This is a genomic window from Acinetobacter sp. YH12112, assembly GCF_013418945.1.
Taxonomy (GTDB): domain Bacteria; phylum Pseudomonadota; class Gammaproteobacteria; order Pseudomonadales; family Moraxellaceae; genus Acinetobacter; species Acinetobacter indicus.
This window is the reverse complement of the sequence record NZ_VPBA01000014.1, coordinates 1-57671: the sequence shown is the minus strand read 5'-3', so window position 1 is coordinate 57671 and position 57671 is coordinate 1. Positions and strand designations below refer to the sequence as shown.

General features: G+C 46.7%; 47 protein-coding genes, 1 tRNA gene and 1 pseudogene. 27 read left to right on the top strand and 22 right to left on the bottom strand.

Translation table 11 applies throughout. From position 1 onward, the window contains the following. Positions 1-80 precede the first annotated feature (80 nt). Both FTU50_RS07200 and znuD read right to left on the bottom strand, forming a co-directional pair. Positions 81-1544 (bottom strand): phospholipase D family protein, encoded by a 1464-nt coding sequence (locus tag FTU50_RS07200; protein WP_180055159.1) that lies wholly within the window; start codon positions 1542-1544, stop codon positions 81-83. A 105-nt stretch (positions 1545-1649) separates the two neighbouring features. Next, a complete protein-coding gene (znuD, locus tag FTU50_RS07195) occupies positions 1650-3800 on the bottom strand; it encodes a zinc piracy TonB-dependent receptor ZnuD (protein WP_180055157.1) in 2151 nt (716 codons plus the stop codon). A gap of 142 nt (positions 3801-3942) precedes the next feature. Here znuD and FTU50_RS07190 point away from each other — a divergent pair, with 142 nt between their 5' ends. The 6 genes from FTU50_RS07190 to FTU50_RS07165 all read left to right on the top strand — a co-directional run bounded on the left by FTU50_RS07190 (position 3943) and on the right by FTU50_RS07165 (position 10031). After that, complete coding sequence (locus tag FTU50_RS07190; protein ID WP_168384234.1) at positions 3943-4707, top strand: DUF4184 family protein; 765 nt, start codon at positions 3943-3945, stop codon at positions 4705-4707. 144 nt (positions 4708-4851) lie between these two features. Next, positions 4852-6636 carry an aspartate--tRNA ligase gene (aspS, locus tag FTU50_RS07185; protein WP_104473612.1) on the top strand — a complete coding sequence of 595 codons (1785 nt, stop codon included), beginning with the start codon at positions 4852-4854 and terminating at the stop codon, positions 6634-6636. 111 nt (positions 6637-6747) lie between these two features. Further along, on the top strand, positions 6748-6966 hold the full coding sequence (locus tag FTU50_RS07180) for a hypothetical protein (RefSeq protein WP_005180031.1): 219 nt from the start codon (positions 6748-6750) through the stop codon (positions 6964-6966). Positions 6967-6989: 23 nt separating this feature from the next. After that, positions 6990-7856, top strand: coding sequence for a lysophospholipid acyltransferase family protein (locus tag FTU50_RS07175; RefSeq protein ID WP_180055155.1), 867 nt, complete (start codon positions 6990-6992; stop codon positions 7854-7856). Between the two features lie 35 nt (positions 7857-7891). Beyond that, entirely contained in the window at positions 7892-9025 is a 1134-nt protein-coding gene (locus FTU50_RS07170; protein ID WP_168396407.1) for a glycosyltransferase, read from the top strand. After that, the gene (locus FTU50_RS07165; RefSeq protein ID WP_158650884.1) at positions 9018-10031 is read left to right on the top strand and encodes a glycosyltransferase family 2 protein; all 1014 of its coding nucleotides are present in this window, start codon (positions 9018-9020) and stop codon (positions 10029-10031) included. Before FTU50_RS07170 ends, FTU50_RS07165 begins: the two co-directional genes overlap by 8 nt. Positions 10032-10037: 6 nt before the next feature. Here FTU50_RS07165 and FTU50_RS07160 read toward each other — a convergent pair whose 3' ends face one another. From FTU50_RS07160 to FTU50_RS07145, 4 genes are read right to left on the bottom strand one after another with little or no spacing between them, the layout of a single operon-like run. Then, positions 10038-11090: a glycosyltransferase gene (locus tag FTU50_RS07160; protein ID WP_163145446.1), complete on the bottom strand. Its 1053-nt coding sequence runs from the start codon at positions 11088-11090 to the stop codon at positions 10038-10040. A 6-nt stretch (positions 11091-11096) separates the two neighbouring features. Then, positions 11097-11909 (bottom strand): glycosyltransferase family 25 protein, encoded by an 813-nt coding sequence (locus FTU50_RS07155; RefSeq protein ID WP_180055153.1) that lies wholly within the window; start codon positions 11907-11909, stop codon positions 11097-11099. A 3-nt stretch (positions 11910-11912) separates the two neighbouring features. Continuing rightward, positions 11913-12656, bottom strand: coding sequence for a hypothetical protein (locus FTU50_RS07150; protein ID WP_180062687.1), 744 nt, complete (start codon positions 12654-12656; stop codon positions 11913-11915). 21 nt (positions 12657-12677) lie between these two features. Then, positions 12678-13448 (bottom strand): glycosyltransferase, encoded by a 771-nt coding sequence (locus tag FTU50_RS07145; RefSeq protein WP_228289052.1) that lies wholly within the window; start codon positions 13446-13448, stop codon positions 12678-12680. A gap of 162 nt (positions 13449-13610) precedes the next feature. Between FTU50_RS07145 and FTU50_RS07140 the strand changes: the two genes are divergently transcribed. After that, positions 13611-14780: a nucleotide sugar dehydrogenase gene (locus FTU50_RS07140; protein ID WP_180055151.1), complete on the top strand. Its 1170-nt coding sequence runs from the start codon at positions 13611-13613 to the stop codon at positions 14778-14780. A gap of 58 nt (positions 14781-14838) precedes the next feature. Here the strand turns inward: FTU50_RS07140 and FTU50_RS07135 are convergent, their stop codons facing one another. The 3 genes from FTU50_RS07135 to FTU50_RS07125 form a co-directional block, all read right to left on the bottom strand. After that, positions 14839-15765: a branched-chain amino acid transaminase gene (locus FTU50_RS07135; protein ID WP_005180046.1), complete on the bottom strand. Its 927-nt coding sequence runs from the start codon at positions 15763-15765 to the stop codon at positions 14839-14841. Between the two features lie 24 nt (positions 15766-15789). After that, positions 15790-18540: a bifunctional [glutamate--ammonia ligase]-adenylyl-L-tyrosine phosphorylase/[glutamate--ammonia-ligase] adenylyltransferase gene (gene glnE / locus FTU50_RS07130; RefSeq protein WP_127800694.1), complete on the bottom strand. Its 2751-nt coding sequence runs from the start codon at positions 18538-18540 to the stop codon at positions 15790-15792. 75 nt (positions 18541-18615) lie between these two features. Continuing rightward, entirely contained in the window at positions 18616-19890 is a 1275-nt protein-coding gene (locus FTU50_RS07125) for a GAF domain-containing sensor histidine kinase (protein WP_168383318.1), read from the bottom strand. A gap of 781 nt (positions 19891-20671) precedes the next feature. Here FTU50_RS07125 and FTU50_RS07120 point away from each other — a divergent pair. Continuing rightward, a complete protein-coding gene (locus FTU50_RS07120) occupies positions 20672-22909 on the top strand; it encodes an NADP-dependent isocitrate dehydrogenase (protein ID WP_180054963.1) in 2238 nt (745 codons plus the stop codon). Positions 22910-23441: 532 nt separating this feature from the next. Here the strand turns inward: FTU50_RS07120 and FTU50_RS07115 are convergent. After that, positions 23442-23528: transfer RNA gene (locus FTU50_RS07115), tRNA-Leu, on the bottom strand. Positions 23529-23707: 179 nt separating this feature from the next. Between FTU50_RS07115 and queA the strand changes: the two genes are divergently transcribed. The 8 genes from queA to secF all read left to right on the top strand — a co-directional run bounded on the left by queA (position 23708) and on the right by secF (position 32017). Then, entirely contained in the window at positions 23708-24745 is a 1038-nt protein-coding gene (gene queA, locus FTU50_RS07110; RefSeq protein ID WP_168382661.1) for a tRNA preQ1(34) S-adenosylmethionine ribosyltransferase-isomerase QueA, read from the top strand. A gap of 11 nt (positions 24746-24756) precedes the next feature. Further along, positions 24757-25782, top strand: coding sequence for a hypothetical protein (locus tag FTU50_RS07105; protein WP_168394115.1), 1026 nt, complete (start codon positions 24757-24759; stop codon positions 25780-25782). Positions 25783-25804: 22 nt separating this feature from the next. After that, positions 25805-26371, top strand: a complete 567-nt coding sequence (locus tag FTU50_RS07100; protein WP_104500079.1) for a LemA family protein — start codon at positions 25805-25807, stop codon at positions 26369-26371. A 186-nt stretch (positions 26372-26557) separates the two neighbouring features. Further along, positions 26558-27382 carry a DUF4303 domain-containing protein gene (locus tag FTU50_RS07095; RefSeq protein ID WP_180054961.1) on the top strand — a complete coding sequence of 275 codons (825 nt, stop codon included), beginning with the start codon at positions 26558-26560 and terminating at the stop codon, positions 27380-27382. Between the two features lie 137 nt (positions 27383-27519). Beyond that, on the top strand, positions 27520-28650 hold the full coding sequence (gene tgt / locus FTU50_RS07090) for a tRNA guanosine(34) transglycosylase Tgt (RefSeq protein ID WP_045796613.1): 1131 nt from the start codon (positions 27520-27522) through the stop codon (positions 28648-28650). A gap of 102 nt (positions 28651-28752) precedes the next feature. Beyond that, entirely contained in the window at positions 28753-29082 is a 330-nt protein-coding gene (gene yajC / locus FTU50_RS07085; RefSeq protein ID WP_005180065.1) for a preprotein translocase subunit YajC, read from the top strand. Between the two features lie 53 nt (positions 29083-29135). Continuing rightward, positions 29136-31037: a protein translocase subunit SecD gene (gene secD, locus FTU50_RS07080; protein WP_016658621.1), complete on the top strand. Its 1902-nt coding sequence runs from the start codon at positions 29136-29138 to the stop codon at positions 31035-31037. An 8-nt stretch (positions 31038-31045) separates the two neighbouring features. Further along, the gene (secF, locus tag FTU50_RS07075; protein ID WP_171065090.1) at positions 31046-32017 is read left to right on the top strand and encodes a protein translocase subunit SecF; all 972 of its coding nucleotides are present in this window, start codon (positions 31046-31048) and stop codon (positions 32015-32017) included. A gap of 48 nt (positions 32018-32065) precedes the next feature. On the opposite strand, the gene FTU50_RS07070 is transcribed toward secF, so the two are convergent. From FTU50_RS07070 to cysM, 5 genes are all read right to left on the bottom strand, one after another. Next, positions 32066-32710 (bottom strand): 4'-phosphopantetheinyl transferase superfamily protein, encoded by a 645-nt coding sequence (locus FTU50_RS07070; RefSeq protein WP_127799670.1) that lies wholly within the window; start codon positions 32708-32710, stop codon positions 32066-32068. A gap of 75 nt (positions 32711-32785) precedes the next feature. Then, positions 32786-35092: a bifunctional (p)ppGpp synthetase/guanosine-3',5'-bis(diphosphate) 3'-pyrophosphohydrolase gene (locus FTU50_RS07065; RefSeq protein WP_045796610.1), complete on the bottom strand. Its 2307-nt coding sequence runs from the start codon at positions 35090-35092 to the stop codon at positions 32786-32788. A 31-nt stretch (positions 35093-35123) separates the two neighbouring features. Next, complete coding sequence (gene rlmD / locus FTU50_RS07060; protein WP_180054958.1) at positions 35124-36515, bottom strand: 23S rRNA (uracil(1939)-C(5))-methyltransferase RlmD; 1392 nt, start codon at positions 36513-36515, stop codon at positions 35124-35126. A 6-nt stretch (positions 36516-36521) separates the two neighbouring features. Next, the gene (locus FTU50_RS07055) at positions 36522-37343 is read right to left on the bottom strand and encodes a 3'-5' exonuclease (protein ID WP_005180079.1); all 822 of its coding nucleotides are present in this window, start codon (positions 37341-37343) and stop codon (positions 36522-36524) included. A 26-nt stretch (positions 37344-37369) separates the two neighbouring features. Then, on the bottom strand, positions 37370-38299 hold the full coding sequence (cysM, locus tag FTU50_RS07050; protein WP_005180080.1) for a cysteine synthase CysM: 930 nt from the start codon (positions 38297-38299) through the stop codon (positions 37370-37372). 154 nt (positions 38300-38453) lie between these two features. Here cysM and FTU50_RS07045 point away from each other — a divergent pair, with 154 nt between their 5' ends. From FTU50_RS07045 to rsfS, 5 genes are all read left to right on the top strand, one after another. After that, positions 38454-41264 (top strand): ATP-binding protein, encoded by a 2811-nt coding sequence (locus FTU50_RS07045; RefSeq protein WP_180054957.1) that lies wholly within the window; start codon positions 38454-38456, stop codon positions 41262-41264. Positions 41265-41372: 108 nt separating this feature from the next. Then, a complete protein-coding gene (locus FTU50_RS07040; protein ID WP_016658615.1) occupies positions 41373-42161 on the top strand; it encodes a crotonase/enoyl-CoA hydratase family protein in 789 nt (262 codons plus the stop codon). 30 nt (positions 42162-42191) lie between these two features. Continuing rightward, positions 42192-43064, top strand: coding sequence for an NAD(P)-dependent oxidoreductase (locus tag FTU50_RS07035; protein ID WP_005180090.1), 873 nt, complete (start codon positions 42192-42194; stop codon positions 43062-43064). Between the two features lie 36 nt (positions 43065-43100). Further along, positions 43101-43889 (top strand): hydroxypyruvate isomerase family protein, encoded by a 789-nt coding sequence (locus FTU50_RS07030; protein WP_104495470.1) that lies wholly within the window; start codon positions 43101-43103, stop codon positions 43887-43889. Positions 43890-43971: 82 nt separating this feature from the next. Further along, entirely contained in the window at positions 43972-44373 is a 402-nt protein-coding gene (gene rsfS / locus FTU50_RS07025; RefSeq protein WP_005180097.1) for a ribosome silencing factor, read from the top strand. A 247-nt stretch (positions 44374-44620) separates the two neighbouring features. On the opposite strand, the gene FTU50_RS07020 is transcribed toward rsfS, so the two are convergent. The 3 genes from FTU50_RS07020 to FTU50_RS07010 are packed head-to-tail and all read right to left on the bottom strand — an operon-like array spanning position 44621 to position 47532. Beyond that, positions 44621-46066: an NAD(P)(+) transhydrogenase (Re/Si-specific) subunit beta gene (locus FTU50_RS07020; protein WP_005180098.1), complete on the bottom strand. Its 1446-nt coding sequence runs from the start codon at positions 46064-46066 to the stop codon at positions 44621-44623. A 3-nt stretch (positions 46067-46069) separates the two neighbouring features. Beyond that, entirely contained in the window at positions 46070-46393 is a 324-nt protein-coding gene (locus tag FTU50_RS07015; protein WP_005180100.1) for a proton-translocating transhydrogenase family protein, read from the bottom strand. Between the two features lie 11 nt (positions 46394-46404). Continuing rightward, positions 46405-47532 (bottom strand): Re/Si-specific NAD(P)(+) transhydrogenase subunit alpha, encoded by a 1128-nt coding sequence (locus FTU50_RS07010; protein ID WP_045796601.1) that lies wholly within the window; start codon positions 47530-47532, stop codon positions 46405-46407. Positions 47533-48375: 843 nt separating this feature from the next. Between FTU50_RS07010 and FTU50_RS07005 the strand changes: the two genes are divergently transcribed. Both FTU50_RS07005 and FTU50_RS07000 read left to right on the top strand, forming a co-directional pair. Further along, on the top strand, positions 48376-49302 hold the full coding sequence (locus tag FTU50_RS07005) for a DMT family transporter (protein WP_005180104.1): 927 nt from the start codon (positions 48376-48378) through the stop codon (positions 49300-49302). Between the two features lie 147 nt (positions 49303-49449). Then, positions 49450-50610: an MFS transporter gene (locus tag FTU50_RS07000; protein ID WP_163141211.1), complete on the top strand. Its 1161-nt coding sequence runs from the start codon at positions 49450-49452 to the stop codon at positions 50608-50610. 52 nt (positions 50611-50662) lie between these two features. On the opposite strand, the gene FTU50_RS06995 is transcribed toward FTU50_RS07000, so the two are convergent. Beyond that, entirely contained in the window at positions 50663-51304 is a 642-nt protein-coding gene (locus FTU50_RS06995) for a hypothetical protein (protein WP_160240983.1), read from the bottom strand. A gap of 456 nt (positions 51305-51760) precedes the next feature. Here FTU50_RS06995 and FTU50_RS06990 point away from each other — a divergent pair, with 456 nt between their 5' ends. Further along, positions 51761-52135: a hypothetical protein gene (locus FTU50_RS06990; protein WP_127800932.1), complete on the top strand. Its 375-nt coding sequence runs from the start codon at positions 51761-51763 to the stop codon at positions 52133-52135. A 54-nt stretch (positions 52136-52189) separates the two neighbouring features. Then, the gene (locus FTU50_RS06985) at positions 52190-52474 is read left to right on the top strand and encodes a hypothetical protein (RefSeq protein ID WP_005180111.1); all 285 of its coding nucleotides are present in this window, start codon (positions 52190-52192) and stop codon (positions 52472-52474) included. A 130-nt stretch (positions 52475-52604) separates the two neighbouring features. Here the strand turns inward: FTU50_RS06985 and FTU50_RS06980 are convergent, their stop codons facing one another. Next, positions 52605-53072, bottom strand: a complete 468-nt coding sequence (locus FTU50_RS06980; protein ID WP_180054955.1) for a CinA family protein — start codon at positions 53070-53072, stop codon at positions 52605-52607. A 236-nt stretch (positions 53073-53308) separates the two neighbouring features. Between FTU50_RS06980 and FTU50_RS06975 the strand changes: the two genes are divergently transcribed. Continuing rightward, the gene (locus FTU50_RS06975) at positions 53309-54724 is read left to right on the top strand and encodes a hypothetical protein (RefSeq protein WP_180054953.1); all 1416 of its coding nucleotides are present in this window, start codon (positions 53309-53311) and stop codon (positions 54722-54724) included. A gap of 18 nt (positions 54725-54742) precedes the next feature. Beyond that, a complete protein-coding gene (gene katE / locus FTU50_RS06970; RefSeq protein WP_180054951.1) occupies positions 54743-56869 on the top strand; it encodes a catalase HPII in 2127 nt (708 codons plus the stop codon). A gap of 118 nt (positions 56870-56987) precedes the next feature. Here the strand turns inward: katE and FTU50_RS06965 are convergent, their stop codons facing one another. Next, a complete protein-coding gene (locus tag FTU50_RS06965) occupies positions 56988-57431 on the bottom strand; it encodes a hypothetical protein (RefSeq protein WP_373685472.1) in 444 nt (147 codons plus the stop codon). Between the two features lie 109 nt (positions 57432-57540). Continuing rightward, positions 57541-57671: pseudogene (locus FTU50_RS06960) on the bottom strand (IS30 family transposase); the annotation flags it as partial.

Sequence of the window (57671 nt, the reverse complement as noted above, 5' to 3'; positions counted from 1 at the left end):
AGGTGGAAGAAAACTCATTCTTCCAGCTCTCTTATAAGCAGAAGCCACGGCTCCCAAACAGAAGCTTGGAATGAGGGAGGTTAGAACGTCGACCAGCCACTCCATTCCATCAAACGATACAGTCCATATTTCAGCGTCGATTCATCGGCATACTGGGCATAATCCACGCTCATCTGACGGCCATTTAAGTTTGACCAGGCGGTATCAAAATACTGCTGAGCATTTTGAAACACCTGAGCTTGAGCCGGGCCTAACACGCGTAAATTGGTTTCCAGATTATAATTTTTTAAATTTCGCGCGGTAAAATTGGCTGAACCTAAAATCATCTCCTGTTGCTGGGCATTGCGCTTGATCAGCATTTTGCTATGACATTGCTCGCCTTGGGTATTACACCAGCGCAGTGGAATGCCGGCCTGATGTAATTCTGCTGCCACTGGCCGGTTCGGTACGCCATTCTTTTCCAGACCAAACGCATCTTTATTGGCATCGAGCAGCACCCGCAATTTCACCCCACGCTCATGGGCTGCAAGCAGGCTTTTGATAATCTGGCGCTCGGACAGATAGAACATCACCAGATCGACCTGTTCATTGGCTTTGGCGCTATTAATCAGGTTTAAAGTCGCATCATAAATGGCTTTTTCAGTCAGCACCTGCACCTGCGGTTCAGTAGCAGCGGCCTGAAACTCACCGACAATCACCCCGGGAATATTGCTGCCGGACATGAGCGCCACCGACTGCTCGGTTTTTAGAATATCTACCGCGGTATTGCCTTTGACCACCAGCGCCACATTGGAGTGATGGGAACTGGCATCATGCGGATTCATTGAGGTCACCAGAGCTTCCCAGCCGTCCGGGGTATCAACCACAATGGTTTTACGGTGGTTGGCCTTAAAATTCAGCAGCTCGGAATAACTGCGCAGGGTGATTTTGCCCTCGCCAAACGGATTGGCCAGCCAGCCAGCCTCCGGATTATTGCGGATGCCCTGACAGCAGATGTACCAGAATCCGGACCACATCGGATTGGAAGCGCGTAGCGGAGTTAAATTGGTTTCGATCACATCAATTCCGGCCTGGCGCAGTTGCCGATAATGCTCTGGCGCAAGGCCGCCATAAACCGAGTTAATCGGATCGGTAATCAGCTTGATTTCAATATCCGGCTGGGTACGGCGTTTTTGAATCAGTGCATCAGTCAATTGCTGGCTGAGCGGTTGATGCTGGGCCTGTGATGCCCCGGTTTGCGGATTAAACAGGAACATATCCAGCACAATTAAACTTTGTGCTTCATCAATCAGGCGCAGCATTTCATTAAAAATCTGATGATCATAATGCTGCTGGCCCTGTGCATCCAGATAGGTCTGATCGGCCAGAAATTTGACTTCGGCATGACGTAGCGGTCCCGCATAATTCAAACCATCCGGTAAGGGCTTATAGGTATGATACAGTGCCGAGGATAAATAGCTTAACGCCAGCAGGCCCATCATCACGCCCAGATAACGCCGTGGTGACCAGTTCAGTTTATTGTGAATTCGTTGAAAGATACGCATAAGAAAAAACCTAACCCAATCAACTCAGGCTAGGTTTTCTTCAGGCTTTTTTCAAGAGGATTTCCGTGACATCCTCTTGATTTTGGCAATAAATTTAAGTTTTGCTTAGAAGTTATATTCTAAACCAACGGTAAAATTACGGCCCACTTGCGGAATGTTGGACAGGAATGAGGTATGTGAATAAACCTGATCATCCAGCAGGTTATTGGCTTTAAAGAACACGCGGTAGTCCTGGTTATTCGCCATGGCACCTGCATACGCCAGACCGACATTGACCATGTTATAGCCTTGGGTTTCCTGTTCATAGCTGGCAATCTGGTCCTGTTTAAAGACATGATAGTACTCTGCCAGACCTGACCAGCCGTCAGCAAAATCGGCTTCTACTTTGGTACCTAAACGGCCTGCTGGTACACGCGGTGCGTTTTCACCATCAATTTTGCCACGCACATAGTCACCAAACAGGCTGACTTTATAAGCATCGTTAATGGCATAGCCTAACTGCGCTTCTGTACCGTAGAAACGGGCTTTGTCTTGTTTATAATCAACTAGACGGAATGTTCCTTCGCTGTCGGTTGTTGAGCCATAAATATAGTTATCAAACCAGTTGTGATAAACATGCACATGATAGTCGAGTTTCTCACCTTCATAATGCAGACCTAACTCAAGGTTATTTGACTTTTCAACATCCAGATCCTCATTTCCACGCTCATAGGTATTGGTGGCAAAGTGAATACCGTCCGCATATAACTCTTGTGCCAGTGGTAAACGTTGCTGATGCGAGCCAACCGCAGAAAGCTTATAGTTTGGAGCAAATTCCCAATTGGCTGCTGCTGAACCTGACACACCGGTATCTGAATAGTCTTTTTGAGTTGAATCTACATCAATTTTTTGATGTTCTACACGTGCACCCAATTCCACATGCACATCACCAAACTGCTTATGTTCTAAACCAAACAGGCTATATTTTTCCGTTTTAGTATCTGGCATTAAGACTGATTCATGAAAATGATCATCATGTGGAACCATCTCACCGGATAAATCAATATTTTGTTGACTATATTGGGTACCAAAGACCCCTTCCCAACCGGCGACTGGTTTATGAACCAACTCTAAACGGGCATCATAACCTTTATTTTTAAAGTTACTGATAACTTCACTTTCTTCCAGCTCGTCATGTTCATAATCGGTATAGCTGGCATGGGCACGTAACTTGTCAAAGCCGGAAAATGGCTGGTCCAGCTCAGCACGGACATCATAACGGTGTGATTCCAGATCGACCCATGGACCACCATGAGCATGTTCGCCCCCACCCTCATCTGGAGCTAAAACGCCATGTCCGCCGCAATGAATTTCATTACCATGAGGATGGCAGTCATGATATTCATGACTATGCCCTGGTAAACCGTATTTGTCCTGACGGTTGCTATAAGACACCCCGACAAAACCACGGTCATGAATCCATGAGCCGCCAATATTCACGGTTTGCCCTTCTGCAAAGGTATTGTCTACACGACGGGCTTTATCAAAATGTGTTTCATGTTCTTCTTCAGCATCATGTCCATGATCATGATCTTCATGGCCAGCTTCATCATTATGATGTTCTACCCAGTAATCCGGCGTAATATAGTTATTTGCTTTACGTTTGGAGCCTTCTACACGTAAGGCAAAGTTGTCACCAATTGCTGCTGTTACCCCCGCACTGGCCAGCTTCTCATCGCTACCCGAGTTATAGCGCACGCCGACGGTGCCCTCTAAGCCATCTGCTGGCATTTGGGTTGGAATTTTCTGATCGGTTACATTGACCAAACCACCGACAGTACCGGCACCATAAAGTAAAGTCGATGGACCACGAATCACTTCAACCTGTTTTGCTAGAATTGGATCTACCGTAACCGTATGGTCTGGAGATAAAGTCGATACATCGGCAGTTTCAGATGCGTGTTGTAAGACTTTGACACGCGGACCATCTTGACCACGAATCACAGGACGGCTTGAACCTGTGCCGTACTGATTTGAATATACACCTAGTTCATCAGCCAGTGCATCACCAATGGTTGTTGGGCGTTCAGCCAATACTTTCTGTTCCACCACCTGATCTGCTACCGCAAAGTCCGCTGCAGTCTGAACCAGAGGATGGGCTTTTAGCTGGATGGTTTCAAGTTGCTGTGCATTGAATAGATTCGCCTCATCTGCAAAAACCGCAGGGGCCACAACAGCAAAAATAGACAGTGTTATTAAATTCTTATGGAAGGACATGACTCAGGCTCAGAGTAACAAATTTGAATAATGTTATAATATAACATTTCAACTGTTTTGCAATAAAAAACATAAAATTCATCTTTGCTTGGTTAAGCTATAGGGCCTCGCGGATTTTTCTGTTTTTATTGTCTACGCCTGTATGCCCTTTACCTTATCTCATGCGGTTTTAGCACCACCCATTGCCCAGCTGACAGGCCATCGTCTTCCCGTTGCAGCCCTTGCCATTGGCTGTATGCTGCCCGATCTAAGCCGTTTATTTACCACCGATCAGGGCGGCTTGAATCATTTATGGAGTTCAATTGTTCATCCAAATTTATGGCTGGGTCTGGCTTTTTGTGCGGCATGGTATCTGATTTATCGTCCGGTGCTGTATCGGGCGCTAGGCATACAACATGAGCTCAATCTGGACTCGTTCAAGTCGGCCCTTGGTTTTTTACTTGCGATGGTGCTGGGACTATTGCTGGGCAATGCTACCCATTTAATTTGGGATGGTTTAACTCACGTCGACTTTCGCACTTTCGCCTTTCATGATTTTTTAAACCAGCCGGTGTCCTGGTTCTCCCAGACCTATCCACTACATTTTATCTTGCAGATTGGCAGTTCGCTTCTGGCCCTGCCGTTTTTGCTGTGGATGTGCTGGCGTTATTATCAGCGCTATCGTCAGCATTGGCCAGTGAGCCGACGGGTCAAACAAGCGGCAGCCATCCTGATTGGCCTGGCTATTTTGCTAGGTGCTTATTCGGTCTGGGATTATGCCCGCTATTTCAGTGATGAACTCTGGTATAGCCATCGTTATTATTTTCTGGGCCGGGCTTTTAATGAGTTTAGTCAGGGTGCCTTAATCATTTTAACCACGGGCTGTATTTTATTCCAGATTCTGGACCGCAATCATGAGTTCGGTTAACTCGAAATAACAGGAAATTGCCGGGTTTTTCACGCTAGTTCTTGTGACAAAACCTGCAAAGAGGCATAATCCAACATTTACTTCAAGCGGTACGCTGTTTACGTATGCGCTGTCATTAACCCATATAGTTGGATTTTTTACGCTATGATGCGAACTCATTACTGCGGTTCTTTAACCGAAGCTCAAATCGACCAAACCGTAACCTTGTGTGGTTGGGTACATCGTCGCCGTGACCACGGTGGGGTGATCTTCCTGGATATGCGTGACCGTGACGGTCTGGTACAAGTGGTTATCGACCCGGATACCCCAGAAGCATTTGCCACAGCAGATAAAGCTCGTTCTGAATTCGTATTAAAAATTACAGGCCGTGTACGCCGCCGTTATGCGGGTACTGAAAATGCCAATATGGTCAGTGGCCAGATTGAAGTATTGGGCAAAGAAATTGAAGTGCTGGCTCAATCTGAAACGCCGCCATTCCCACTGAATGATGAAAACACCAATATTTCTGAAGAAATCCGTCTGAAATACCGCTTCCTGGACATCCGTCGTCCAGAAATGTTAGAGCGCTTACGTTTCCGTTCTAAACTGACCAACTTGATTCGTAACTACTTCGAAGACAACGGTTTCCTAGACGTTGAAACTCCAATTTTGACTCGTGCAACGCCTGAAGGTGCACGTGACTACCTGGTTCCAAGTCGTGTGTCTAACGGTAGCTTCTACGCACTGCCACAATCACCACAGCTGTTCAAACAGTTATTGATGGTAGGTGGTATTGACCGTTATTACCAAATCGCCAAATGTTTCCGTGACGAAGACTTACGTGCGGACCGTCAGCCAGAATTTACCCAGATCGACGTTGAAACATCGTTCATGAGCGATGATGACATCATGGATCTGATGGAACGTTTGACCGTGAAGATGTTCAAAGAGCTTCTAAACGTTGAATTCGACAAATTCCCGCGTATGACCTATGCCGATGCGATGCGTGACTATGCATCCGACAAACCGGACCTGCGTATTCCGTTGAAACTGATTGATGTTGCAGATTTAATGCAAGACGTTGAGTTCAAGGTATTCGCTGGCCCTGCCAAAGATCCGAAAGGCCGTATTGTGGCACTTCGCGTTCCGGGTGCAGGTTCACTGCCACGTAGTGCAATTGATGAATACACCAAATTCGTGGGTATCTACGGTGCCAAAGGTCTGGCTTACATCAAAGTCAACGAACTTGAAAAAGGTATCGAAGGCCTGCAATCGCCAATCGTGAAATTCATCGAGCCAATCGTGCTGGATCTCTTAAAACGCGTTGGTGCTGAAAATGGTGACATCGTCTTCTTCGGTGCAGATAAAGCCAAAGTTGTAAACGATGCGATGGGCGCGCTTCGTGTCAAGATCGGTCACGACATGAATCTTTCAACGTGCGAATGGGCTCCGCTTTGGGTAGTTGACTTCCCAATGTTCGAAGAAACTGATGATGGCAAATGGACTTCTGTGCATCACCCATTCACGCTGCCAAAATCAAGCGTTGAAGACGTGAAGAACAACCCGGGTGCTGCGCTGTCTGTCGCTTACGATATGGTATTGAACGGCACTGAAATCGGTGGTGGTTCACTGCGTATTCACAACCTTGAAATGCAAAAAGCCATCTTTGAAGCTTTAGGTATTGGTGAAGAAGAAGCCGAAGAGAAATTCAGCTTCTTACTAAATGCTTTACGTTACGGTGCACCTCCACACGGTGGTCTAGCATTCGGTCTGGACCGTTTAGTGATGCTGATGACCGGCGGTGCGTCTATTCGTGATGTGATTGCATTCCCGAAAACCAAGACTGCTGAATGTCCATTGACTCAAGCACCAGCACCAGTTGAAGCGACTCAACTGCGCGATTTGGGTATTCGCTTACGAGAAAAACCAAAAGCGGAATCTCAAGAATAATAGCTTGTCATTCTAAAGAAGCCCTGCCATTGCAGGGCTTTTTTATTACATTGAGATCACTGCCGAGCAATGGCATAATAACTGCAGTTTTCATTCTTAGGTGATTCAGCGATGGCAATGCGTCCTGCAGTACGTAACCGTGGCATCATGCTTATTGTCTTTTCGATTGTACAATGGCTGTTCATGCGTTATATCTTGGCGAATAACCTGTTTGCGCTTGATACCAATGACCGTATTGTGTATTTCAGCCTGAGTAGTATTATCGGCGCCTTGCTGATTTTTGTCGGCCTGATTTATATGGTCTTAAAAGGCAATGCAGATCGACCATAATTGCGCGGACCCTTGCTTGATTCATGTATTCCCTTCTTAAAAATTTCTCCAGACTTCCCCTGCGCTTGATTCAGGTCACCGCCCGATCTGTGGGCTGGTTGCTGTATGTGAGCAATTCTTCTGCCCGACGTGTGACCGAAATTAATTTAAAGTCTGCTTATCCGGAGTTATCTGAATCAGAACGGGAGCAACTCACGCGGCGCAGCCTGAAAAGCCAATGTATGACCTATGCAGAATCGGTCAAGATTTGGGGTTCTGCGCCGGAGTTTGCCCTTGAACAGATCAAGGTCGTGCATGGAGAAGATATTTTTTTAGACGCCCTGCAAAACCCGAATGGGACCTTGGCAGTGGTGCCGCATTTTGGCACCTGGGAATTGATGAATGCCTGGGTGAATTTACATACTGCACCGGTCATTATGTATAAACCGAGCAAAAATCCGGATGTAGACCGGTTTATGCTGGAAGCACGGCAGCGTCTTAATGCCACACTGGTACCCACCGATGAAACAGGCGTACGTGCCTTATTTAAGCATTTAAAACAAGGTGGATTTGCCGCAATTTTACCAGATCATGTGCCTAAAGAGTCGGGTGGCATTTATTCACCTTTCTTTGGTCAGAATGCACTTTCCTCTACCTTGCTCTCTAAACTGGCAGCCAAGACCCAGTGTTCAGTGATTGGTTTAAGCTGTTTACGCCGTGAAGATTTAAGTGGCTTTGAGCTGCATGTGCAGACTTTATCGGCAGAAATTAATGCCAAAGACTTACAACTTTCAGTCGATACGCTGAATAAAGAAATGGAACGCATGATTCATGTCGCTCCTGAGCAGTATTTATGGAGTTATAAGCGCTTTCGCAATTTAGAAGGCACACCCTCTAATCTTTACAAATAACATAAAACACCCATCTTCTGCTTTGGTCGATTATGATGAAAAATGCATCTCGCCCCTATCGAATTCTGTGTATCGTTGACCACTTAAAAGGTGGTGGTGCAGAAAAGATTCTTCTTGATACAGCTATTCATTTAACCAAACAAGGTCATCAAGTCACAATTGTTCCATTAAATCCAAACGATATAAAGATGGATATTCCTGATGCCTTGACCCTGATTTGCCCAGACTTTGACGCATCCCTTTATACAGGCAAATTATTAAGAAAGCGCACCTTACCGGATGCTGATGTCGAAAAAATAAAAATAATCATTGCTGCGCAAAAACCTGATCTTATTCTTCTTTCTCATGCATTTGCATTTTGTCTTTCCCATGTCATTCACGGCAATGTTTGGCTATGGATACATGGTGAAATTTTTAAACCTTACAGACAACCCACCGCAAATTTGTTTCGATGGTATAAAGAATATCGACGCTACTATTTGGAGAAAAAATATTTTATTCGGCTATTTGATGGCAAAAAGATCATCACCGTCAATCAAGACTTGGAAAAAGACTATCAACGACTGTTACCTAATGCACAATTGACAACGATTTATAATGGCATTGATATCACACAGATTGATCAACATAAATTAGCCGCCCCTCAAAAACATTGGGACTGTGTATTTGTCGGACGTTTAAGTCATGAAAAACAGCCAGATCATGCCATCCGGGCATTTGCCCAATCTAAGACAGCAAAAAATATGCTGATTATTGGCGATGGAGAGTTAAAAACAGATTTACAGGCGTTATGCAAACAACTAGAGATTGAAGATCGTGTTGAGTTTTTGGGTTGGGTCAATCACCCATATGCATATATCCAACAAAGCCGCTTGCTGATTTCCAGTTCACAAAGTGAAGGCTACGGTCTTGTTATTTCAGAAGCACTGTATTTGGATGTACCCGTAGTGGCTTATTACGTCAGTGATGCAATTGATCATCAATTAAGTATTGCAAATTTAAAAGATAATCTCGTTCAGCCACAAAATATAGATGCATTAGCTGAAAAAATAGATCAGAATCTCGCCCAATACCCCGCTTTAAATTTTGATAAAACATTGCTTAGTAATGAAAATATGGTCGGGAAATTCTTAAGTCTGATTCAGGATGATCACTGTTCACATGTTTAACTTAACCATCATCATTCCTATTTATAATGTTGAGCAGTATATCCTTGATTGTATTCAAAGTGTCATTGCTCAATTAACCGATGACATTGAAGTGATTTGTGTTGATGATGGTTCAACGGATCATTCGATCGATGTCCTCAGCACATACCTGAAGCAACAGCCACAAACACACATCAAAAATATTAAAATTCTCCAGCAGCAAAATGCTGGGGTGGCTGCTGCTAGAAATTTAGGTATTAGACATGCGCAAGGCAAGTATCTCACGTTTTTGGATTCAGATGATGTGCTGTTGCCGGCTTATGCACAAGAAATTCAGCGAGCGATTGCAAGTGATGCCGATGTCATCAGTTTTGGCTATCAAAGTCTCTCTGAAGATCTCACGCCAATCTCACATCCATTTATTCCTCAGCAGGTCCTTGATCAAACGCAGCAGCATCAGCAGACACTGATTGATATTTTTAATGTAAACCGTTGGTTTTCAGGCATTCACCTCTATAAAGCCTCACTTTTTCAAGGCATCGAATTTCCTAAACTCAGTCATTATGAAGATGCAGCCACGATTCCAGATGTCATCATGCAAGCCCGCTCTTTCTATACAATCCAAGCCGCTTTATATGGCTACCGTATACGTGCCAGCAGTGCCACCAATTGCAAAAATGCGTCCAATATTGATCGATCACTGCAATGCCTTGAGCAACTCATCCCAACCTTGATTGAAAAGACCAAAGCACAGGTAATTTTCATCATTCCATTAATGCATTTCTTTTATATTTATATATATCAAAGCACTAAATTTAAAAATAAACAGTGCGCAAAACACAATTGGAGCAAATTTGCAGGTGCTATCCAACAATTACCCCAAGCTAGTGATTTGATTCAAAATGAACACAACCGGATGTTATATCACTGTTTAGCTTTCGGCCTGTATGGTTTTTACCTATCCAAATTCATGAGTCGTCTGGTACGCTCCATTAAAAAACGCTTAGGACGACCGTATCAGCGATAATTGAGCTTAAACAATCAAATCTAAATATTGACGCACGGCAGTATCGGGTAAAAAACGTTGATCAAGCTGGATTTGACGTTGTTCTGTTTGTTGTAAAGTGGTCACCATTTTATCTGCTAAGGCAGCAACATCACCGACTGCAACTAAATCCTCTGCAGCTAAAATTTCACTCGGCCCTGATGGACAATCTGTGCTGATCACAGGTGTCCCCAAAGCCAACGCTTCCAAAATAACAAGCCCCAATCCTTCAAAATCGGATGAAAGCACCATCAATTTGGCATGCTTCATATAAGGATAAGGGTTCTTTTTAAAGCCGGTAAATATCACACGATCTTCAATGTGCAGTTCTTTGACTAATTGCTGACAGTTCGGCAAAAGCTCCCCTGTCCCCACAAGCACTAATTTTTCTTTTACATTTGCCTGTGCATAAGCACGAATCAAAATATCCTGACGCTTTTGTGGCTTAAACTTGCCCACGTTCACAATATAATCACCTTGCAGCTCAGGATGATATTCATCTGCTGTTGCAAGCACCTGGGCTACATCAATTGGATTATAAATGGTGGTAATGTTTTCTGTCTGAAACAGCGCTTTAAAATCATCCGTCACACCTTGACTCACCCCAACACAAGGCTTGGCTAAATAAACCTTTTTGAGCTGTTTCATCATTTTATTATCTAAACGACCAGCATATTCCTGACTAGTTGTATTATGAATAACTAGATGTACATTTGGCAGCTTACTTTTGCACAAAACAAAATCTACAGGGAATAAATTTGAGAGAACCAGATCAGGAGTACCAATCTCGTTTAGAATAAATTTATCAAATGCTTTAGCTGCAATATTTGCCCGCATAAATTTAGGAATAGCACGGAATTTTTGGTAATTAAAAAAGTGTGTTTTTACACCTTCAGGAATCGGCAAATCAATAATATCTTTAAAATAAATAATATGAGCTTCATACCCCGCATCATTAATGCCTTTGGCAAGGGTTAATGCAAAGCGCTCAGCTCCATTCCCTTGCAGAGTAAAAATTGCAAGAATTACTTTCTTTTTCATTGGCAATTAAACCTGTTTGAATTTGTTTTTATCTAAAGCAATAAAACGCTTTTGCGCTTTAAACATCACTTGCACATAACGACAAGCCATCGCCCACTGCCCTGCAAGACGTCTAGTCTTAAATTTTCTTTTTTCCGCAGCAGATGCATACACAGGTTTATGATGTTCAGAACGCCCAATCACCGACTCAAACTGTTCCTCAGGCACTAAACCATAAGCCGCTAGCTGATCTTCTTGAATCACTGCAGCTGGCTCAGCTTGTAAACTATTTAAACCATAATGACTAAAAATAAATCCATCTGCGATGGCGGGTGCAGATGTTTCAAGCTTATCTAATAATTTTTGAGCACCGGAGGGATACAAAATATAGCCTGCTGCACCTGTCCGATCCTGATACAACTCGAACAGGTTGGTCTGACTATTTGCAAAAGAATAGACTGGCGTTTTAGAAATAATTTTCTTCCGGCTTCTGACTTCAAAATTAATCAGATCAATATCTTTAAAATTATGATGTTCAATGTCTTCAAGTAGCTGAGGTACATGACTAGCTAAGACTGCATCATCTTCTAAAATCAGCGCTGGCGCATTGGTTTGAACTACGATTTCCCATGCTTTCTGATGACTCAAAAAACAGGCCACTTCAACTTTACGGAGTGGTCGTTGCCAACCAAAACCTAATCGTTGATAGACCTCTTCACTAATCTCATCAACCGATACTGCATCTAAACGCTGAAAAGAAAGTCCGAGCCGAGCAAATTGTTTCTGCTGAAAGGCCAAGCGTTCAGTTGAACGCACCAAATTGATAATCAGTACTTGCATCTGTTACCACCAGCGTGTTTTTTCACGCGTATGTCGTTGCTTAAAACGTGAATACACATTGTTATTTTCATCACATTGTAAACGGTCAAAAATCTCAATCACAATTTGCCCAAGTGGATGAATTTCACAGACCTTTTCCAAACGCCAACGCATATTTCGCAAGGTATCATCGGTACCTACTGCAAATGCGGAAGTCCCATCAAACAAGGCATAACGCTGATGCTGCAAATGCTGCTGATGTTTTGGATTCTCCGTTATGGATTGATCACACAAAAAGCGCTCTGTTTCTTGCAACTTGAGTGTGTTAATTAAAACCACAGCATTCATTAACGTTGCCTTTAAACAGGCATCTTCATCAAAATCAATAAAAGTATCGCAGGCAGAAATCAACCAGCGAATATTCAAGGAGCGCAATAGGAAATCTCGTTCAGCCAGCCATAAAGCCTTAAATTTTGCATAATTATTTTGGCTATCGACTTCACGGCGAATCAGCACAATCAAACTGGCATGATAGTGATTCAGTTGAGGCTGTCCGACAAATTCCTGTTTCAATTGCTCGATATGCTCATTTAAATCTTTTGCTGAGCCATGTGTATACGTTAACTCAGTGCCTTCAATTCTTGTCGTCTTTAGTTTATCCAGATCTACATCATTGAATTGTGCATATACCTTATCTGCACCAAAACGGCGCTGATGGCGACTGAATGAAAACCATTGTTCAAATTTACTTTTCTTTCTTACAGGCATTTATCTACAACCCGAAATTGACTACTGCCAAGCCTCTTTAATCCACTGCGAAGGCAGCACATAACGATACCATTTACCACCACCACCATTGATCGCATCAGGTGGATTAATTTCCCCATGGAAAATAATAATTTTGGCACCTTCCGGTTTCACTGGCGGCTTAAAATAGGCCATCGGAATCTTTTGCAGACAATGATATTTATAACTTTTACACCAGCTCTCTGGCCAGTAGCTTAATTTTTTCTCCTGATCGACATACCAGGACAAATACGCCTGCTCATTACGGAACTTCTGACGGATCTCATCAAAATGCTCACGGAAATATGGCAATAATCCCGGGAAAGCCCCCAATTTAAAACGATAGACCGAACTGTTGCCGGTAATTCGCCATGGACGTTTCCAGTCATGAATAATCAGAAAATCACCCGGATGGGTAAAAAATGCGTCGATATTGTCGACAATGACCACATCTAAATCCAGGAATAGCGCATTGCCTGTCAAGCCATATAAATCTGGCTCAAACGTCGACAGCTTGTTCCAGCCACGCTCAGGCGCCCCTTCTGGCAAAGCCAGCGGCGGGATCGGAAAACATTCTACTTCCGGATTAATGCCTTCAGTACGGTCAGTCAGGCAGACCATTTTAAAGTCGACTGTGGTATGGCGTTTGACCATATTGTACAAACGGTTAACGTATTCCGAACCGTATTTGGTTCCCCATTTCATGCACAGAACAACATTCTGTTCCTGCATTAAAGAAGATTGAGAGTTCATCTCTGTTTCATGTAAAGCCATGCCGCATGATCCACCTGAGCAATGGCGCCATCATATCACAGAGTTACAAATTAGCAGAATGGCTGCAAAGAAAAGCCACTGCAAAATAACTGTCAGAAAAGCGTCATCGAACTTGCACATTCAAGATGCAGATTAGAACTCATCGCAGAACAACAATAGATTATGAAAATTAGTATTGTCGGTACCGGCTATGTTGGCCTTTCCAATGCCATGATTTTTGCGCAGCAGCATGAAGTGGTGGCGCTCGATATCATTCCTGAAAAAGTCGAACTGCTGAATTATGGCATTTCTCCCCTGCAAGACCCTGAAATTAGCGACTTCCTGAAAAATAAAGACCTGAATTTTAAAGCCACCCTGCATCAGGCCGATGCCTATCAGGATGCTGATTATGTGATTATCGCCACGCCTACCGATTACGACCCGCAGACCAATTATTTTAATACCGACAGTGTTGAAAGTGTGATAAAGGATGTACTGTCGATTAATCCCTGCACCACCATGATCATCAAATCCACCGTTCCGGTCGGATTTACTGAAAAAATCAAACAGAAATATCGTAGTGGGAATATTATTTTTTCACCGGAGTTTTTACGCGAAGGCAAAGCCCTGCACGACAACCTGTATCCCTCACGGATTATTGTCGGAGAGCAGTCGGAGCGTGCCCGACTGTTTGCCGACATGCTACTCGAAGGTGCCATCAAAAAAGACTGCCCGGTGCTCTTTACCGGTTCCACCGAAGCCGAAGCGATCAAACTGTTTGCCAACACCTATCTGGCTATGCGCGTGGCCTATTTCAATGAGCTGGACACCTATGCGCAGCTGTTTCAGCTGGATACCCGACAGATTATTGACGGCGTCTGTCTGGATCAGCGGATTGGCAAATATTATAACAATCCGTCCTTTGGCTATGGCGGCTACTGCTTACCCAAGGACACCAAGCAGCTGTTGGCCAACTATCACAATGTACCGAGCAATTTAATTCAGGCCATTGTCGATGCCAATGCCACCCGTAAAGATTTCATAGCCCAGTCCGTCCTGCAACGTAACCCGAAAGTGGTCGGTATTTACCGTCTGGTCATGAAAAGTGGTTCAGACAACTTCAGGGCATCGGCCATTCAGGGCGTGATGAAACGCATTAAAGGCCGCGGCGTGGAAGTGGTGATTTACGAGCCGACCTTGCAGGAAGATGAATTCTTTCACTCCAGGGTCATGCAGGATCTGGATGAATTTAAACAATATAGCGATGTGATTGTTGCCAATCGCCAGTCCGATGAACTGGCGGATGTGCTGGAGAAAGTCTATAGCCGCGATATTTTTGGTATGGATGATTAAGAACATTTTCCCAGCCAATAAAAAAGGACTCAGCTGAGTCCTTTTTTACAGTTTGCACTTATTTTACATAAGTTAACCAGTGTGCATATTTCGGGTCTTTGCCCTGCACTGCATCAAAGTAGGCTTTCTGGATTTGCGTAGTGATTGGACCACGGACACCTTCACCAATCTGACGATCATCGTATTCACGAATCGGGGTCACTTCTGCAGCCGTACCCGTAAAGAAGGCTTCATCGGCAATATAGAATTCGTCACGTGTAATACGGCGCTCAACCACGTCATAACCCAAGTCTTTAGCAATGGTAATAATCGATTGACGGGTAATCCCATCCAGCGCACCACCAGCGATATCCGGTGTATGAATTACGCCATCTTTAACCAGGAATACGTTTTCGCCCGAACCTTGACACACATAACCTTGTGGATCCAGCAGCATCGCTTCGTCATAACCTGAATGCGCCACTTCTTGGTGTGCCAGAATCGACAGCGTATAGTTACCAGACGCTTTGGCTTTACACATGGTCACGTTTGGATGATGGTGGGTAAATGATGAGGTTTTTACGCGAATACCCTTCGCCATTGCCTCTTCACCCAGGTAAGCACCCCAGCTCCACGCTGCAACCACGGCATGAATAGTGTTGTCTGTTGCCGCAATACCGAGTTTTTCAGAACCAATAAAGATGATTGGACGTAAATAGCAAGATGCCAGTTTATTTTCACGCACCACATCAATTTGTGCTTGCTCTAAAGTTGCCTGATCAAACGGCACTTTCATTTGATAAATTTTTGCAGAATTTAACAAACGCTTTGTGTGCTCTTTTAGACGGAAAATAGCCGTTCCATTCGGGGTTTCATAGGCACGGACACCTTCAAACACACCCATGCTGTAATGCAGGGTATGGGTCAACACGTGAGTTTTGGCCTCACGCCAGTCAACCAGTTGTCCATCTTGCCAAATAAAACCATCACGATCAGCCAAATTCATGCCATAAACTCCAATTTTTCACAATTATTCACTCTCCAGCGCAAATGCTGCAGCTGGATCAATCAGTCTTTGCCATAACTTGCAAACGGTCATTCGGGTATCGTGCCAGTCGCTTGCAGACACTTGCATGGATTGATTTGCAAGGGCTAAGCGGTGGCTCTCTGCGCGTTCACGGAGATAAGCTTGAATCAGAGCAGTCGCATCGTTGCTGGATAAGCAACCTGTCTTTGCGGCATCCTCAAGGATTCGTACATTGTCGGAGTAATGGGCGAGATCTTTATTCGTCCCACTCCACGCTAACACCGCATACTGTGCCATAAATTCGATATCAACGATACCACCTGCATCCTGTTTTAAATGAAAAATTCCATCTTTTTTTTGCTCATTTGATGAACCGAGATGGTCTTTCATCTTCTGGCGCATTTTCAGCACTTCGGCACGCACATGCGCCTGTTCACGCGGCTGGGTCAAAATCCGGCAGCGTAGCTGTTCAAACTTGTCCCGAAGGCAGCGTTCACCGGCAATACTGCGCGCGCGCACCAATGCCTGATGCTCCCACAGCCAGGCACTTTTTAGCTGATAATGCTCAAAGGCTTTCAGGCTGGTGACCAGTAATCCTGCTTCCCCAGACGGACGTAACCGGGTATCCACTTCATAAACGCGGCCATCTAAAGTCTGGGTGGTCATCAATGACACAAACTTTTGCCCCACCCGCATCGCAAACTCAAAACCGCTGATGGGTTTAAGCCCGTCGGTATCGGCCTGTTCATCCATATAATGAATAAAGACCAGATCCAGATCTGAGCCATAACCGAGTTCAATCCCGCCTACCTTGCCATAACCAATCACGGTAAAAGCCATATGATCCAGCGTACAGCGCTGACCTTCAGCATCCAGCGGGAAACCATGTTTTTTCGCGGTAATCTGATAAGCCAGATGCAAGGCAGCATTGACCGATACTTCAGCAATATCGGTGAGCGCATCAGAAACTTTCATCAGCGGACTTTCGGCCAGCACATCACTGGCTGCCACTGCCAGTACATTGGATTTTTTAAACAGGCGCAGTACCCGCATCTGGTCTTCGACCTGATCGACCTCAATCCGCAGCAATTGCTGACGCAAGGAATCTTCCAGATCCTGACGTTTCGGCAATTCAAAATCCATCGACAGAAATTCATCCAGCAGCACCGGATAATGGGTCAGCTCTTCACAAATCCATGGACTGACAGTGGCCATTTTTACCAGACGTTGCAGCGCACCTTTGCTTTCAATCAGCATCACCAGATACACGGTACGGCGCATCACCGATTCCACCAGCGGCATCAGTCGCACCAGCGCGACTTGTGGCATATCTGACTGCAACACCGCTTCAACCAGATGCGGCCAGAAGGTTTTCAGGCGCTGCACCGCTTTGGCCGGTAGTTTTTTCAGCGCATGTCCATACCAGAATTCATGTACCAGATTTTTGGCCTGATCATCCAGCACTTCATTCAGGCGCTGTTCCAGCTGGCTAAAACTTTCGACCAGCGGATCAGGTTCTTTTTCTTTAATTAAATGCTCAAACTGATAGATGACCTTGGCGCGTTTTTCATCCAGAAAAGCCATAAAATCTGGCCAGCTCGCAAAACCTAAAGTGCTGATCAGACGCTGACGCAATTCTGGCTCGGTCGGTAAGGACTGGGTTTGCTGGTCATTCAGCGCCTGAATCGCATGTTCAACCCGGCGCAGAAATAAATAGGCATCTTCCAGCTCGGCCACGGCTTTGCTGTCCAGCAATTCAGCTTCATCCAGATGATTCAGGCTGACCAGACATTGCCGGTCTTGTAGCTCCAGCTTGGACCCGCCATAAATCAACTGAAACACCTGCACAATAAATTCGACTTCACGAATTCCGCCAGCACCAAGTTTAATATCATCTTCCAGATGACGGCGCTGCACTTCGCGCTCAATCATGGCCTTCATTTCACGCATGGCTTCAAAGGCGGTGTAATCGACATATTTGCGGAATACGAACGGCCGGGTCATCTCCAGCAGTTCATCCCCTTCTTTACCACCGGTGACAATGCGTGCCTTGATCCAGGCATAGCGTTCCCATTCACGGCCGTGCTGGCTTAAATATTTTTCCAGCGCCACATGGCTAATCGCCAGTGCCGAACCGTCGCCCCAGGGACGCAGGCGCATATCGACCCGGAACACAAAGCCATCGGCGGTGATATGGTCGAGCAGATAAATCAGTTTCTGTCCCCATAAAATACAGAACTGCTGCACATCAATACATTTACGACCGTTGGTTTCGCCCTGCTCATCGAAGGCAAAAATCAGGTCAATATCGCTGGATAAATTCAGTTCCTGCGCGCCATGTTTACCCATGGCAATCACAATCAGGTCCTGTACTTTACCGTTATAGCCCACCGGCTCGCCATGCTTGGCCACCAAGGGAGCCCGGGCAAAATCTTTGGCTGCTGTTACACAGACATCGGCGAAATCGGACAGTTCACGGGTCAGGGTGACCACATCGGTTAACTGGTTGGCATCTTGCCAGATCCAGCGAAACATCAGCCGGGCACGTAAAATCCGCAGACTACGCATCCACTCGGTTTCATCCTGAATATCCTGCAAGGTCGTTTGCACGGTGTGCTGAATCTGCTGGGTGCTTAAAGGGGTTAAAAACCGGTCAACTGCATAATCTTGTTCTAAGAGGGGTTGGTGCTTGGCCAATACCTGTTCTGCATATTGGCTGGCACCTAAGGTTTTGCGCAATTGTTCCGTATTCATTCACACACCCAAAGCTGACTGTTTTTTCTAGTTATATCAGGAGTCTGGCTAGAGGGGAAAAGAAAATTGCGTTTTCTACATTTTTACTTTTTCGAACTGTATATCCTCCGGCATTAAAGCCTGATGCGCGCTGGTGGCCTGCGGCAAGGTCACAATAAAGGTGGTTCCTTCGCCTTCATTGGATTCCACCACAATTTCACCTTTGTTCAGGTCGACAAAACGTTTACACAGTACCAGGCCCAGACCGGTACCTTTTTCACCCGCCGTACCTTTACTACTGGCCGTGACCGCAGCCTGGAACAGCTGATCCATTTGCGACTGGCTCATGCCCAGGCCGGTATCCTGAATATAGATGTGTACGCCATCGTCTGCCTGTTCGGCGCGTAAAGTCACCTTGCCGGTACCATCTGTCGGGGTGAATTTTAGCGCATTCGACACCAGGTTCTGGATAACCGAAGTAATCATATTAATGTCGGCATAGACTTTAATATCATCATCAATCTGGTTAATCAGCTGAATATTCTTTTTCACCGCCAGACTGTTCAGGACATCGCAGACAATTTTCGACGACTGTTGCAGCTTGAAGTTAATTGGATGATAGATAAAGCGGCCGCCTTCTGCCATAGCCCAGTTCAACAAGCTTTCCAGCAGGTTATAGGTCGATTGCGCAGTATCATATAAATAGTCGGCAATATTTTGCACACTGGAATCATCCAGCGTTTCGCGTTCTTGCGCCAGAACTTCGGAAAAACCGAGCAGGCCATGAAACGGCGCTCTCAAGTCATGCGCAATAATCTGGAAAAACTTGGTTTTACTAAAATTCAGCGCGGCCTGCTGCTCATACATTTCTTTTAGTTCAGCATGCTCGGCTTTTAACTCCAGATAATTCACCAGGTTAGTGGCCAGATCACTGAGAATTTCAATCGCCTGTAGCGAAAAAGGCTGCTCGTTCTGGTCGAAAAACAGGATTTGTCCAATCGAACGACCATCGGACATTTTCAGATCAAAGGCCATAAAGCGTTTTGCTTCTACGCCTAAAGAGCCAATACGCTCAACCAGTTGTATATAGTGAGGATGCTCGGTATGAATGCAGTCCTGACCATCAAACAGTTCGACAATCTGGATATGATCGGGTGCAATAAAGGCTTTAAAACAGTCCTGATGAGCATACCATAAATAGGGTTCGCCCTCGAAGGCCAGTGCGGAACGCTCTACCCCTAAAATTTTACGGGCAGATGATAAAAAACGCTCAATCTGATTGGTGGCAGTAAATACCCCCAATAACAGAGACAACCTGCATGAACTCAGCTGTTCAGTTTCTGAACCTATTTCAAGCAACTGCAACTTCATATCTGCCTCATCCGAGATCCATTCTTATAGAATATTTAGGCCATTTTTAAAGCTGATTGCTCAGCCCGGTTAACAAACTTTAACAGAGAATATAACACCAAACCCAAAAGAATAAACCAAGCTCCTTCATTAATTTGTAACCTGAAAAAATTTTAAAAAAAGGTATATTTTCATTAAATTTATTAAATAAATTCACTACTTTTTGTTTATCTCTTTTTAAACAGCAAGCTACTTTAACTGATTTTGGTTAAAAATAAATTGGCACATTTTCATACACTTTTTCAGTGTTATGTTAGGTATGATTTCTGTAAATTCATCGGATTTTTAAGGGAATTTCCTGGTTAATTTTCACCGGATAATGGGTTCACCACGTTACTTTAGTTTTACATATTCTGTTCATGTTTTTGGACGATAATATATCCGCCTGATCAGTGAATCGTCATCAAATTATCAATCTGTCTTATTGGTATTGAAAAAATCAGGTTAATCATTCAAATCTGATTAACAGATGTGCTGGATGGAATGATCGAGCTTGAGGGAAAAAGACGGTTTTTTTTAGTATTTTTCTTCCCCAAACAGGTAAGTGTGGATTCAAATCAGGCACAAATATCACGAATTAAAATGCATCATTTTTCAGCGAAATGTCGTTATCACGGATATTACGTTGACTGAAAAGGCTTGAGGGTCGATACTCTCAAGGTTTTACTTAAGCAAACCGGTTCGCAGGGGCTGATTCATCACTTTCACCCCCTCAAAACTCAATCAACGCAAGGGGCTATATATGGCTGGTGGAAAGTCAACCATCATTTACACACTGACTGACGAGGCGCCATTACTGGCGACTTATTCGCTGCTGCCGATTATTGAGACCTTTACTAAGCCGGCCGGCGTAGAGATCGTTAAAAGTGACATCTCCGTGGCCGCACGCGTGCTCGCAGAATTTTCTGACTACCTCACCGACGAGCAAAAGGTCACTGACAACCTCGCAGAGCTAGGTCGTCTTACACAAGATCCAGATACGAACATCATTAAACTTCCAAACATCAGTGCTTCTGTTGCTCAGTTGACTGCATGTATCAAAGAACTTCAGTCTAAAGGCTATGCGATTCCTGACTACCCTGAAAATCCGACCACTGAGGAAGAAAAGGTAATCAAGACCCGTTATGGCAAATGCCTGGGCTCTGCAGTAAACCCGGTATTACGTGAAGGTAACTCTGACCGTCGCGCACCAACTGCAGTAAAGAACTACGCGAAGAAAAACCCGCACTCAATGAGCGAGTGGAAACAGTGGTCACAAACTCACGTTTCTCACATGGACGAAGGCGACTTCTACCATGGCGAAAAGTCCATGACTTTAGACCGCGCGCGTAACGTGAAAATGGAACTCATCACTCAATCTGGTGAAACCATTGTTCTGAAGCCAAAAGTTGCGCTGCAAGACGGTGAAATCATCGACTCGATGTTCATGAGCAAAAAAGCGCTTTGCGACTTCTATGAAAAAGAATTGGATGACTGTAAAGAAGCCGGCATCCTGTTCTCTTTACACGTAAAAGCGACCATGATGAAAGTTTCACACCCGATCGTATTCGGTCACTGTGTGAAAATTTACTACAAAGATGCTTTCGAAAAACATGGCAAACTGTTCGACGAGTTAGGCATTAATGTCAATAATGGTATGGCCGGTCTTTACGAGAAGATCGAAACCCTGCCAACTTCTTTACGTGAAGAAATCATCGAAGACCTGCACGCGTGTCAAGAACACCGTCCTGCACTTGCAATGGTGGATTCTGCAAAAGGCATCACCAACTTCCATTCTCCAAACGACGTCATTGTAGATGCTTCTATGCCTGCAATGATTCGTGGTGGTGGTAAAATGTGGGGTGCTGACGGCAAGCCTTACGACTGTAAAGCAGTAATGCCAGAATCGACTTTCGCGCGTATTTACCAGGAAATGATCAACTTCTGTAAATGGAATGGTAACTTCGACCCACGTACCATGGGTACTGTGCCTAACGTTGGTCTGATGGCGCAAAAAGCGGAAGAATACGGTTCTCACGACAAGACTTTCGAAATTCCTGAAGCGGGTGTTGCCAACATCACGGATCTGGAAACAGGTGAAGTGTTGATGTCCCAAAACGTGGAAGAAGGCGACATCTGGCGTATGTGTCAGGTGAAAGACGCACCAATCCGCGACTGGGTGAAACTGGCTGTTACACGTGCACGTAACTCTGGTATGCCAGCCATCTTCTGGTTAGACCCGTACCGTCCACACGAAAATGAACTGATCAAGAAAGTACAAAAATATCTGAAAGATCACGATACAGACGGTTTAGACATCCAGATCATGTCACAAGTCCGTGCAATGCGTTATACGCTTGAGCGCGTTGCTCGTGGCCTGGATACCATTTCTGTAACCGGTAACATCTTACGTGACTACCTGACTGACCTGTTCCCAATTATGGAACTGGGTACATCTGCGAAAATGCTGTCAATCGTGCCGTTAATGGCTGGTGGCGGTATGTACGAAACAGGTGCCGGTGGTTCTGCGCCAAAACACGTACAACAGCTGGTTGAAGAAAACCACTTACGTTGGGATTCTTTAGGTGAGTTCCTGGCACTGGCGGTATCTCTAGAAGAGCTTGGCATTAAAGAAGACAACGCGAAAGCGAAACTTCTGGCGAAGACTTTAGATGCTGCAACAGGCAAACTGCTGGACAACGACAAATCTCCATCACGTCGTACTGGCGAGCTGGACAACCGTGGCAGCCACTTCTACCTGGCAAAATTCTGGGCAGAAGAACTTGCTGCACAAGACGAAGATGCTGAACTGAAAGCGAAATTTGCTCCACTTGCACAAGCTTTAGCTGCAAATGAAGAGAAAATCGTGGCTGAACTTGCAGAAGTTCAAGGTAAGTCAGTAGATATCGGCGGTTACTACGCGGTAGATCAAGCGAAAGTGAATGCCGTGATGCGTCCAAGCAAAACCTTGAATGCAACGCTGGCTTCATTACAAGCTTAAATTGAATTTGACTGACCTTTGTTAGTCAACTCATAAAAAAACCGGTGCTAAGGCGCCGGTTTTTTTATCTCACTACTCATTACAAGCTGAACCAATACCTATTTTCCCTCTTTAAATATTTCATGCGTACGTACGTGAACTCATTGGTATTCAATAACCTACAATAGAAATTACAATTTTAAATTATGCTTATTACTCGTTTTGAACAAGCACCTGTTATATGCAAAAAATTGAAATTAATATTGGCAAAAGCAAACAAGTATCTGTCACCATGGACTACGCAGAATATCTTCAACTAAAAGAGGACTCACATCAAACAGGGAAAACACATCGACAAATTTTCCTAGAGTCTTACCGGCTATGGAGGAAACTTAAAATATGCAATCAGGATTGATCAAAATACTCGATTAGTCATTTATTTTTTGATTGTAAATACAGTATCGAATAACAAAGCGATATGAGATAGCTATCCATAAATTTGAGGCAATAAAAAACCCCAAGTCTGAATATGCTTGGGGTTCTTTAAAATCTGTGGTCCCGAGGGTCGGACTCGAACCGACACGTCATCTCTGACAGCGGATTTTGAGTCCGCCGCGTCTACCAATTTCACCACCTCGGGAAGGTGTTGATGCGTATAATAAACTGTTTCACCCGCTTGTCAACGCTCGCCTCCCATATTTGTTTAAAAATAAATCAACCCGATTTTTTTTGTCTTATAATTAGGCAATTTCAGCGATAAAACCAAAAAACGCATATACTACGCCCAATCCTGTTATTGTTTTGCGCATTTATTTAACCATGCAACTTTCTGATTTTAATTTCGACCTCCCTGATGAACTGATTGCCCGTTACCCGCTGGAACAGCGCAGCGCCTCACGCCTGCTGCATGTCAATGCCGAAGGTCAGTATCAAGATCATCAATTTACCGATCTTGTCGATTTACTTGAAGCTGGTGATGTGCTGGTCTTAAATGACACCAAAGTCATGAAAGCCCGCCTGAAAGGTAAACGTGCTACCGGTGGCGCTGTGGAAGTGCTGGTTGAACGCATGCAAGATCAGTTTATTGCGCATTGTCATATTAAAGCCAGCAATTCACCAAAAGCTGGTGCTGAACTCTTCATTGGTCCAGATGAAGTGAAAGTCACGGTACAAGGCCGGCATGAGAACCTGTTTATTGTCGAGTTTTCCCAGCCCATTCTAGAGGTGCTGGATCGCTACGGCGCCCTGCCCATTCCGCCGTACTTTAACCGTGAAGCAGAAGCGATTGATACCGAACGCTATCAAACCGTATTTAATGATCCGACCAAACTGGCCAGTGTTGCCGCCCCGACTGCCAGCCTGCATTTTGATGCCGAACTGCTGGCCAAGCTTGAAGCCAAAGGCATTCAAAAAACCTTTGTAACCTTGCACGTCGGTGCTGGAACCTTCCTGCCGGTACGCACCACTGATATTGAAAACCATATCATGCACAGCGAATGGTGTGATGTACCAGCCGCCGCTGTGGAGATGATCCAGCAGGCCAAAGCACGTGGCAATAAAGTCATTTCAGTTGGAACCACGGCCACCCGTGCAGTCGAAAGTGCAGCACAGGCACACGGCGGCACACTGGCGGCCTGGACCGGTGATACCCAGATTTTCATTTATCCGGGCTATAAATTTAAAGTGGTGGATCGCCTGATCACCAACTTCCACTTGCCTGAATCAACCCTGCTGATGCTGGTGTCGGCCCTATCGAGTCGTGAAAATATCATGCGTGCGTATCAACATGCAGTCGCGCAGCGTTACCGCTTCTTCAGTTATGGCGATGCCATGCTGATTGATCAGGCCCACAGCTAGAGCACTGCCCCATGCCAATCGAGAATATTCAGCACAGCATCCATATTCGCCGCAAGAAGAATCAGCTGGTGTGGAATAATCTCGCCCGGCTCTGGGAGATTGGTGCCCAGGCCAAATCTCAGCAGGAACTGCTCGACCGGCTGCATCCCTGGAATGCCCCGATCAGCCTGCGTTTTGAAAACAAGCTGCCAATTTTGCTTGGCATCATCGGCCTGATACTGATCCTGCTGTTTTGGCTGGCCCCGGCGCACTGGGCCTTGCAGCTGTGTCTGCTGCTCGGTGGTCTGCTGATCTTTGGTGCGTTTCTCTGTTATGAATCCAGCCGCCCAATCACCAATGCCATTCAGGAACTGGAGCAACAGGCACTGGCGCTCAAGTATCAGCTGGCCTTTAACAGCATTCCCCGGCATGAACAGGTCATTTTCCAGCCGGTCCGTTTTATAGCGCAAATCAAGCAGCTGTTTCCGCTGTTCCAGCAAGGCAATCTCAGCAATGACATTCGCCGCTATGCCCTGACCCACTGGCAGGATGAACAGGGCCAGACCCATCAGGTGATGCTGTTTGAATATCGCTATGTCTCTGAAATTCAGGTCCAAGACCAGAATGGCAACAAAATGCGGCTTAAAGAAATTGAAAAATTCCTGTGGGGTGCCATTGTCTTTGGGGTCGAGTTACAGGGACTGGCCCTCAGCTCGCAGCGCAAAAGCTTTGCCTACCCCTATACCCAGCCGTGGCATACCAGTGATATTCAGATTAACCGGCAGTTAAACATCTATGGCACCGATACCCACCAGATGGCCCGGCAGCTGACCCCGGCGGTGGTACTGAAACTGGCCAATTTCCTGAACGCGCAGCCCGGCGATCTGCTGTTTCATCCTGAACAGAAAATCCTGTGCTATGTAGGTAGCCAGAACCTGTTTCAGGCCAGCAGCAACTATAAAACCATTCAGGATATTTCGGCTTTACGTGGACATCTGCGTACATTTAAATTACCGTATCTAGAACAATTACAACGCCATTTGCTGCAGCTTTTATAAATTTGGACGTGGGGAGATTTCTATGGGATTGATGATTTTTCTGGCTATTATTCTGGCCGTGCTGATTATCGGGATTCTGATTCGCAACAATATTGTGCGTTATCACAATGCCAGTATTCGTGCCTGGGCCGATGTCACCAGTTACGAACGCCAGAAAGTCAAAATTCTGGAACAGCTGATTCCAGTGGTGGAGCAATATTCCAGTTTTGAACAGGGCACGCTGGCCAAAGTGACTGAACTGCGCCAGAACGTATTAAACCTGAAACTGGACAGTACCGACAGCGCCCAGCTGCAACATATTGAGCGTTTGAGTAAAGAGCTGCTGCACAGCCTAAACGTGGTGGTCGAGAACTATCCTGAGCTGAAAGCCAATGACATCTATTTAAAAATGATGCACGAAATTGAAGAACAGAATGAAAATGTCGGTGCCGCAATTACTATTTTTAACCGCAATGTCGAGCTGTTTAATAACCAGATTCAGATTTTCCCAAACAACATCATTAACACCTTAACTTTGGGCAAAAAAGCCATTCGCCCGTTCCGTGATCCAAGCATGCAGCAAGGCTTTGAGTATCGCCCGAATTTTTAAAACCAAGATGACCTCTTGATTCAATGTCAAACCGCCTGTCATGATTACAGCGAGATTTCTCCCACGCAGATGACATCCGGTTGACATTTGGCTGTGCTTTGTCACAATCAGAACACTGAGCAAAATATCAATAACAGCTCAGGCATTACCACAGCATGATTAAAAATAAAAAAGTTAGTCCCGACCATGTTAGAACATCTGCAGAGCTTTCAAGCGGCGCTCATTCACGAGTTTTTTCAACTCTATGAGCAGTATGAACAGGACCATATTTATGCCTGCGCCCTGGTGCTGAATGAATATCTGGGTTTTGAATATCTGGCCATTTCCACCCGGCGCAGCCTGTTTAGCGAGCAGGAAGATCCGGCCCAGTACCTGTCAGACCATGACAAATGGTCAGTCCAGAAATGGCGCTATCGCAGCCAGCCACATCAGCAGCATTTGAATCAGTTTAAACGCCTGTTCACAGACTATTTCCAGAAGCGCCATATCTTTGGGCATCCACTGGCTCAGCAGCGTGACTCCGCGCAACAAAACCATCTACAGGTTTTACTAAATGTGTTTCAGCAGGCCCGGCAGGCCTTGTCGAATGCCTATGGACTGGACCTGAGTTCAATGGTGTTTTTCATGCAGGTGGCCAAACAGCCACAAATGGCAGCGGACTCTGCGCGGCAACTGAATGCGCCTGGCCCCTTACTGGAAGAATTTCTGGCCCATCAACAGCGCCCTGCTCTGCTGGATGCTTCATCCCATCCACCAGCGATAAAATTACAGCAGATTGATAAAGACCTGCTGATTGATCTGGCGCAGCTGCTGGAAATTGAACCTTATGATTACCTGGAAATAGCCCACGCCGCCTATTTGCTGACGCTAGAACCGGGCTTTATTGACAGCAATCTGTATATCCAGCGTCTGATTCACTCGATTGCTGCCATGGACAGTAATGAACAGGGCCTGTTTGCCCTCCCGAAAGATGAAATCCAGCAACGGATTCAGCAATTTTATGCCATGTAATTGCCATGATTTTCCTCCACAATATTTGCCCAAGAAAACGCATCAAAACTAGCAATTCACGGCAGAATCTAGGAAAATGATGAACTTTTAGCGCAAACAATCAGCGAACTGTTTTTTCGCCTTGATTTGGAACCTGTATGAAGTTTGAAAAATTAGGCCAATCGGGTCGCGCCCGTCGTGGTCGTTTAACTCTTGAACATGGTGTGGTGGAAACCCCTGTGTTTATGCCTGTCGGCACCTATGGCACCGTTAAGGGTATGCTCCCGCGTGATATTGAAGACATTCAAGCACAAATTATTTTAGGCAACACCTTCCATCTGTATTTGCGTCCGGGTCTGGATGTCATTAAAGAACATGGTGGCCTGCACGAATTCATGAAATGGGACAAGCCGATTCTGACCGATTCTGGCGGTTTCCAGGTCTTTAGTCTGGGCGCCATGCGCAAGATTAAAGAAGAAGGCGTGACTTTCCGTTCACCGATTGACGGCTCCAAAGTATTCCTTTCTCCAGAAATTTCCATGGAAATCCAGAAGGTCCTGAACTCGGACATCGTCATGATTTTTGATGAATGTACGCCGTATCCAGCGACCCATGAAGAAGCACAAAAGTCCTTACAGCTGTCATTACGCTGGGCCAAACGCTGTAAAGAACATCATCACAATGTCCTTGAAAATAAAAATGCCCTGTTCGGGATTATTCAGGGCGGGATGTATGAAGATTTACGTGATGAGTCTTTAAATGGTCTGCTAGAAGTCGGTTTTGATGGTTATGCCATTGGCGGTCTGTCAGTCGGTGAACCAAAAGAAGAAATGATCAAGGTACTGGATTATCTGCCGAACAAAATGCCGGAAGATAAACCACGTTACCTGATGGGTGTCGGCAAACCGGAAGATATCGTGGAAGGGATTCGCCGCGGGGTGGATATGTTTGACTGTGTAATGCCAACCCGTAATGCCCGTAATGGTCATTATTTTGTGACCGATGGGCTGGTACGGATTCGTAACAGTAAATACCGTCATGACCAGAGCCCGCTTGATCCGCACTGTGACTGCTATACCTGCAAGAACTTTACCCGCGCCTACCTGTTCCATCTGGAAAAATGCGGCGAGATGCTCGGTTCAATGCTCGGCACCATCCACAACCTGCGTTATTACCAACGCTTTACCCAAGATATCCGTAATGCCTTGGACAATGGCACTTTTGATGACTTTGTACAGGACTTTTATGCTCGTCGCGGTCTGGATGTGCCGCCTTGTCCGCAAGATTAATCTTTTCAGTATTTGCGCTGAAGAAAAAGACAGGGTAAATTGCAGAACAAGTCAATTTATTATCAATGTTATTGATTCCAGTTTTTAGTTTAGGAAAATGAAATGAGCCTTTTTATTTCTACTGCTCACGCAGCAGGTGAAGCTGCACAACAACCAAGCATGGTTGCTAACCTTTTGATGATTGCAGTTTTTATTGCAATTTTCTACTTCCTGATTTGGCGCCCGCAATCAAAACGTGCCAAAGAACACCGTGCCCTGATCGACAGCCTGGGCGTAGGCAGTGAAGTGGTGTTTGCTGGTGGCCTGATGGGTAAAATCACCAAACTTGAAGGTGATTTTGCAGTGGTTGAACTGAACCGCGGCGTAGAAGTAAAAATTCAGCGTGCCAGTGTGATTTCAGTTCTGCCTGAAGGCACATTAAACAACCTTTAATCAAAAATTAGTCGTGCGCCCGCACGACTTTTTCATTTTAAGAAGAAAATTAAATGCGTTACCCAGCATGGAAATATCTACTCATCCTCGTAGTTCTTGTGGTGAGTACATTATATGCCCTGCCAAGTTTGTATCCAGATGAACCTGCGGTTCAGATTTCTGGGGCCAAAGCCGGTACCCAAATTGACCAAAGCATCGTACAAAAAGCAGAGCAAATTCTAAAATCAGAAAATATTGCCAGCCATGACAACAGCTTTACCAATAACGCAGCCCTGTTGCGTCTGGACTCAAGCGAAGCACAGCTTAAAGCCAAAGATGCATTACGTCAGGGCTTGGGTGATGATTATGTCGTGGCACTTAACCTGGCGCCAACCACTCCAGAATGGCTACAGAAAATTGGCGCCAAGCCAATGAAACTGGGTCTGGACTTGCGTGGTGGTGTTCACTTCCTGCTGGAAGTGGATATGGACAAGGCCATCAGCCAGCGCATGGAGACCTCTGCGACTGACCTGCGTCGCCAACTGCGCGACAACAAACTGAAATTCAACAGCCTGTCTTTGAATAACAACACCATTACCGTGCAGTTCGCCAACAATGACGACCGCTCAGCCGTAATGGACTTCTTGCGCCGTAACGGCAACGAGTTTAACCAGCAGGCCCTGGCCACCACAGATGGTGCCATGTTGCGCCTGACCTATACCGACACGCGCAAGCAGGAAATTGAATCCTATGCCGTGAACCAGAACTTGACCACGCTGCGTAACCGTATTAACGAGTTAGGTGTGGCCGAAGCACTGGTCCAAACCCAAGGCAGCAACCGTATTGTGGTGGAATTGCCGGGTGTACAGGATACCGCTGAAGCCAAGCGTGTTCTGGGTCGTACTGCGAACCTGGAATTCCGTCTGGTCTCTGATCTGAATGATCAGCATATTGACCCGTATACCGGTCAGCTCAGCAGCCAGACCTTACCACCGGGCACTGAAGCCTTTGCCTTTGAATCGCTCGACAGTGGCCGTCAGTTGCTGCTGAACCGTAGCCGTATTTTAACCGGTGAGCGCGTACAGAATGCATCGAGTGGCTTTAGTCAGGATACTGGCGGTGCCGAGGTAAATATTACCCTCGACTCTGCAGGCGGTAAGCTGATGGCAGACGCGACCCGTAATGCGGTCGGTAAACGTATGGCGGTTCTGTTCATTGAGAACAAGCAGCGCATCAGCTATGTGACCGATCCGGAAACCGGCGTCCAGACTGAAGTGCGTACCCCATATACAGAATCAGTCGTGATTAACGCCGCAACCATTCAGGCGGTATTAGGTTCACAGTTCCGGATTACCGGTCTGGATTCACCGCAAGAAGCGGCTGAACTGGCATTAATGCTACGTGCCGGTGCCCTGGCTGCGCCAATGTACTTCGTTGAAGAACGTGTGATTGGTCCTAGTCTGGGTCAGGAAAATATCGACAAGGGCGTAACCTCGACCCAGATCGGTTTTATTCTGGTTGCGATCTGGATGGTGGTGTTCTTCCGTCTGTTTGGTGTGATTGCCAACTTCGCGCTGGTATTTAACCTAGCGATGATCCTGACAGTGATGTCATGGATTGGTGCTTCTTTAACCTTACCGGGTATTGCCGGTATCGTGATTACCATTGGTATGGCGGTCGATGCCAACGTCCTGATTTGTGAGCGAATACGGGAAGAGATCAAATGGGGGGCCTCACCCAAACAGGCCATCGTAGCCGGTTATGACCGGGCCTATAACACCATTTTCGACTCGAACTTAACCACCTTCCTGGTGGCGTTCATTCTGTTCGCGATTGGTACCGGTCCGATTAAAGGCTTCGCCGTGACCTTAATGATTGGTATTGTCTGCTCGATGTTTACGGCCATTACCGTAACCCGTGCGATTGTACAGATCATTTATGGCAAACGCCGTAACCTGAAAAAGTTGAGCATTTAAGGAGATCGATGATGACTGAGAATACTCAACTGAATCCGAAAAAATACGGCCGTCCGGATGATGAGCGCGTCATTCCGTTTATGAAGATTGCGTTGCCGGCGGCATTGCTTTCGATCATTTTAACCGTGGCCAGCATCTTCTTTATTGCCACCAAAGGCTTAAATCTGGGTCTGGACTTTACCGGCGGTATTGCCGCAGAGCTGAATTACAGCAATCCAGTGAAAGCCAGCGATGTCTCTTCTGCCCTGACACAGGCCGGTTTCCGTGATCCGGTGGTACAGACCCTGGGTTCTGAACGTGACCTGATGGTGCGTATGCCGGTGCAGGACGAGATTGAAGTCGAAGACCTGACCCAGACCATTACCGCCGCGGCACAATTGCCGGGCAACAGCGCCGATGTGACCAAGGTTGATGTGGTCGGCGGTCAGGTCGGTAACGAGCTGTATGTACGTTCTGCAGGTGCCGTAGCACTGGCACTGATCCTGATGCTGATTTATGTCACCATCCGCTTCGAGTTCAAACTGGCGATGGGTGCGGTGTTATCCCTGTTCCACGATATTATCGTGACTGTGGGTATTTTTGCGATGATGCAATGGCCGTTTGACCTGACCGTATTGGCAGCCCTGCTGGCAATTATCGGCTTCTCGCTTAACGATAACATTGTAGTTTCGGACCGTATTCGGGAAAACTTCCGTAAAATTCGGGGCGCTTCGCCGCTGGAAGTGGTCAATATTGCCTTAACCGAAACCTTACGTCGTACCATCCACACCTCGATGACGCTGTTACTGGTGGTGGTGGCGATGATGCTGATGGGCGGTGATGGCCTGAAATGGTTCTCGATTGCCATGTTTGTCGGTGTCTTTGTCGGGACTTATTCTTCGATTTATATTGGTACCGCCTTTGCACTGTGGCGCGGTCTGAACCGTCAAGACTTTATTGTGCAGGTAAAACCGGAATTTGAAGAGGAAGAAATTCCTTAATTATTTTCCTTCCTGTACCCATAAAAGCCCATCTCCGGATGGGCTTTTTTAATGGCGGATCAGTTGCAGCTTGGGAAACTGAAATCCCTTGCAGGAACGTTCAGAACGCCAGGCCACGGTCAGCATACAGCCACCAATCTTCAGATGCTGATAGGCAAATGTACCCAGGCCCTCATGATGACAAAACCCACCTTGCTGATGCGGATGAACCCCGCTATTCAGCTGATTCAGACTCATGCGAATACCCAGCCCTGATGCTTTCAGGACGGCTTCCTTGGTGGTCCAGACCTTAAACCAGTAATCTGTCTCCTGGTCATAAGCCTGCCACAATTCCCATTCAGCCGGATGAAACATGTGCCTGGCCAGACTCTCAAAGCGCACCTTGCGATCCAGATCTTCAACATCCACCCCAACATCTTGCAGCTGCTCGCTATAGGCCAGTGCATAGTGCTGACGGCTGTGACTATGATTCAGGGCCAGCTGCGGATACGCGGGTAAAAATGGCTTGCCATATGCAGTACGGGTAAAATCTTCCGAGCAGATTGGCGCGTTTAAATAGGCCGATAGGCGCTGGTTACGAAAAGCATAAATGGCCTGCTTTTGCTGCTGGATGTGCGCTTTACGCTCCAGCGCCGGCTGCTGCGGTGCAATCTGTGCCAGATGGGCCAATTCTAGAATGATCTGTGCGCTCATGTGTGGACGCATTCCTTGCCTAAACAAAAACCAGCGATCAAGATCACTGGTTTTTTCAAAGATAAGAAAGAAAGTTTAATTGCCCTGTACCAAACGACGTGCGCTGATAATCCCCGGCTGCTGCTCCAAACGTGCCAGCAGACGTGACAGTTGCGCCAGACCTTTGACTTCAATTAACAGCTTCATATTGGCAATACCATCATTTTCGGAAATGGTATTCACCTGACGAATATTAATCTGATCGGAGAAAATCACCTGAGTCAGATCTTTCAGCAGACCACGGCGATCATAGGCTTCCACTACAATCTGCACGCTTTGACCACGGGTTGGCTGCATTTCCCAGTCGGCTTCGACCGCACGTTCTGGCTCCTGGCTGATCATGCGTACATAATCCGGACAGGCCACCTTATGGATACTCACGCCGCGATTCAGGGTAATATAACCAGCAATGGATTCACCATGTACCGGCTGGCAGCACTGGGCAATATGCAGCTCGACGTTATCCAGGCCATCAATCAGAATGCCATGCGCCGACAAGGTATGGCTGGCTCGCGGATTCAGGGTTGGTTTTAATACCAGTTCCGGTTCATCCTGATCCAGATGCATATGCCGGTTAACCTGGTTAATCAGCGCATGCAGGCTGATTTCACCATTGACCAGACCAATCAGAATGTCTTCACCGAGTTTGACATTAAAGTGATTGCAGTAATCATTCAAGTCGATACTTTTCGGGTGAATCGCCAGACGCGACAATTCCTTATTCAGAATATCACGGCCAATTTCCAGATTCTTGCTGCGGTCCTGCTGTCTGAACCAGTGGCGTAACTTGTCACGCGCCCGCGCAGTCTTGATATAACCGAGTGAGTTCACCAGCCAGTCGCGGTTTGGTTCACGGTCTTTCTTGGTCAGAATTTCGACCTGTTCACCGGTTTTTAAGGTATAGGTCAGCGGCACATAACGCTGATTGACCCGCGCGGCATAACACTTGTTACCGACTTCGGTATGTACATGGTAGGCAAAGTCCAGCACGGTCGAGCCACGCGGTAATTCTTTAATATCCCCATCGCGGCTAAACACATAAATCTTTTCAAAATCTTCAAACTCTTGCAGCTGCTCGAAGTTTTCAGTTTCATCATCGGACTTATGCGCACTGGCGTCGTTACGTTCCTGATAATGCTCCAGCACCGCACGCAAAGAATGCAAACGATGATTGAAGGAATGATCGGTGGTTTTGCTGCCTTCTTTATAATTAAAGTGCGAACACACGCCAAGTTCCGCCTCTTCATGCATTTCCATGGTACGGATTTGCACTTCCAGCGACTTGTTTTCAGCAATCACTGCAGTATGCAGCGAGCGATAACCATTGGCTTTTGGATTGGTAATGTAGTCATCAAACTGATGCGGAATATGCCGCCACAGCTGATGTACGATACCGAGCGAGTGATAACATTCCGGAATGGTTTTGACCAGTACCCGCACTGCACGAATGTCATAGAGCTGGTCGAAGCTCAGGTCTTTGCTCTTCATTTTTCGATAAATCGAATAAATGTGTTTAACCCGGCCGGTAATTTCCGACTCAATGCCATGCGCCGCCAGCTCGCTCTTGAGCTTATCAATTACAAACTGGATATATTGCTCACGTTCCAGCCGTTTTTCATTCAGTAAAGACGCAATTTCTTTATACCGGTCCGGCGCCAGATAACGGAAAGCCAGATCTTCCAGCTCCCATTTTAACTGGGCAATACCCAGACGGTGCGCCAGCGGCGAGTAAATGGTCAGAATTTCACGCGCCACCCGTTCCTGACGTTCTTTGGACGCAGTGGTCAGTTCACGTAAGGCATAGGTACGTTCAGCCAGCTTGATCAGCACCACACGCACATCTTCAGTGACTGAAATCAGCATTTTATAAATGCCGGTCAGATGCTCGCGCTGGTTGTTATTGAAGTGATCTTCCAGCCGTTTATTCTTTTCAATCAGCTCGGACAGCTTACCCATCGACAGGGTGCCTTTGACCAGGGTATGTACGCTGTCACCGAAATGCTCACGCACTTCTTCCAGGGTCATCACCCCTTCACGCACACTGCGGTACAGCATGGCAGCCGACAAAGTATCTTCATCGACATGCAAATGCGCCAGAATATCGGCCATTTCAATTCCGGTATACAAGGTATTGGACCGGTGCTTGACTGTCGTTTCCAGCTCTTTTTGTAACGTATAGGTGGCAACTTCTTCGAGTTTTGCTAATGCTGCCCCATCTAAGATGTCACGAACCCGGTCCAGCCATTCTGCCAGATCCTGTCGTGCTTGCTCGGCATGTTCTACAGTCGTTTCCTCAGACAATTCGTTTAATCGTCCAGGAAGTTGTTCACGTACTGTGACCATACCCTACTCCTACCTCTATATACTTCATTTTCTATAAATCGTTTATTGATTTTTCTTGCTCAAATAAGGCAATCGATTCTACATGACCGGTATGGCTAAACATATCCATCACCCCGGCTTTGCTTAAACGATAGCCCTGTTGCACCAGCATCCCCGCATCCCTTGCAAGTGTAGCCGGATTACATGACACATAAACGATTCTTGCCGCACCCAATTTGGGCACATAATGCATGACTTCCTCAGCACCGGAGCGCGGAGGGTCAATCAATAATGCATCAAATCCTTGATTTGCCCAAGAATGATGCGAAAAATCTTTTGTTAAATCTTGTGAAAAAAATTTCACCTGAGTTAACCCGTTCAGCTGGGCATTTTCCGCACCACGATGCACCATTTCATCTGAACCTTCCACGCCAACCACCGTACCGTTTTCGCCGACACAGCGCGCCAAAGGTAAAGAGAAATTGCCTAATCCACAAAACAGATCCAGCACACGCTCACCGGCCTGCAACTGAAGCAAATCACATGCCAGCTTGACCATTTGCGGATTCACGGTGGAATTTACCTGGGTAAAATCCAGCGGATGGAAAGCAAATTTCAGCTCAAATTCCGGCAGTGCATAATGCAGACGCATGGCCTGATCAGGTTGATCTAAACGTTGCACACTGTCTGGTCCCGCAGGCTGCAGATACAGTTGCCATTGTTTCTGTAACGCAAATTTGAGCAGTTGGTTGACATCTGACTCAGATAATTTTTCCGTATGCCGGACCAACAGGGCAATTTCCGTATCACCCATCGCCAATTCTACATGACCAATGTCGGCTTTGCCTTTTAGACTTTGGAGTAGTTGTTTCAGGCGGGTGATTGAACCGAGTTCACGGTCCAGAATCAGACAGCGGTCAATTGAAGTTAGCCGGTTGCTCTGGCGTTCCCGGAAACCGACCACCAGTTTGTCTTTATTCGGGAAATAACGCACTCCAATCCGGGCGCGGCGGCGATAGTCTTCCCGGGTTGAACGTAACGGCGTTAGCCATTCATCCGGCTGAATGCCGGCAAAATGCTGCAGATGCGACTTGAGTACATCCTGTTTTAAACGAATCTGCTCATCTAGTTGGATATGCTGCATATTGCAGCCGCCACAGACACCAAAATGCGGACACGGTGGCTCGACCCGCATCTCGGCAGGTGCAGATAACAGTTCGATACAGTCGGCTTCTTCTAACCGTTTGGTGACATGATGAATCCGTGCTTTGACTGTTTCACCCGGCAAGGCACCCTGAATAAACACCTTCTTGCCGTGTTTATCCTGCGGATGTTCAGGCTGTGAACCATAGTGTGCAATCCCGCGCCCTTCATGGGACAGCGACTCAACCTGAAAGGTATGGATCAGGGGTTGAGCTGGACGAGCGGATGGACGATGTTTCATGAGCACCTAAAGTGTGGAAGATGGGAAGTCTGCAGCAGTAAAGTATGTGGCTTGTGCATTCTGGCGCCAGGCTGCGAGGAACTCGCCATGCTGTGGCAGGCTGGATAAATACTGGATGGTGGTCTGAACCCACAGGCGATGATCATCCAGCTGCAACTGCCCTTTCAGCAAGAGCCAGCGCAGATAGATCAGCCAGGTATTCAGCACATCACCTTCACAATAGCTGGTGAGTTTGAGCCATTCACCGGCGCGGATATATTCCGGCACATGATAACCGGCTTCACCGCGTTTACCCGGAAAACCCAGCAGATGCGCCATATCATCCAGTTTCTGGAAATTCCGGCCATTAAACATGGCCATCACATCCATCAAGTCAATATGCCGCTGATGATAGCGGTTCTGGTAGTTATTATAGCGCTTTTGCGTGTCAATTTCGCCCTGATCAAACAGACTTGGTGCAGACAGGCCATGATACATGGCACGATATAAAATCACCGGCAAATCAAACTGCGAACCGTTCCAGCTCACCAGAGTCGGATGACGCTTGTCAAAAATCGACAGAAATTTTTTCAGGATTTCGGCTTCGGTATACTGTTCCCGGCTAAAAGAAAACAGGGTCATTAAGCCGGTTTCATCAATCCACAGACCGGAAATACAGACAATTTCATGCAGCGGCAAACGCTGAAAATCCATGCCCGATTCCTGACGGCGCAGCTTCATCAGCGCCTGCTCCAGATCTGCCTCAGGCAAATCTAGACCATACAGATGCGCCCCCGACTTCAGGTCGGTCCATGTTTCAATATCAAATACCAACACAGGTAGACGCATAATTTTCTCTACAGCTTGACGGCGGTTTATTCAGGATCTTGAACGGAAAATAAACCGGTTGATAAATAACGGTCACCCCGGTCGCAGATAATGCAGACAATCACCGCATCCGGGTTTTCTTCTGCCAGTTTCAGCGAAGCCCAGACTGCACCACCCGATGACGTTCCGGCACTGATGCCTTCTTTTTGCGCCAGTTTACGCATGGTCCGCTCGGCTTCAATTTGTGGAATATCAATAATCCGGTCGACACGACTACGATCAAAAATGGTCGGTAAATATTCTTCCGGCCAGCGGCGAATACCGGCAATGCTGGAACCATCTGAAGGCTGTAACCCAACAATCTGAATATCCGGATTCATTTCTTTCAGGTATTTGGATACACCCATAATGGTACCGGTGGTCCCCATCGAGCTGACAAAGTGGGTAATTTTACCGCCAGTTTGCTGCCAGATTTCCGGCCCGGTGGTCAGGTAATGCGCTTCGACATTGTCCGGATTACCAAACTGGTTCAGTACCAGACCTTTACCTTCGGCCTGCATTTGCAGGGCCAGATCACGCGCTCCTTCCATGCCCTGTTCTTTGGTCACTTCAATCAGTTCGGCACCATAGGCACGCATGGCATCTTTACGTTCCTGACTCATGTTGTTCGGCATGATCAGCTTCATCTGATAACCACGCATGGCAGCCACCATGGCCAGTGCAATCCCCGTATTTCCGCTGGTGGCTTCAATCAAGGTATCACCCGGTTTGATCTGACCGCGCTTTTCCGCCTGCATAATCATGTTATACGCTGGGCGGTCTTTGACTGAACCTGCCGGATTGTTGCCTTCCAATTTGGCCAACACCGTGGCTTGGGTATGACTTGCAAGACGCTGCAAGCGTACCAATGGCGTTTTGCCCACATAATGATCTAATAGAAATTCATCGGCTTGGAAATCAGGGGTGGTATTACTCATTATTTGCACCTTTCTCTAGGTGCGCATATTGTATGAAAAAAACCACCCGCCTGCACTCTTTTCACCAGCTTTTTCGTGAAAGTGCTTAAAGCACAGTCAGTTTTAAAATAAAGCGTGCTAAACTGCTCGGCAGAACGAATAAACTGCTTTAACCATGTCAAATATCAATAAAAAGTTATTTAAGCGCCTACATTTAAATCATGCTTATGGGCAACTGATTGCCCTGATATTTGTGCCCATTATGGTGCTGGCGGCAGTCGGTGCAGGGCTGGTTCTGACCGAAACCTCGAATGCAGCGCGCGCCCAGCAAAAGCAGATGGCGATTGCGATTTTAACCCGCTATGAAATGCTGTCTGAAGTGGCCTTGCAGCAGCTCAACACCTTTCCCTGGCAATATGAGCAGGCGCGCAGCTATATGCAAAACCTGCTCAATGAAAAGCATTTACTTCGGACTGCCATTATTGATTCCCAAGGCCGTAGCCGCCTGAGTATGGGCTATCAAGATCAGGCCGGCTGGCCCAGTTTTCCGCGCGATGCCGCCTTCTTTGGCCCCATTCAGCATAAAGACAGCCATGTCTATGGTTTACGTATTGATGAAAGCCAGAGCCAGTATGCCTGGCTGCTAATCGAACTAGACAATCAACCCCTGGAAATTGCCCGTTATCGGGTCATGACCGTGCTGATTACCACCGGCCTGCTGACCCTGATGCTTCTGTTGCTGTGTCTAAATTTCTATTCGCGCCGCTGGATTGCGCCAATGTACGAAATCCGTATGCAACTGCAACGCCTGAATGCCGACACGCTAGATCAGCACATGGTAATTAACAGTACCGGCGAGCTGCGTTTATTGCAGCGTGATATTGCCAATGTGGTCAAGCGTCTGCATTTCAGCTTTCTGGAACTAAAAGAACATACCGAACAGACCGAAGATGACTTGCGCCGCACCCTAGATACCTTGGAAGTCCAGAACATTACTTACCGTCAGGCACGTGACCAGGCGATTTCAGCCAACCAGTCCAAATCGGTCTTCCTGGCCAATATCAGCCATGAATTACGTACTCCGCTGAACAGTATTGATGGCTTTATCCATTTATTACTGCGCCAGGGTAATCTCAGCAATGAGCAGAACCTGTATCTACAAACCATTCGCAAATCCTCGGCGCATCTGCTGGCGCTGATTAACGATGTACTGGATTTCTCGAAAATTGATGCCGGCAAACTGGAACTGGAAACCGCACCTTTTGATCTGGAAGAAGCCATTTATGATGTAATGGACATGCTGTCGCCGCTGGCCGCGCAGAAGCAGATTGCGATGGCCTTTTATTATGCTGACAACGTGCCAAAGCATGTGATTGGCGATGCCCTGCGCTTTAAGCAGGTGCTGACCAACCTGATTTCCAATGCCATTAAATTCACCCCGGATGGTGAAATTATTGTACGTGCGCGCATTGAACATGAAGATATCGGTCAGAGCATGATTCATTTTAGCGTGCAGGACAGCGGTATTGGTTTAAGCGGCACCGACCGGAAAAAACTGTTTGAATCCTTCTCGCAAGGCGATGCTTCTGTGACCCGTCAGTTTGGCGGGACCGGTCTGGGTCTGGCGATTTCCAAGCAGCTGGTACATTTAATGCAGGGCCAGATTGGCTTTGAAGACAACCAGGAACGCGCACCGACTGAAAAAGGCTCGACCTTCTGGTTTACTGCCGTATTCAGCATTGATGAAGATGAAATTATTGTGCACCCACGCTTTGCCAACAAGCATGTGGTGTCCTATCTGGCGCATCCGGCAACCGCCAATGTGCTGCGTCACTATCTGGAAAATTATCAGGTCCAGCATACCGAAACCACTTCGATTCTGGACTTATTCAGCCGACTCAATCACCTGTCTACACCGGAAGAAGACACCTGGTTAATTGTCGATCATAGCGGTGACACCGAAGCCTTACTGAAAGAAATTCGCAGCCGCTATCAGGGCAATCTGGCCATTTACGGCTACCAGATGGCGCTTGATCCAAGCATGCTGAATGAATATCGCACCCGCCCGCTGTATCAGCCTTTAAGCCGTGGCGCGCTAATCCAGTTACTAAACAATGAAAATCCGTTTGAAGATACAGGCACCGAAGTCTTTGATGGACAGGGGCTGCATGTGCTGGCGGTAGATGACCACTTGCCAAACCTGATTGTTTTAGAAGCCTTGTTAGGTGAACTGAATGTCACCACCACCAAAGCGCTGAGCGGTCAGGAAGCCCTGAATATCCTGCAAGAGCGGATTGAACAGGATGCCAAACCGTTTGATCTGGTGTTTATGGATATTCAGATGCCGGTGATGTCCGGGATTGATACCACCCGCGCCATCCGCTCGCTGGAGTCCACCCTCGACAAGCATAAACGCCTGCCAATTATCGCCCTGACCGCGCATGCGCTGGCCGATGAAAAACAGAACCTGCTGAAAGTCGGCATGGATGATTACGTCACCAAGCCAATCCAGATTGAACAGATCATCCAGATTCTGACCCACTGGACCACTGAAAACTTTAACAAGGTGCCAGCAGTGGAAAAAGCCGTGGTAATTGAAGCACTCGATCCGCTGGTTCTTGACTGGCAGCAAAGCCTGATGCTGGCCGCCAACAAGGAAGATCTGGCACTGGATCTGCTGCGTATGCTGCTCGACAGCTTTGCCACCGAACTGCATGAAATGCAGCAGCTGATTGGACTGGAAGATTTCCCGCAACTGGAGCATGTGCTGCATCGCCTGTATGGCGCCACCCGTTATGTCGGCACCCCAAGCCTGCAGGAAGCCACCGGTTCTTTTGAGCAGTTTGTTTCGACCTTACGTAAAGAACGCCGTAAAGCCGATGATGCCTTTATTCAGGAAGTGCTAAGACGCTTTGATGAATTACAAGCCGTGATTGCTCAGGTTGAACATGCCGCCGAGCAGATTCTAAACAAGCACACGCAGTAGTCTGACTCGACTAAAGTCAGGGTCTTGAAAGATGGATGTGACTGCCCTGTCATGTATCATGCGTATCTGCATGCTATGCTCAACAGAGGAAAAATAAGAGTTTAGACCATGACCATAGTACAGGTAGAAAAAAATAACGGCATTGCCATTGTGCGACTGAATCGCCCGGAAAAACGCAATGCCATGAGCTTTGCATTATTAAAACAGCTGGTCAAAACTGCCAGGCAGCTAAAAAAAGACCGTAGCTTGCGCTGCGTCATTCTGACTGGTGAAGCCGAAGTGTTTAGTGCCGGTATTGATCTGGCCGATTTAAACAATCCGCAAAATCGTGCCTTTGCCGCCTGGGAATTACTCAAACCCGGCCAGAGCCTGTTTCAAAAAGCCTTTCTGATCTGGCAGGAATTGCCCGTCCCTGTGATTGCTGCGATTGAAGGTTACTGTTTTGGAGCCGGGATGCAACTGGCACTGGCAGCAGATATTCGTATTGCCCATCCTAAAACCCAGATGTCAATTATGGAAAGCCGCTGGGGGCTGGTACCGGATATGGGTCTGAGCCGCTCTTTAAAAGGCCTGATTGGCCTGGACCTGGCCAAAGAACTGACCCTCACTGCCCGCATTTTTGAAGCACAATATGCCAAAGAAATTGGCTTAGTCACCCACTTAAGTGACACGCCGCTGGATCATGCCCAGATTCTGGCGCAGGAACTGGCGCAGCGTTCTCCGGATGCGCTGGCTGCGGCCAAACAGGTGCTAGATGCCATGGAACATAATCCACAAAAATCCTTACGTCTGGAAAAAATCTGGCAGCTGAAATTACTGCTTGGCAAAAACAGTCAACTGGCGCGTAAAAAAGACAAGCAACCTGACACCAGTTTTTTACCGCGTCAATTTAACTAAGCACAGAGCATCAAGATCGGGAAGAGAAGCATGAGTTTTGATCGCAATACGCCCATCGCCTTTCTGGGTATGGGCTTAATGGGCACACGCATGGCAGCACGTCTGATTCATGCCGGTTTTCGGGTCGCGGTCTGGAACCGCACTGCTGCTGCCTGTGAGGAACTGCTGGACATGGGTGCTGAAGCACTGGCCCTAGAAAAGATTGGTCAATATCCGGTAATTTTAAGCTGCCTGGCCGATGACAATGCAGTCCAAGCCGTTTTTGAGCAGATTCAGCCGCATTTACAGGCCAAGCAAGTGATTGTGGATTTCTCCAGCCTGTCTGTGGATAAAACCCTGACACTGGCTGAACAGGCAGCCCGTCAGCAGGTGAAGTGGATTGATTCACCAGTGTCGGGCGGCACAGCGGGCGCAGAACAAGGCACCCTGGTGATCTTTGCCGGCGGTGATGCCGCCACCATTGAAAAACTGACCCTGATTTATAATGTGCTCTCACAGCGCGTGACCCGAATGGGCGCCAGTGGCACCGGACAGGCCACCAAAATCTGTAATCAGCTGATTGTCGCGGCCAACAGTACCCTGATTGCCGAAGCTGTCGCGCTTGCAGCTCAAGCTGGGGTAGACACCACTTTACTGGCACCCGCACTGGCCGGTGGATTTGCTGACTCCAAACCGTTTCAGATTCTAACCCCGCGCATGGCCAGTCATAGCTTTGAACCGGTGCAGTGGAAAGTCCAGACCCTGTCCAAAGACCTGAACAATGCCCTGACCCTGGCCGCGCATTATCAGCTGAATATTCCGGTGGCACAGCAGGCTTTGCAACAACTGCAAGCGCATCAGGCCAAAGGCTTTGCGGAAGCAGATTTATCCACGGTCATTCAACAGGTGGAACAGACCACTTAATTTCACCCTTTGCACAGGGAATGCAGGACATTGTTTATGACGAAACTTGCCGTAAATCTTTCTATGATTTTTACTGAAGTGCCGCTACTTGAGCGCTTTGCACTGGCCAGACAACACGGCTTCCAGCATGTTGAAATCCAGTTTCCGTATGAACTGAGCATTGCGCAGATTCAAAGCCAGCTGACCTTGCATGAACTGACGCTGTGCCTGATTAATGTTCCGGCCGGAGATTTAATGCAGGGTGGCAACGGGCTGGCAGGCGTACCGGGCAAGGAAATCGAGTTTCGTCATGCCGTTGAGCAGGCTATTGAATACGCGGTTGCACTCAAAGTGCCAAGTGTCAATATTCTGGCCGGCAAACAGCCTCAGGATGCCGATCTGCTGCCTTGCCTCAGGACACTGGCCGAGAACCTGAAAATGGCCAGCCATATGCTTAGCAGCCAGCAGATCCTGCCGGTGATGGAAATGATTAATGGCACCGACATGCCGCGCTTTTTAGTACAGAACATTGCCCAGGCCCAAGAGATGCTTGAAGCGGTGCAACATCCGGCGCTAAAAATGCAGTATGACTGCTATCACATGGCCATGATGGGTGAAAACGTATTGGAAGGACTGATCGAGAATATCCAACAGATTGGCCATATCCAGTTTGCCGACTGCCCGGGTCGTCATGAACCGGATACCGGCGATATTGCCTTTGCGGAAGTGTTTGACTGGCTCAAACACAGTGACTATGCAGGCTATGTGGCGGCGGAATATCGACCGAGCAAAGATTCAGCAAATTCCTTTGCGTGGAAAAACAAATACTTTGCCGAATATCAATAATTCGGCACTGTCATAGATTTGAAATTTAGGCTCAAAGCCGCTATATTAGACAATGAATAATTGTCAGGAAATTATACCCTTTATGAATTTAGAACCATCGCCCGGCGCTTCTAATTCTCACGATCTCGCAATGACTTCCCCAAACAATGACGTACACGCTTGCCTGCAAGTTGTGCGCGATGCCCTTGAAGATGTAAAAGCCAAAGAAATTGTTGAGCTTGATGTTAGCAGTATCAGCAATGTTGCAGATGCTATTGTGATTGCTAGCGGCACCTCAACCCGTCATGTTAAATCTCTTGCTGATAACGTTGCTGAAGAAGCACGTAAAGCAGGCTTCCGCCCGATTGGTATGGAAGGTGAACGCGATGCTGAATGGATCTTGATTGATCTGGGTATCGTGGTGGTACATGTCATGCTTCCAACTGCCCGTAAGTTCTACGACCTAGAAAGCTTATGGCGTACAGCACCTGAATCTGTAAACTAAGATTTCCCAAAAAGCGACCTGAAGGTCGCTTTTTTATTGGGTCAAAATAAGAGCTGGTCACAGCTGAATCCAGACACCGACTGATTTTTCCACTTCCCAATAGCTGAACTTAAACCTCTCGGCAGTGCTTCTCGATCTCCCCCCAACCCAAAGATTGAATCGTATGTAATAAAAGATTCTATTTAGTCACAGATATTAAAAAATCCCCCTCAATCGAGGGGGATTTTGAACGCGGGTATCGGACGTCTTAGTGACCCGTACCGTTAATCGCTTTGGTCATGTCTTCAACCACTTTCTTGGCATCACCGAAGACCATCATAGTCTTGTCGTTATAGAACAGGTCATTGTCCAGACCTGCATAACCAGTCGCCATTGAGCGCTTGATCACCATAATGGTACGTGCTTTATGTGCTTCCAGAATTGGCATACCGTAAATTGGCGAGTTTGGATCGTCTTTGGCTGCCGGGTTGACTACGTCGTTGGCACCTATCACCAATACCACATCCGTTGCCGGGAAGTCCGAGTTAATCTCGTCCATTTCCAGAATGTCTTCATACGGCACGTCGGCTTCAGCAAGCAAGACGTTCATGTGACCTGGCATACGACCCGCCACCGGGTGAATCGCAAAACGCACCGTTACACCCTGCTCTTTCAGCAAGTTGGCCAGTTCTTTCACCGCATTTTGCGCACGGCCTTGTGCCATACCATAACCCGGCACAATCACCACGCTGTCCGCATTGGACATTAAGAAGCCAGCATCATCTGCAGAACCTGAACGGTAGTTACGCTGTACCTGCTCACCCGCACCTGCGGTAGGCGCTGCCGCCCCACCCATCGCACCACCAAACAAAACGTTGATGATTGAACGGTTCATGGCTTTACACATGATGTACGACAGAATTGCACCTGATGAACCAACCAGTGAACCCGCCACAATCAGCATGTTGTTTTCCAAGGTAAAACCAATCCCTGCTGCCGCCCAGCCCGAGAAGGAGTTGAGCAGTGATACCACCACCGGCATGTCGCCACCACCGACTGGGGCAATCCAGACCCAGCCAAAGGCTAAAGCCAGTGCGGTCATGGCCCAGAACGAGGTCATGCTACCGCTTAAGAAGAAGTGAATCCCAAAGCCCAGCATGGCAATGAAAATCAGTGCCTGAACCGGTTTAACCCAGCCACCCGAAATGGTCTTGGCCCATTTTTTCGCTGCCAGTTTACCGTAAGCAAATACCGATGCAGTAAAGGTAATCGCACCAACAAAACAGCCCACGAACAATTCAAACAAATGCACTTTGCTCATTTCATGGAAGCTGACGCCATTGGCTGCCAACAGCTCTGGACCCAGTTCAACCAGCTTGTTGTTATGAATAATCGCTGCAATTGCAATTAACACCGCTGCCAGACCGACCAGTGAGTGCATCAGTGCTACGGTTTCTGGCATTTGCGTCATCGGTACGGTACGCGCACGGGCAATCCCGACAATGGCACCCAGAATCATCGCCCCCACAATCATCCAGATAACCGGATGATCCGCCACAAAGAAGGTAGTCAATACGGCAATCGCCATGGCGATCATGCCGTAACGGTTACCAGCAATCGCCGTTTTTGGCCCAGACAGGCCTCGTAAAGTTAAAATAAAGAGGACAGCCCCAATCAGGTAGAACCAATCCGCATAGTCTCGAATAAATTCCATCAATTAGCCCTCTTTTTTCTTTTGTTTTGGTTTAAACATTTCCAGCATGCGCGCAGTCACTGCGAAGCCACCGAAAATATTAATACTGGCCAGGAATACTGCAATCGCACCAAGTACGCTCACCACATTAATGCTCTGAAACTGCACATTGGCATCCACACCTAACACAGGCAAGCCGACCGTTTGAATCATCGCCCCCACGATAATGATCGAAGACAGCGCATTGGTTACCGCCATCAGTGGCGTATGCAATGCAGGTGTAACTCCCCAAACCACGTAGTAACCTACGAAAATGGCCAGGACAAAAATTGTAATTGTTTCAACCATGACTGTTCTCCTTAACCTCGTTTCAACAGCACTTGGCCGCCGTGCGTAACCAGTAGGGCTTTTTGAATTTCATCGTCCTGACTGATGGCAAAATTCTTTTCACTATCAAAAAGGGTTTCCACAAAATTCAGCACATTACGTGCATACAGCGCCGATGCTTCAGTAGAGACCGTTGATGGAATATTCGGTACACCGAGAATTTTCACGCCGTTGTCGGTCACCACGGTTTCACCGCATTGAGAACCTTCAACGTTACCACCCGTTTCTACCGCCATATCCAGAATGACTGAACCCGGTTTCATCTTGGCCACAGTTTCCGCCTTGATTAAACGCGGTGCATCACGACCTGGTAACAGCGCTGTGGTAATCACGATGTCAGCATTGGAAACGGCTTTATCGACAATAATGGCCTGATCTTTGATGTACTGTTCGCCCGGCATCCAGCCATAGCCATTTTTGGCAGCATCAGCGGCTTTTTGCTGTTCTTCTTCAGACATCGGCACGTCTAGCCATTTCCCGCCCAGAGATTCAACCTGATCTTTGGCAGTTGGACGCAGGTCAGTGGCTTCTACCACCGCACCCAGACGTTTTGCGGTCGCAATCGCTTGCAAGCCGGCAACACCAACCCCCATGATCACGACGCGGGCAGGTTTGACTGTCCCTGCTGCGGTCATCAGCATCGGGAACATACGCTGGTATTCAGCTGCAGCCAGCAATACCGATTTATAACCGGCCAAGTTGGCTTGTGAGGACAGCACATCCATGTTTTGCGCACGGGACAGGGTCCGTGGCAATAATTCCAGGGCAAATGCAGACACCTGCTGTGCAGCAAATTGGTCAAGTTCAGTATTGCGGTATGGGTCAAACATTGCCACTACGGTAGAGTTAGGAGCAAGTTTTTGAATTTCTTCACCTTTCGGCGCGCGAACTTTCAAAATCATTTGACTGCCGGTATAGGCATCATCTGTAATTTTGGCACCCACGTGCTCATAGGCGCTATCGATATAGGCAGCTTTTAAGCCTGCACCACGTTCAATAACCACGCTATGACCCGCGTTGATCAACTTCTTTACTGTCTCTGGCGTTGCAGCGACACGATTTTCACCGACGACAGTTTCGGTTGGGATTCCGATCTGCATGAGCGTTCCTCAAGCTAATTTTTCTTAAGTAAACATCGCCGAAACGATGCTTCCCCTCAGGTTATGTCCTTGTTGAATTTTTGGATTCTAATTGAACTTTTTTAAATTACCACCCAATATTTATTTAATAAATACCCATATTTTGAACTGATGATTCATAAAAAGAAGGGTGGCAGATATAATTGATCAGTTTGGCTTTCTATTCTTCATGGCGACGCTCTGGAAATAAGGTGTATAAATTTTCAGCACAGCTCCTGACTTTTTACAGCGAATTGCGTCCTGTTTTGTTTTTTCTTTCCTTAAAATTGATTGTTTTGACAAATCTTATCGTGTAGTGCCGGCTTACAACAGGCTGATAAATACCAATAATGAACGGCTTTTTCGCAGCAAAAAATGAATATCCAGTTCATGATTGACTAAAATGACATCTTAATCACAGAAGAATCCAGGAGAAATTGGTCAAAACTGCCCAATGTTCGGGCAGAAAAGTAAATCCTTCGTCAAATGCATCAATTGGCAATGATTTCCTGCCTGATGATCTGGCCTTAACCCATACATCTGGCTGTGAAAATGCGATAAAAAATTAAAAGTTTTTTTATTGATCATTTTGCCTGATGATGAATAAAGCAGCGCAACTGCTTAAATTTGCGTATTTTGCACTATTTTTGTGCAACAATTGCCCGCAAGACATCAATAGATCTTTGCCTGAAATAAACCATCTTAAAATTTTCATAAAATGAGAATAAAGCCTATCTTTACACATTCATTTCTTCGAGCAGACAGCTTATACTCAACGCATGAAAATATGGTGACACCTACCCTCTTGATTAAATTGCTCTGAATATGTCCATTTCCTTGACCAGAACGCAGTTAGGTTCACTGTTTGCACTATGCGCGGCCTTTTTATTTAGCACCAAAGCTATTTTTATCAAGCAAGCCTACGCACTTTCACCTCTGGTGGATGCCACCACCTTAATGACCCTGCGGATGGCCAGCGCACTGCCGTTTTTCCTGCTGATCTGCTGGTTTAACCGGCATCGCAATACCCAGATTCAGCTGCGCGAATGGATACTGCTCGTGGCTGCCGGGCTGCTCGGCTATTATTTTGCCAGCTGGCTCGACTTTCTGGGGCTCATGTTTATTAGCGCCTCACTGGAACGGATTATCCTGTTTCTGTATCCCACCTTAACCGTTCTAGCCAGCAGCCTGATCTACAAGCAGCGCTTAAGCCTGAAAACGATACTGGCCTTGCTGCTCAGTTATGGTGGAACGGTACTGGTGATGTTACAAGAACAGCAAAACATGCCAGATGGCCATTCCTTCTGGCTTGGTGCCAGTCTGGTATTTGCCAGTGCGGTGGCTTTTGCCGCCTATTTGCTGGTGACGCCACGGCTGATCCAGAAATTTGGCAGCTGGAATTTTACTGGCCTGGCGCTAAGTGTGGCCTGTTTCGGCACCCTGCTGCATTATCTGCTGGCCGTACCGGAGCCGCTGCAACGGCTGAGTCAGTTACCGGGCAGCGTCTATGCCTATGGCATTGGACTGGGCATTCTGGTCACGGTGTTGCCAACCATTTTATTAATGCAAAGTATCGAACGCCTGGGAGCGGCCCATTCGGCCATGATCGCCTCTATCGGCCCGATTCTGACCATTGTGCTGGCCACCCTGTTTTTAGATGAATATTTAAATGCCTGGCAATGGCTGGGTTGCGCCCTCAATATCATTGGGGTGATGATGATTAGCCTGTCCAAGAAAAAGCTGATGGCCTGATCCATGATCAGTCAGCTCAGCCTGTTCCGGACTGCTACGCATGTATCTCGCACGTGCAAAAAGAATGTTGCAAATGGTGATCTTTGGCCGTCATGCTGAATATTGCCGAAGATGCGATTGAATGAATTGACCTGAACTGGACCTTGTATGAACACCTCTCCCGATATTAGTCAGGATAAAACCCTGCTCTGGCTTATGGCGCTGGCTTGCGGTCTGTGTGCTGGGGCCAACTATTATTGCCAGCCGCTGATTAACTCGATTCATACTTATTTTCAGGTGCCCGAATCCCAAGTCGCGCTCACAGTGACGTTTGCCCAGGTGTCCTATGCACTGGGGCTGTTATTTATTGTTCCAGTTGGCGATACCGTCAATAAAACCAAATTCATTCCGCTGCTGATGTTTCTGGCCGCGTTTGGCCTGTTTCTATGTGCTTTTTCAGTGAATCTGCCAATGCTCTGGATTGGCACCATCATGACCGGGCTATTTTCAGTGGCCGCACAGATTCTGATTCCGTTTGCCACCATGTCGGTCAAGCCGGAGAAAATGGGCGAAGTGGTCGGACTACTGATGAGTGGTTTACTGGTCGGGATTTTACTGTCGACCAGTCTGGCCGGACTGTTATCCAATTTATATGGCTGGCAGCTGATTTATATCATCAGTGGCGTGTTGATGATAGGACTGGCGATTATTCTGAAAAAACGCTTGCCGCATATTCCGACGGTGCGTATGGCCTATGGCAAAATCCTGCATTCGATGCTGCAACTGATCCGCCAGGAAAAACGGCTGGTCTATCGCGCCCTGATTGGTGCCAGTGCCTTTGCCGCCATGAGCGTGCTGTTTTCCACCATTGCGGTGTTACTTGGCTCCTCTTTTGGTCTACCCGATGTCGCAGTCGGTTTAGTCACTTTAATTGGGGTATTCGGCGCACTCTCCACCAAAAAAATTGGCAAAATTGCCGACCGCGGCCATGGCAAGCTGATCACCTGGACCGGACTCGCTTTATTGGCGGTCAGCTGGAGCTTCCTGTATTTCGGCGCGCAGTATTTATGGAGCTATATCATTGGTTTTGGCCTAATTAACTTAGGTCTGGCCAGTGTACATACCAGTAACCAGAACGTGATTTTCCATTTACGCCCCGATGCCAAATCGCGCCTGAACGCAGTCTATATGACCAGCTATTTTATTGGCGGCGCCTGCGGTTCTGCACTGGGCATTTACGCCTGGCATCATGGCGGCTGGAGCATGAGCTGTCTGGTTGGTTTAACCCTGGTGCTCTGCTCGGCCTGTTTTGCCTGGTTAGATCAGTAACATCTGCGCCGCCAGCAACTGGCTTAAAACTGTATAAATCGTGCAGGCAGGTTTAAGACACCTGCACCATCGGATAATGCGGCTGGGCCGAATCAATACTGGCCGGATATTCCAGCAGAATCTGAATAAAGGATGGAATTAAGGCAGCAAAAATACTGGTTGCCCCAGCCAGAATGTCACGGTTTAGCAGGCTGTTATAGTTGGCACCGCCACTGGCAAACTGGTGACGCAGACTGTCAAAGCGTTTAAATACCGCCATCAGCAAAGCGACTGACTGTTTATTTTGCAAGGTCTGTTGCAGATCAATCTGCTCTTGTGCGGCACGCTGCTGCCATTCATCGCGCGTGAGCTGTAAATGCTGATAGGCCCAGAATTCCGGATGGGTATAGGGATGTGCCAACAGGGCCTGAATCTGCTGCTGGTATTTTTCCCATAACACATAATCAATTTTTCGGGTTTCATCCTGCTGGTGCAGAAGCTGAAAAAACTGCTGTAACTGCGCAGCGGGTGGACTGGCCGCATCTTCACGGTAAATGGCCTGAAAGGCAATCCATAAACTCATAAATTTAAAATCCAGCTCCTGATCCAGACTCAGGGCTTTTTTAAACCAGCTCAGACTACGCTGTATTTTCAGATTAAAATGCACCGAATTTTCATTCTTTTTACTGCGGTAAATTTCCTCAACCACCAGCATCTTTGTTATCCTTTTTCTTGTCTTACTGCATCAATGTAATGGTTTTTTTATTTTCTCTCAACCTTTTGATCCTTCAATTTATTTATTACCCGTCTATTTTCCAGCACAAATAAATCCGAGTATTTTCCTTTTATTTAAATAAAATAAATAAAAAATATGGGAGCTTAAAATATATTTAAAACACATTTTATCTAGCAGCTACTTAAAATAAAGAAATGTAAAGTTATATATAAAATCGCGAAAAATGTAATTACACAAAAGATTACATTCTTAAAAATCTTATGTAGGACAGCCAATTAAAAATGCTGGCTTAAAATCACCGCTTACAACTAAATAAGATGTAACAGAGCCAGGGTTTTTCATGAGATGTTTCATGTTAAAAAGAAGCTATCTGTTTTTCTCAGATGATTTCAGCGCGCTAGCGATAGCGTCGATATCTATAAAAGAGGTGTTCAAATGCAAAATCAAAACAATGGTTTAAACCAACAGCAACAGCAGCCTCAACAGCAAGGCAATCAGCAGCAACAAGACCGTCTGCAGCAACAGCAACCTCAACAACAGCAAAATAACCAGCAACAAGGCAATCAGCAACGCCAGCAAGATCAACAGCAGCAACAGCCACAACATCAGGGTAACCAGCAGCAACAACAAAACCAGCAACAGCGCCAGCAAAATGATCAGCAACAGGATCAGCTGCGCCAACAACAGCAACAGCCTGGTCAGCAACAAAACCGCCAGCAGCAACAGCAACAACCGCAGCAATATGGTCAACAACGCCATAACCAGAATGCGCAGCAGCAAAACAATCTCTTAGATGATGAAGATATGTAAAACCATTTTTTGTTTTTCACTTATTTTTATTATAAATAATCGAAGGAGATGATCATGGTCAACAATGCAAATGATCCACATGGGTACTGGCGTGACAACCATGCAGACCGTCCTTACTACAATGATTTTAAAAGAGATATCCCAGATATTGATTATGATCGGGACTTATCTTCTGCTTATGACCTCGGTACACGTGCCCGCAGTGAATATGGCACAGATCGCGACTTTGAAAGTTCTGAAGGCGACCTGAAACAGCGCTGGGAAGAGTTTAAAGCAGATTCTCGCTTAAAATGGGAACAGGCCAAGCACGCGATTAAAGATGCCTGGGATAGAAACTAGATTGCCCTCAGTCTGGTTCTAATACGGTTCAGAGTTATAGGTCATTATGACCTATAACTTTTTTATATCTGTGGGTTTTATCTCTGCAGATTTTCTATTTTGGGTTGTCTATTTGATTTATATATCCCTATTATTTTTGCTTGACCACATCAATAATACTCTGACTAATTGCTCGCGACAGCTGTTCCAGTTTTTTCTTTTTGGTGCCATTAAATACACAGCGATAATGATGCAGTTTATTCTGATACGAAATACAGTAAAAAAATGTTCCGACCGGTTTTTCCTTAGTTTCAGAGCCACCACGTTTTAATAAACCGGTACAGCCAACAAAAATATCAGAATCAATGATCTGTTTGGCTTTTAAAACCAGCTGTTCTGTCACTTCGGCAGATTCAGGAGAGTATTTCTCCAGGAATTTCTTTGAAATTTTTAAAATACTGACTTTTAAATTGGTGTCATAACAGACCAGGCTGCCATTTAAAATATCGCCTGAATTTTTATTTAATGAAAAACGATAGGCCAGATACCCTGCCGAAGCACTTTCAATAAAGGTGACTTTTAATTTCTTTTTGGCAAGTAACTGGCAGCATTTATTCATTTATACCCATCCTGAATATAATTATTCCTTCCGATTTAAACATAGCTCTTTTTCAGTGCTTTTTTCTGAAAAGTAACATTTCATTTATTTTTTAAAACTAAAAATATAACCCTCTGATTTTTATACCTATAGGTTAATTGCCCATATACATACTTTACATGAAGCCACACAACTCAGGCTTAAGTTTACAGCCAACTAGATTACTGTTTTCTAGGGTTAAATCATGGAGCAGAATAATGCCAACGGTCGTCAAACAAAGATTATTAGACATACTCAATGATGTGCCTGAAACCTATTTTGATCTGGTGTCCTTTTATTTAGATGCCGATATTGCTCCCACCTCCAAACAACAAAAAGCCCTGTTCAGTTTAAAACATGAAATTGAAACCCTGCCGTTGGCCCTACCCGATTTCCCTCGCCAGCTGGATCAGCTGGAGCACTGGATGATCCAGCATGAACAGCAAGCCCAGCTCGAATTTGAATATTATTTAAAGCGCCGTGCCTGGGGACAGCCACGCGAATATTTTCACTGCCTGTCCGATGCTTATGAGTTTCTGATCAAGATTGCCCCGACCCAGCGTGCGCAGGCAGCCTGGCTCTACAGTTTTAGCCAGCACTGGGATGACCGGCGCTATACCGAGCTGATTCAGCTGTATCTGCAAGCTCTGGCCTATGGTCACACGCAGCAGCATCAGCTGTATCAGTTCAATGCACTGCTTGAAACCCTGCAGCTAGATAACTTTGTACTCGGTCTGGACGATGGCTATTTTCATCAGGCTGCAATTCAGCTGGCACTGGCGTACTGCCCTGCCGATTTCATGCCTTTGACCTTAGGGTTTCATATTGGCAAACACCTGTGCTCGCTGCATCAGCTGATCATTGCGCATGAACTGAAAGAACTCGGTATTCACACCCGCTGTTTTCAGCCACAGCAGCGTTCAACATCACGGCATACGCCCGTGCTACATGCCATTGCCAGTCTGGCTCCGGGCGAAAAACAGCAGGCTCAATATCTGCGCCTGATTCAGCTGGGCTATGGCTTAAGCCAGCAAGGGATGAACGAGGAAAAAGTCCTGCAGCGGCTGCATCTGCACGACATTATCCAGAAAATTTTCCAGCACAAAGCCCTGATGGGCAAATTCATTCATGACAATAAATGTATTTTTACCAACCGCAGCATCAACCAGTGGCTGGAAACCGTCGAAGGCGTGGATGGGTTTATCCAGCAACTGCTGGAAACCGACTGGATCCGTTTAGGTCAGGACCCGGAGCAGAGTAAATTCTGGCGTCTGATTCATCAGCAGGAAAGCCAGATGTTCGGGCTGTTTAACCGTACCGAACAGCAGTTTATTTATGACTGGATTCTGGGAGATGCCGCAGTACAGCATCCTGCCCCATCTGCGCTGCAAAGCACGTCGGACCATTTTAAAACCAGCGACCACTTTAATTATATGGCCGAGCTGGAGCTGGAAGAAATTCAGCTCAAATACGCCCAGGCCTCATCTTTTGACGACAAAATCCGGCAGCTATTGCCTTATTTGGCCCCGCATAAATCTGCCAGCGCTGCCGGACGCTGGTGTACCCAGCAATACAGCCAGGCCCTTTTCCCGGCGCTGTCGCAGGCGCTCGACCCAATGCATCATAAAAGTTAATTACGGAGAACAGCAACAATGAAAAAAGATCAACAACCGAGTGAAATGGCCGGCGCAGATGCGGCAAACCGACAGAACAGTAATGATAAATCCGTTCAATTAGACCCGTATCGCAGTGATGCGACACAACAGGCGCTCACCACCAATCAGGGCGTTAAAATTGCCGATAACCAGAACAGCCTCAGAGCTGGCATTCGCGGGGCCACCCTGCTCGAAGATTTTATTTTTCATGAAAAAATGACCCACTTTGACCATGAACGGATTCCGGAGCGTATTGTGCATGCGCGTGGCACCGGTGCGCATGGTTATTTTGAAGCCTATCCGGGCAATGAAAAATATACCAAAGCCCATTTTCTAACTACCCCAGAACATAAAACGCCAGTCTTTGTACGCTTCTCGACCGTACAAGGGCCGCGCGGCTCGGCAGATACGGTACGCGATATTCGCGGCTTTGCCATCAAGTTCTATACCCAGGAAGGCATTTATGACATGGTCTGCAACAATGCCCCGGTGTTCTTTATTCAGGATGGCATGAAATTCCCGGATTTTGTGCATGCCTTAAAACCGGAACCGGATACCGAAATTCCAACCGGTGCCAGTGCACATGACACCTTCTGGGACTTTGTTTCGCTGGTGCCAGAAAGCTCACATGCGGTGATCTGGGCCATTTCCGACCGTGGTATTCCAAAAAACTTCCGTAGTATGCAGGGCTTTGGCGTACATACCTACCGCTTTATTAATGCCGAAAACAAATCGGTGTTTGTGAAATTCCACTGGACCCCGAAACAGGGTATGGCCGCCTTGGTCTGGGATGAAGCACAGAAAATTGCCGGGAAAGACCCGGATTATCATCGCCGCGATTTGTATCAGGCCATCGAGAACGGTTTCTATCCGGAATGGGAACTGGGCGTGCAGATTGTGGAGCAGGAAGATGAAATGAGCTTTGACTTCGACCTGCTTGATCCGACCAAGCTGATTCCGGAAGAACTGGTGCCGGTCATTCCGATTGGCCGGATGGTGCTCAACCGCAATATTGACAATTTCTTTGATGAAACCGAACAGGTCGCCTTCTGTCCGGCGCATATTGTGCCGGGAATCGACTTCACCAATGACCCACTGCTGCAGGCGCGGATTTTCTCCTATACCGATACCCAGCTCAGCCGTTTAGGGGGTCCGAACTTCCATCAGCTGCCGATTAACCAGGCGGTGTGTCCGTTTCACAATAACCAGCGCGATGGCATCCATCAGAGCCGGGTTCATCGCGGTCAGGCGGCGTATCAGCCCAACTCGATTGACAATGACTGGCCACGAGAAACCCCACCCGCAGCCAAAGGTGGCGGTTTTGAAAGCTATCAGGAACGCATTGACGGGCATAAAATCCGTCAGCGCAGTCCATCCTTTAGCGATCACTTTTCGCAGGTGCGTCTGTATTTCAAAAGCCTGAGCCTGCCTGAACAGAAACACGTGGTCGATGCCTATGTCTTTGAGCTGAGTAAAGTGCAGCGCAAACCTATCCGTGAGCGTGTGGTGCACAATATGCTGGCCAATATTGATGCCAATCTGGCCAAAATGGTCGCCGATAAACTCGGCATTGCACTAGATGAAAGCCAGCTGCCGCCTGATCTACCCGAGGAAAAAACCTCAGCCAAGTTATCCATGACGGCATTTTTACCGCCGAATATTGAAGGCCGTAAAATCGCGGTACTGGTACATCCCCATGCCGCCACCGACAATATTGAGCCGATTCATCAATGGGCCTTAAAAGAAAATGTGATGCTGGATTTTCTGACACCCACCCCTGCCCCAACCACCACCATTGAAGATGACATGATTCCATCCGATGGGATGCAGCAGGCCGAACCCTCAGTGCTGTATGATGCAGTGATTGTGCTGGATGGCAACAATCTGGATGCCTTTAAGCGCAATGGTGTGGCCTGCCATTATGTGATTGAAGCCTATAAACATTTAAAACCGGTGGTGTTGTTAGGGGATAAAGCCGAGCTGCTGGAACATCTGCGTCTACCGCCAGATGAAGGCGTATTTAGCGATGCCAGTTTCCAGAATGTGGCGGAAGGCTTTAAAGAAGCGATTCGTCACAACCGGGTCTGGGCACGTGAAGCCATTGCAGAATCTATTCCGGCTTAATTGTCCTGCACTCATACAAGCTGAATCAACAAAAGGGAAGCCAATGGCTTCCCTTTTGTTTGAATAGATGGATGAGATTCAGATTAAAACTTGATGTACATAGTGCTTTCCTCTCACCTTAATCTGCAATCTGCGCCGTTTGATACCGCTCCAGCTCCTTGTCACTCGAGATCTGTGGAGGGGCTGCAATATCCAGCGGTTCTAAGCTCATTAAGGGCACTTTGATCTTCTTTCCCTTTGGGGTCTTCGGCTGATCTTCATCAACGGTAATTTTCTGAATAAATGTCGCCAACCAGAGTATAAACTCTTCTTTATTGCTGCTTTTCGGCACAATGCTCAAGTCCAGTTTCAGCTCGTTGGCATATAAAGGGTTGACCATCAGCTCATTAAAGTCGATGCAATTGACCAATAATTTAAGACGTGTTTTTTTGATTTCAGCACGCAGCTCAATCATTAACATATTTAAATCATTGATAATATCTCCTCTAAAGTCCTTATTTTGCTCGACATTTCTATAGATTATTTCAGCAAGTTTAATATACTGGGGCATACGATCATCCATTTATTATTCTGAATATAGTAATATTGAAGGATTTTGCGTAATTTTATGTAGTATTTAATAGGTAGGCGAATTCAAACATGAGGTGCGACAGTTTCAAAAGCCGGCGAATTCAAACATGAGGTGCGACAGTTTCAAAAGCCTTATGATAATCAACAAGCTGAGCAAACTTCTCTAATGGTGTAAGCCAATCTAACGCTTTTCTAGGACGAGTATTCAGTGACATGGCAACTTGATTTAAAT

Coding starts and splice junctions, on each gene's coding strand:
- FTU50_RS06990 (WP_127800932.1), top strand. CDS start 51,761: ATGCAAAATCAAAACAATGGTTTAAACCAACAGCAACAGCAGCCTCAA.
- FTU50_RS07155 (WP_180055153.1), bottom strand. CDS start 11,909: ATGCAAGTACTGATTATCAATTTGGTGCGTTCAACTGAACGCTTGGCC.
- FTU50_RS07070 (WP_127799670.1), bottom strand. CDS start 32,710: ATGAGCGCACAGATCATTCTAGAATTGGCCCATCTGGCACAGATTGCA.
- FTU50_RS07160 (WP_163145446.1), bottom strand. CDS start 11,090: ATGAAAAAGAAAGTAATTCTTGCAATTTTTACTCTGCAAGGGAATGGA.
- FTU50_RS07105 (WP_168394115.1), top strand. CDS start 24,757: ATGCCAATCGAGAATATTCAGCACAGCATCCATATTCGCCGCAAGAAG.
- FTU50_RS07125 (WP_168383318.1), bottom strand. CDS start 19,890: ATGAAGTTGCAGTTGCTTGAAATAGGTTCAGAAACTGAACAGCTGAGT.
- FTU50_RS07035 (WP_005180090.1), top strand. CDS start 42,192: ATGAGTTTTGATCGCAATACGCCCATCGCCTTTCTGGGTATGGGCTTA.
- tgt (WP_045796613.1), top strand. CDS start 27,520: ATGAAGTTTGAAAAATTAGGCCAATCGGGTCGCGCCCGTCGTGGTCGT.
- FTU50_RS07020 (WP_005180098.1), bottom strand. CDS start 46,066: ATGGAATTTATTCGAGACTATGCGGATTGGTTCTACCTGATTGGGGCT.
- FTU50_RS06995 (WP_160240983.1), bottom strand. CDS start 51,304: ATGCTGGTGGTTGAGGAAATTTACCGCAGTAAAAAGAATGAAAATTCG.
- FTU50_RS07045 (WP_180054957.1), top strand. CDS start 38,454: ATGTCAAATATCAATAAAAAGTTATTTAAGCGCCTACATTTAAATCAT.
- FTU50_RS07065 (WP_045796610.1), bottom strand. CDS start 35,092: ATGGTCACAGTACGTGAACAACTTCCTGGACGATTAAACGAATTGTCT.
- FTU50_RS07000 (WP_163141211.1), top strand. CDS start 49,450: ATGAACACCTCTCCCGATATTAGTCAGGATAAAACCCTGCTCTGGCTT.
- glnE (WP_127800694.1), bottom strand. CDS start 18,540: ATGAATACGGAACAATTGCGCAAAACCTTAGGTGCCAGCCAATATGCA.
- FTU50_RS07150 (WP_180062687.1), bottom strand. CDS start 12,656: ATGCCTGTAAGAAAGAAAAGTAAATTTGAACAATGGTTTTCATTCAGT.
- yajC (WP_005180065.1), top strand. CDS start 28,753: ATGAGCCTTTTTATTTCTACTGCTCACGCAGCAGGTGAAGCTGCACAA.
- secF (WP_171065090.1), top strand. CDS start 31,046: ATGATGACTGAGAATACTCAACTGAATCCGAAAAAATACGGCCGTCCG.
- rlmD (WP_180054958.1), bottom strand. CDS start 36,515: ATGAAACATCGTCCATCCGCTCGTCCAGCTCAACCCCTGATCCATACC.
- FTU50_RS07120 (WP_180054963.1), top strand. CDS start 20,672: ATGGCTGGTGGAAAGTCAACCATCATTTACACACTGACTGACGAGGCG.
- FTU50_RS07040 (WP_016658615.1), top strand. CDS start 41,373: ATGACCATAGTACAGGTAGAAAAAAATAACGGCATTGCCATTGTGCGA.
- queA (WP_168382661.1), top strand. CDS start 23,708: ATGCAACTTTCTGATTTTAATTTCGACCTCCCTGATGAACTGATTGCC.
- katE (WP_180054951.1), top strand. CDS start 54,743: ATGAAAAAAGATCAACAACCGAGTGAAATGGCCGGCGCAGATGCGGCA.
- FTU50_RS07055 (WP_005180079.1), bottom strand. CDS start 37,343: ATGCGTCTACCTGTGTTGGTATTTGATATTGAAACATGGACCGACCTG.
- FTU50_RS06985 (WP_005180111.1), top strand. CDS start 52,190: ATGGTCAACAATGCAAATGATCCACATGGGTACTGGCGTGACAACCAT.
- FTU50_RS06980 (WP_180054955.1), bottom strand. CDS start 53,072: ATGAATAAATGCTGCCAGTTACTTGCCAAAAAGAAATTAAAAGTCACC.
- FTU50_RS06965 (WP_373685472.1), bottom strand. CDS start 57,431: ATGGATGATCGTATGCCCCAGTATATTAAACTTGCTGAAATAATCTAT.
- FTU50_RS07135 (WP_005180046.1), bottom strand. CDS start 15,765: ATGAATTTGGCTGATCGTGATGGTTTTATTTGGCAAGATGGACAACTG.
- FTU50_RS07140 (WP_180055151.1), top strand. CDS start 13,611: ATGAAAATTAGTATTGTCGGTACCGGCTATGTTGGCCTTTCCAATGCC.
- FTU50_RS07180 (WP_005180031.1), top strand. CDS start 6,748: ATGGCAATGCGTCCTGCAGTACGTAACCGTGGCATCATGCTTATTGTC.
- FTU50_RS06975 (WP_180054953.1), top strand. CDS start 53,309: ATGCCAACGGTCGTCAAACAAAGATTATTAGACATACTCAATGATGTG.
- FTU50_RS07170 (WP_168396407.1), top strand. CDS start 7,892: ATGAAAAATGCATCTCGCCCCTATCGAATTCTGTGTATCGTTGACCAC.
- cysM (WP_005180080.1), bottom strand. CDS start 38,299: ATGAGTAATACCACCCCTGATTTCCAAGCCGATGAATTTCTATTAGAT.
- rsfS (WP_005180097.1), top strand. CDS start 43,972: ATGAATTTAGAACCATCGCCCGGCGCTTCTAATTCTCACGATCTCGCA.
- FTU50_RS07190 (WP_168384234.1), top strand. CDS start 3,943: ATGCCCTTTACCTTATCTCATGCGGTTTTAGCACCACCCATTGCCCAG.
- FTU50_RS07010 (WP_045796601.1), bottom strand. CDS start 47,532: ATGCAGATCGGAATCCCAACCGAAACTGTCGTCGGTGAAAATCGTGTC.
- FTU50_RS07015 (WP_005180100.1), bottom strand. CDS start 46,393: ATGGTTGAAACAATTACAATTTTTGTCCTGGCCATTTTCGTAGGTTAC.
- secD (WP_016658621.1), top strand. CDS start 29,136: ATGCGTTACCCAGCATGGAAATATCTACTCATCCTCGTAGTTCTTGTG.
- FTU50_RS07175 (WP_180055155.1), top strand. CDS start 6,990: ATGTATTCCCTTCTTAAAAATTTCTCCAGACTTCCCCTGCGCTTGATT.
- FTU50_RS07005 (WP_005180104.1), top strand. CDS start 48,376: ATGTCCATTTCCTTGACCAGAACGCAGTTAGGTTCACTGTTTGCACTA.
- FTU50_RS07165 (WP_158650884.1), top strand. CDS start 9,018: ATGTTTAACTTAACCATCATCATTCCTATTTATAATGTTGAGCAGTAT.
- FTU50_RS07145 (WP_228289052.1), bottom strand. CDS start 13,448: ATGGCTTTACATGAAACAGAGATGAACTCTCAATCTTCTTTAATGCAG.
- znuD (WP_180055157.1), bottom strand. CDS start 3,800: ATGTCCTTCCATAAGAATTTAATAACACTGTCTATTTTTGCTGTTGTG.
- FTU50_RS07100 (WP_104500079.1), top strand. CDS start 25,805: ATGGGATTGATGATTTTTCTGGCTATTATTCTGGCCGTGCTGATTATC.
- aspS (WP_104473612.1), top strand. CDS start 4,852: ATGATGCGAACTCATTACTGCGGTTCTTTAACCGAAGCTCAAATCGAC.
- FTU50_RS07095 (WP_180054961.1), top strand. CDS start 26,558: ATGTTAGAACATCTGCAGAGCTTTCAAGCGGCGCTCATTCACGAGTTT.
- FTU50_RS07200 (WP_180055159.1), bottom strand. CDS start 1,544: ATGCGTATCTTTCAACGAATTCACAATAAACTGAACTGGTCACCACGG.
- FTU50_RS07030 (WP_104495470.1), top strand. CDS start 43,101: ATGACGAAACTTGCCGTAAATCTTTCTATGATTTTTACTGAAGTGCCG.